Annotated in this window: 46 protein-coding genes, 1 pseudogene and 1 riboswitch (1 of these 48 running past the window's edge); of the genes and pseudogenes, 30 read left to right on the forward strand and 17 right to left on the reverse strand. The window is 73.2% G+C overall.

Features of this window, described 5'->3' with window-relative positions; genetic code table 11:
- Positions 1–52 precede the first annotated feature (52 nt).
- Positions 53–577, reverse strand: coding sequence for a hypothetical protein (locus tag PV410_RS07310; protein ID WP_500323067.1), 525 nt, complete (start codon positions 575–577; stop codon positions 53–55).
- A gap of 394 nt (positions 578–971) precedes the next feature.
- Positions 972–1188: riboswitch (cobalamin riboswitch) on the forward strand.
- A 107-nt stretch (positions 1189–1295) separates the two neighbouring features.
- On the opposite strand from PV410_RS07310, the pseudogene metE reads away from it, so the two are divergent.
- From metE to PV410_RS07340, 6 genes and pseudogenes are all read left to right on the forward strand, one after another.
- Positions 1296–3576 (forward strand): annotated as a pseudogene (metE, locus tag PV410_RS07315) (5-methyltetrahydropteroyltriglutamate--homocysteine S-methyltransferase).
- 5 nt (positions 3577–3581) lie between these two features.
- Positions 3582–4166 (forward strand): acyl-CoA thioesterase, encoded by a 585-nt coding sequence (locus tag PV410_RS07320; protein WP_500323068.1) that lies wholly within the window; start codon positions 3582–3584, stop codon positions 4164–4166.
- A 9-nt stretch (positions 4167–4175) separates the two neighbouring features.
- On the forward strand, positions 4176–4598 hold the full coding sequence (locus PV410_RS07325) for a VOC family protein (protein ID WP_500323069.1): 423 nt from the start codon (positions 4176–4178) through the stop codon (positions 4596–4598).
- On the forward strand, positions 4595–5671 hold the full coding sequence (locus tag PV410_RS07330; RefSeq protein WP_500323070.1) for an adenosine deaminase: 1077 nt from the start codon (positions 4595–4597) through the stop codon (positions 5669–5671). The genes PV410_RS07325 and PV410_RS07330 overlap by 4 nt, the downstream gene beginning before the upstream one ends.
- A 207-nt stretch (positions 5672–5878) precedes the next feature.
- A complete protein-coding gene (locus PV410_RS07335) occupies positions 5879–6859 on the forward strand; it encodes a hydroxyacid dehydrogenase (RefSeq protein WP_500323072.1) in 981 nt (326 codons plus the stop codon).
- Between the two features lie 143 nt (positions 6860–7002).
- Complete coding sequence (locus PV410_RS07340) at positions 7003–7392, forward strand: hypothetical protein (protein WP_500323073.1); 390 nt, start codon at positions 7003–7005, stop codon at positions 7390–7392.
- Between the two features lie 561 nt (positions 7393–7953).
- Here PV410_RS07340 and PV410_RS07345 read toward each other — a convergent pair.
- From PV410_RS07345 to PV410_RS07370, 6 genes are all read right to left on the reverse strand, one after another.
- A complete protein-coding gene (locus PV410_RS07345; RefSeq protein WP_500323074.1) occupies positions 7954–9225 on the reverse strand; it encodes an alpha-L-fucosidase in 1272 nt (423 codons plus the stop codon).
- A 175-nt stretch (positions 9226–9400) separates the two neighbouring features.
- Positions 9401–10327, reverse strand: a complete 927-nt coding sequence (locus PV410_RS07350; protein WP_500323075.1) for a carbohydrate ABC transporter permease — start codon at positions 10325–10327, stop codon at positions 9401–9403.
- Entirely contained in the window at positions 10324–11676 is a 1353-nt protein-coding gene (locus PV410_RS07355; protein WP_500323076.1) for a carbohydrate ABC transporter permease, read from the reverse strand. The genes PV410_RS07350 and PV410_RS07355 overlap by 4 nt, the downstream gene beginning before the upstream one ends.
- A gap of 9 nt (positions 11677–11685) precedes the next feature.
- Positions 11686–13017: an ABC transporter substrate-binding protein gene (locus PV410_RS07360; protein ID WP_500323077.1), complete on the reverse strand. Its 1332-nt coding sequence runs from the start codon at positions 13015–13017 to the stop codon at positions 11686–11688.
- Between the two features lie 40 nt (positions 13018–13057).
- Positions 13058–14743 (reverse strand): glycoside hydrolase family 13 protein, encoded by a 1686-nt coding sequence (locus tag PV410_RS07365; protein ID WP_500323078.1) that lies wholly within the window; start codon positions 14741–14743, stop codon positions 13058–13060.
- Between the two features lie 254 nt (positions 14744–14997).
- Positions 14998–16275 (reverse strand): ABC transporter substrate-binding protein, encoded by a 1278-nt coding sequence (locus tag PV410_RS07370; protein WP_500323079.1) that lies wholly within the window; start codon positions 16273–16275, stop codon positions 14998–15000.
- A gap of 169 nt (positions 16276–16444) precedes the next feature.
- On the opposite strand from PV410_RS07370, the gene PV410_RS07375 reads away from it, so the two are divergent.
- The 5 genes from PV410_RS07375 (at position 16445) to PV410_RS07395 (ending at position 21951) form a co-directional block, all read left to right on the forward strand.
- Positions 16445–16951 carry a PadR family transcriptional regulator gene (locus PV410_RS07375; protein ID WP_500323080.1) on the forward strand — a complete coding sequence of 169 codons (507 nt, stop codon included), beginning with the start codon at positions 16445–16447 and terminating at the stop codon, positions 16949–16951.
- Entirely contained in the window at positions 16948–17721 is a 774-nt protein-coding gene (locus PV410_RS07380; protein ID WP_500323081.1) for an ABC transporter ATP-binding protein, read from the forward strand. Before PV410_RS07375 ends, PV410_RS07380 begins: the two co-directional genes overlap by 4 nt.
- A gap of 5 nt (positions 17722–17726) precedes the next feature.
- A complete protein-coding gene (locus tag PV410_RS07385; RefSeq protein WP_500323082.1) occupies positions 17727–20033 on the forward strand; it encodes an ABC transporter permease in 2307 nt (768 codons plus the stop codon).
- Between the two features lie 203 nt (positions 20034–20236).
- On the forward strand, positions 20237–21322 hold the full coding sequence (locus PV410_RS07390; protein WP_500323083.1) for an S-(hydroxymethyl)mycothiol dehydrogenase: 1086 nt from the start codon (positions 20237–20239) through the stop codon (positions 21320–21322).
- Positions 21319–21951 carry an MBL fold metallo-hydrolase gene (locus tag PV410_RS07395; RefSeq protein ID WP_500323084.1) on the forward strand — a complete coding sequence of 211 codons (633 nt, stop codon included), beginning with the start codon at positions 21319–21321 and terminating at the stop codon, positions 21949–21951. The genes PV410_RS07390 and PV410_RS07395 overlap by 4 nt, the downstream gene beginning before the upstream one ends.
- A gap of 43 nt (positions 21952–21994) precedes the next feature.
- Here the strand turns inward: PV410_RS07395 and PV410_RS07400 are convergent, their stop codons facing one another.
- From PV410_RS07400 to PV410_RS07410, 3 genes are all read right to left on the reverse strand, one after another.
- Positions 21995–22252 (reverse strand): DUF4190 domain-containing protein, encoded by a 258-nt coding sequence (locus PV410_RS07400; RefSeq protein WP_499515322.1) that lies wholly within the window; start codon positions 22250–22252, stop codon positions 21995–21997.
- 3 nt (positions 22253–22255) lie between these two features.
- On the reverse strand, positions 22256–22414 hold the full coding sequence (locus PV410_RS07405; protein ID WP_500323085.1) for a hypothetical protein: 159 nt from the start codon (positions 22412–22414) through the stop codon (positions 22256–22258).
- Between the two features lie 146 nt (positions 22415–22560).
- The gene (locus PV410_RS07410) at positions 22561–23505 is read right to left on the reverse strand and encodes a D-2-hydroxyacid dehydrogenase family protein (protein WP_500323087.1); all 945 of its coding nucleotides are present in this window, start codon (positions 23503–23505) and stop codon (positions 22561–22563) included.
- A gap of 115 nt (positions 23506–23620) precedes the next feature.
- Between PV410_RS07410 and PV410_RS07415 the strand changes: the two genes are divergently transcribed.
- On the forward strand, positions 23621–25045 hold the full coding sequence (locus PV410_RS07415; protein WP_500323088.1) for a sensor histidine kinase: 1425 nt from the start codon (positions 23621–23623) through the stop codon (positions 25043–25045).
- Here the strand turns inward: PV410_RS07415 and PV410_RS07420 are convergent.
- From PV410_RS07420 to PV410_RS07430, 3 genes are all read right to left on the reverse strand, one after another.
- Positions 25032–26066: a helix-turn-helix domain-containing protein gene (locus tag PV410_RS07420; protein WP_500323090.1), complete on the reverse strand. Its 1035-nt coding sequence runs from the start codon at positions 26064–26066 to the stop codon at positions 25032–25034. The two genes, PV410_RS07415 and PV410_RS07420, sit on opposite strands and share 14 nt — an antisense overlap.
- A gap of 84 nt (positions 26067–26150) precedes the next feature.
- Complete coding sequence (locus tag PV410_RS07425; RefSeq protein WP_500323092.1) at positions 26151–28925, reverse strand: SpoIIE family protein phosphatase; 2775 nt, start codon at positions 28923–28925, stop codon at positions 26151–26153.
- A gap of 195 nt (positions 28926–29120) precedes the next feature.
- Positions 29121–29846, reverse strand: coding sequence for a response regulator transcription factor (locus PV410_RS07430; RefSeq protein ID WP_499515328.1), 726 nt, complete (start codon positions 29844–29846; stop codon positions 29121–29123).
- Between the two features lie 260 nt (positions 29847–30106).
- Here PV410_RS07430 and PV410_RS07435 point away from each other — a divergent pair, with 260 nt between their 5' ends.
- The 3 genes from PV410_RS07435 to PV410_RS07445 all read left to right on the forward strand — a co-directional run bounded on the left by PV410_RS07435 (position 30107) and on the right by PV410_RS07445 (position 32851).
- The gene (locus tag PV410_RS07435; RefSeq protein WP_499515329.1) at positions 30107–30469 is read left to right on the forward strand and encodes a bifunctional 3-phenylpropionate/cinnamic acid dioxygenase ferredoxin subunit; all 363 of its coding nucleotides are present in this window, start codon (positions 30107–30109) and stop codon (positions 30467–30469) included.
- Positions 30466–31635 carry an NAD(P)/FAD-dependent oxidoreductase gene (locus tag PV410_RS07440; protein ID WP_500323093.1) on the forward strand — a complete coding sequence of 390 codons (1170 nt, stop codon included), beginning with the start codon at positions 30466–30468 and terminating at the stop codon, positions 31633–31635. The genes PV410_RS07435 and PV410_RS07440 overlap by 4 nt, the downstream gene beginning before the upstream one ends.
- 82 nt (positions 31636–31717) lie before the next feature.
- On the forward strand, positions 31718–32851 hold the full coding sequence (locus tag PV410_RS07445) for an aromatic ring-hydroxylating oxygenase subunit alpha (RefSeq protein ID WP_500323094.1): 1134 nt from the start codon (positions 31718–31720) through the stop codon (positions 32849–32851).
- Here the strand turns inward: PV410_RS07445 and PV410_RS07450 are convergent.
- Positions 32839–33636, reverse strand: a complete 798-nt coding sequence (locus PV410_RS07450; protein WP_500323095.1) for an IclR family transcriptional regulator — start codon at positions 33634–33636, stop codon at positions 32839–32841. The two genes, PV410_RS07445 and PV410_RS07450, sit on opposite strands and share 13 nt — an antisense overlap.
- A 206-nt stretch (positions 33637–33842) precedes the next feature.
- Between PV410_RS07450 and betA the strand changes: the two genes are divergently transcribed.
- From betA to PV410_RS07515, 13 genes are all read left to right on the forward strand, one after another.
- Positions 33843–35507 (forward strand): choline dehydrogenase, encoded by a 1665-nt coding sequence (gene betA, locus PV410_RS07455; RefSeq protein ID WP_500323096.1) that lies wholly within the window; start codon positions 33843–33845, stop codon positions 35505–35507.
- A gap of 140 nt (positions 35508–35647) precedes the next feature.
- Positions 35648–37117, forward strand: coding sequence for an aldehyde dehydrogenase family protein (locus PV410_RS07460; RefSeq protein WP_500323097.1), 1470 nt, complete (start codon positions 35648–35650; stop codon positions 37115–37117).
- Positions 37118–37137: 20 nt separating this feature from the next.
- Entirely contained in the window at positions 37138–38238 is a 1101-nt protein-coding gene (locus PV410_RS07465; RefSeq protein WP_500323098.1) for a quaternary amine ABC transporter ATP-binding protein, read from the forward strand.
- Positions 38238–40226: an ABC transporter permease subunit gene (locus PV410_RS07470; protein ID WP_500323099.1), complete on the forward strand. Its 1989-nt coding sequence runs from the start codon at positions 38238–38240 to the stop codon at positions 40224–40226. Before PV410_RS07465 ends, PV410_RS07470 begins: the two co-directional genes overlap by 1 nt.
- Positions 40227–40245: 19 nt before the next feature.
- Positions 40246–41235 (forward strand): ABC transporter substrate-binding protein, encoded by a 990-nt coding sequence (locus PV410_RS07475; protein ID WP_500323100.1) that lies wholly within the window; start codon positions 40246–40248, stop codon positions 41233–41235.
- A gap of 249 nt (positions 41236–41484) precedes the next feature.
- The gene (locus tag PV410_RS07480) at positions 41485–43926 is read left to right on the forward strand and encodes a GcvT family protein (protein WP_500323101.1); all 2442 of its coding nucleotides are present in this window, start codon (positions 41485–41487) and stop codon (positions 43924–43926) included.
- A gap of 61 nt (positions 43927–43987) precedes the next feature.
- Complete coding sequence (gene glyA, locus PV410_RS07485; protein ID WP_500323103.1) at positions 43988–45274, forward strand: serine hydroxymethyltransferase; 1287 nt, start codon at positions 43988–43990, stop codon at positions 45272–45274.
- Positions 45271–46503 carry a sarcosine oxidase subunit beta family protein gene (locus PV410_RS07490; RefSeq protein ID WP_500323105.1) on the forward strand — a complete coding sequence of 411 codons (1233 nt, stop codon included), beginning with the start codon at positions 45271–45273 and terminating at the stop codon, positions 46501–46503. The genes glyA and PV410_RS07490 overlap by 4 nt, the downstream gene beginning before the upstream one ends.
- Positions 46504–46515: 12 nt before the next feature.
- Positions 46516–49587 carry a sarcosine oxidase subunit delta gene (locus PV410_RS07495; RefSeq protein ID WP_500323107.1) on the forward strand — a complete coding sequence of 1024 codons (3072 nt, stop codon included), beginning with the start codon at positions 46516–46518 and terminating at the stop codon, positions 49585–49587.
- Complete coding sequence (locus PV410_RS07500; protein WP_500323108.1) at positions 49580–50173, forward strand: sarcosine oxidase subunit gamma; 594 nt, start codon at positions 49580–49582, stop codon at positions 50171–50173. The genes PV410_RS07495 and PV410_RS07500 overlap by 8 nt, the downstream gene beginning before the upstream one ends.
- A gap of 61 nt (positions 50174–50234) precedes the next feature.
- Complete coding sequence (locus PV410_RS07505) at positions 50235–50684, forward strand: RrF2 family transcriptional regulator (protein WP_500323110.1); 450 nt, start codon at positions 50235–50237, stop codon at positions 50682–50684.
- Between the two features lie 89 nt (positions 50685–50773).
- On the forward strand, positions 50774–51976 hold the full coding sequence (locus PV410_RS07510; protein ID WP_500323111.1) for a globin domain-containing protein: 1203 nt from the start codon (positions 50774–50776) through the stop codon (positions 51974–51976).
- A 17-nt stretch (positions 51977–51993) separates the two neighbouring features.
- Positions 51994–52515, forward strand: coding sequence for an NUDIX hydrolase (locus PV410_RS07515; protein WP_500323112.1), 522 nt, complete (start codon positions 51994–51996; stop codon positions 52513–52515).
- Here PV410_RS07515 and PV410_RS07520 read toward each other — a convergent pair.
- Positions 52494–54299: an AMP-dependent synthetase/ligase gene (locus tag PV410_RS07520; RefSeq protein ID WP_500323114.1), complete on the reverse strand. Its 1806-nt coding sequence runs from the start codon at positions 54297–54299 to the stop codon at positions 52494–52496. The genes PV410_RS07515 and PV410_RS07520 overlap by 22 nt on opposite strands.
- A gap of 212 nt (positions 54300–54511) precedes the next feature.
- Between PV410_RS07520 and panD the strand changes: the two genes are divergently transcribed.
- Both panD and chvE read left to right on the forward strand, forming a co-directional pair.
- Positions 54512–54934: an aspartate 1-decarboxylase gene (gene panD / locus PV410_RS07525; RefSeq protein ID WP_499515347.1), complete on the forward strand. Its 423-nt coding sequence runs from the start codon at positions 54512–54514 to the stop codon at positions 54932–54934.
- A gap of 274 nt (positions 54935–55208) precedes the next feature.
- A complete protein-coding gene (gene chvE, locus PV410_RS07530; RefSeq protein ID WP_500323116.1) occupies positions 55209–56309 on the forward strand; it encodes a multiple monosaccharide ABC transporter substrate-binding protein in 1101 nt (366 codons plus the stop codon).
- A gap of 78 nt (positions 56310–56387) precedes the next feature.
- On the opposite strand, the gene PV410_RS07535 is transcribed toward chvE, so the two are convergent.
- Both PV410_RS07535 and dapB read right to left on the reverse strand, forming a co-directional pair.
- Positions 56388–57380 (reverse strand): hypothetical protein, encoded by a 993-nt coding sequence (locus tag PV410_RS07535; protein ID WP_500323117.1) that lies wholly within the window; start codon positions 57378–57380, stop codon positions 56388–56390.
- Between the two features lie 152 nt (positions 57381–57532).
- Positions 57533–57671, reverse strand: the final stretch of a protein-coding gene (dapB, locus tag PV410_RS07540; RefSeq protein WP_500323118.1) for a 4-hydroxy-tetrahydrodipicolinate reductase. The gene runs 668 nt beyond the window's last position; 139 of the gene's 807 nt are visible here — the last part of the coding sequence; the start codon falls outside the window, past its right edge — the gene reads right to left on this strand; it ends in the stop codon at positions 57533–57535.

Below are 57671 nucleotides of genomic sequence, written 5' to 3' on the forward strand. Positions count from 1 at the left end.
CCCCAGCTCCTCGCCCTCGCCGACCGCGTCCTGGAACTCCGCGACGGCCACATCACCCCCACCGACTGACCCACGCCTTCCACGGGGCGGGGCGCGACCGACGCCGGCCGGCGCGGTGCAGCGCCAGGCCGGACCAGCCGGCCAGGACGAGTCCCACCGCGGTGAACCCCGACCAGAACAGCAGGGGACCGTGCCCGACGTCACGGCGGGCGACGACCCGCTCGGGACGGTCGGCCCGGTAGACGATGGGGAGCCGGTCCCCGTGGTTCACCTGGCGGCGGTTGGTGCCCGGCGGCAGCGGGTGGGTCACCTCGGCGCCCGCCACGGTGAAGGTCACCCACAGCCGGCCGTCGCCGGAGGCGTCGCGGGCCTCGCGGACCGTCCCCACCGTGTGCACGCCGTAGCGCACGTCCAGGGTGTCCCTGGCCGTCGCGGTCAGCAGCCAGACGCCCGCCGCGAGGAACACCACGCCGGCCAGCAGGAGCGCCAGGGGATGCGCGGAGCCCTCGCCCGAGCCCCGCCCTTCCGATCGCCGGCCGCCTCGCATCGGTTCGTGCTGTGCGTCCCGTGCCCCCATGGAAGCAATTTACGCGAACCACCAGGCGCTGGGGGAGGCCGAGTTGGGGGTGTGCGACGCCCACCGGGACGTCCGGGACGACGACCTCGTCGCCGTCGGTGCGGGCCCGCGCTTGCACTGCCTGCTGCGCAAGGTCGTGCCGGAGGCCTGGCCGGCCGCCTGGTGCCCGGTGACATGCCGCGTGCGCGGCTGGAGGAGGCCGCCGCGCGGTTCACCCGCGCCGCGGGGCCGCCCGCACCGGCACCGGCCGACTGCGCCCGTTCCGTTCCGTCGCGGCCCGGGCCGACCCGCATCCAGGGCCCTGCCACCCCGGCACGCGGCGCCCGGCGCCGCTCACCGTGCCCACCGGGACGTCCGGTCCGCGGATCTCCCCGTCCGTGGGCGGCGCACCCCGTAGGCTGGCGCGTGCAGCTGGTTCGCCCCGTCCGCCAGGCGGGATGCGTCGCAAGAGGGAACCCGGTGGGAATCCGGGACTGCCCCGCAGCGGTGAGCGGGAACGACCGCCGTCATACGCACTGGGCGCGCAAGCGCCCGGGAAGCGACAGCCAGTAGGTGTCTGCCCGGCAGACGTGCCCGTGAGTCCGAAGACCTGCCACTGCCCGTGCCCCGCGGTGGGGCGCGGTTCCACCGGGACCTCGTGGGCGGGTCGGCGGCGGCCTTCGTGTGCCGTGCCGGCGTCCCGTGCCGGGGTCCGTGCGAACTCGCGAGGGAGAGTTCCATGGCACTCACGCACATCGGTGCAACCCTCCACGGCTACCCGCGCCAGGGCCCCGACCGGGAGCTCAAGCGGGCCCTCGAGGGCTACTGGACGGGCCGCGTCGGGGCGGAGGACCTGCTCGCGACCGCCGCGTCCGTCCGGGCGGGCGCCCGGCGCCAGATGCGCGCGGCGGGCATCACCGAGATCCCGACCGGCGGCCTCTCGCTCTACGACCACGTCCTGGACACGGCCTGGGCGGTCGGCGCCGTTCCCGCGCGCTACCGCGCGGGCGAGGTGACCGAATTGGACGCCTACTTCGCGGCCGCGCGCGGCACGGCGGAGCTGGCGCCGCTGGAGATGACCAAGTGGTTCGACACCAACTACCACTACCTGGTGCCGGAGATCGGCCCCGGCACCGGCTTCGCCCCCGACCCGCGGGGGCAGCTCGCGCAGTACGCCGAGGCCCGGCGCGAAGGGCTGACGGCCCGTCCGGTGCTGCTGGGCCCGGTCAGCTTCCTGCTGCTGTCCAAGCCCGCGCCCGGCGCCGGTTTACACCGCTCGCGCTGCTGGACCGGCTGCTGCCGGTCTACGCGTCCCTCCTGGCGGACCTGCGGGCCGCGGGCGCGGAATGGGTGCAACTGGACGAGCCGGTACTGGTCCAGGACCAGCCGCGTGCCGTGCTCGACGCCACCGCCCGCGCCTACCGCGAACTCACCGCCGCCGCGGACCGGCCGAAGGTGCTGGTCGCCACCTACTTCGACGCCCTCGGGGAGGCCCTGCCCGTCCTTGCTCAGTCCCCCGTGGAGGGGCTGGCCCTGGACTTCACCGGTCCCGCCGCCGCGAACCTCGACGCGCTCGCCTCCCTCGGCGGCCTGCCCGGCAAGCGCCTGGTCGCCGGGGTCGTCGACGGCCGCAACGTCTGGGCCGACGACCTGGAGGCCTCGCTCGCCACCCTGGCCACCCTGCTGGGCCTGACCGGCCACCTCGACGTGGCGCCCTCCTGCTCCCTCCTCCACGTCCCCCTGGACCTGACGCGGGAACGCACCCTGGACCTGCAGGTCACGCGCTGGCTCGCCTTCGCCCGGCAGAAGCTCGACGAGACCGTCACCTGGCGCGCGCCCTGTCCGAGGGCCGGGAGGCCGTCGCCCCGCAACTGGCCGCGAGCCGTGCCGCCCGGGCCTCACGTACCGCCTCCGCCCTCACCCACGACCCCGCCGTACGGGCCCGCTGCGCGGCCGCCGGCCCCGACGACGCCCGCCGCCCCCAGCCGTACGGGGAGCGGGCGGCGGCGCAGCGGAACCGGCTCGGCCTGCCCCCGCTGCCGACGACGACCATCGGCTCGTTCCCGCAGACCGCCGACCTGCGCGCCGCCCGCGCGGCCCTGCGGGCGGGGAAGCTGACGGCGCAGCAGTACGAGGAGCGGATCGCCGCCGAGATCCGCGAGGTCGTCGCGTTCCAGGAGAAGGCGGGTCTGGACGTCCTCGTCCACGGGGAGCCCGAACGCAACGACATGGTGCAGTACTTCGCCGAGCGGCTGGACGGGTTCCTCGTCACCCGGCACGGCTGGGTCCAGTCCTACGGGAGCCGCTACGTCAAGCCGCCGGTCCTCGTCGGCGACGTGTCACGGCCCGCGCCCATGACGCTGCGCTGGACCTCCTACGCGCAGTCGCTCACCGGCAGGCCCGTCAAGGGCATGCTCACCGGCCCGGTCACGATGCTCGCCTGGTTCTTCGTCCGCGACGACCAGCCGCTCGCCGACACCGCCCGCCAGGTCGCCCTCGCCCTGCGCGACGAGGTCGCCGACCTGGAGGCGGCCGGGACCGCGGTCATCCAGGTCGACGAACCCGCGCTGCGCGAGAGCCTGCCGCTGCGCGCCGCCGCCCGCCCCGGCTACCTGGAGTGGGCCACCGAGGCCTTCCGCCTCGCCACGTCCGGGGTCCGCGCGGACACCCAGGTCCACACCCACATGTGCTACGCGGAGTTCGGGGAGATCCTGCCGGCCATCGAGGCCCTGGACGCGGACGTCATCAGCCTGGAGGCCGCCCGTTCCCACATGGAGATCGCGGGCGAGTTGGCCGCCGCCGGCTACCGGCGGGAGGCCGGCCCCGGGGTGTACGACATCCACTCGCCCCGCGTCCCCTCGGAACGGGAGATCTCCGACCTCATCGACCGGGCGCTGCGGGCCCTGCCCGCCGAACGGCTGTGGGTCAACCCCGACTGCGGTCTGAAGACCCGGGCCCCGGGCGAGGTCCGTGCCGCGCTGGAGAACCTGGTGGCCGCGGCGCGCCGGGTGCGGGGGTGAGCGGGATGGCCCCGCGGTACAAGACGCCGGCCGACTCGGCCGTGACGCTCGCCCACATCATGAGCGAGCACGACACCAACCTGTACGGGACCGTCCACGGCGGGGTCGTGATGAAGCTCGTCGACGACGCGGCGGCGGCGGCCGCGGCCCGGCACGCCTCGGGGCCCGCGGTGACCGTCTCCGTGGAGGGGATGGCCTACCTCCACCCGGCGCACGCCGGTGACCTGCTCACCGTCCACGCGGTCGTGGAGCACGCGGGCCGCACCTCGATGGACGTCGGCGTCCGCGTCACCGCCGAGCGCTGGGACACCCCGGGCCCGGTGACCGACGTCGCCACGGCGCACCTGGTCTTCGTGGCCACCGGCGCCGACGGCAGGCCCCGGCCGGTGGCGGAGCTCAGGCCGGCGTCGGCCGAGGACGAGCGGCGGCACGCCCGGGCGCTGCGGCGCCGCGCCCTGCGCGTCCGGCAGGCCGAGGCGGGCTCACCCGGGGCCCGGGCGGGGCGGCCGGCCGCCGCCCCGCCCGGGCAGGGACAGGCGCCCCTCCCAGCCGGAGGGGGCGCCTTGCCCGGGTCGTGGTGTTACGTATAACGTTCGCGCATGTCCCGTATCGCCCTGGTCACCCTCGTCGTCCGCGACTACGACGAGGCCATCGCCTTCTACACCGGCGCCCTCGGCTTCGAGCTCGTCGAGGACGAGCCGCGCCCCGGCGGCAGCCGGTGGGTCGTCGTGCGCCCGCCCGGCGGCGCCGCGGGCAGCGGGCTGCTGCTCGCCCGCGCCAAGAACGACGCGGAGCTGTCGCGGGTCGGCGACCAGACCGGCGGACGGGTCGGCTTCTTCCTGCACACCGAGGACTTCGCGGGCGACCACGCGCGGATGAGCGCCGCGGGGGTGACCTTCCTGGAGGAGGCCCGCCACGAGGCGTACGGCTCGGTCGTCGTCTTCCAGGACCCCTACGGGAACCGCTGGGACCTCCTCCAGCCCGCCGCCACCGCCCCCACCGACCAGGAGCCCACCGCGTGACCGCCCTCGACACCGACCTGATCCGCCGGCTCCCCAAGGCCGTCCTCCACGACCACCTGGACGGCGGCCTGCGCCCGGCCACCCTGGTCGAACTGGCCGCGGAGATCGGCCACACCCTGCCCGCCACCGACCCCGGCGAGCTGGCCGCCTGGTACTACGACGCCGCCAACTCCGGCGACCTGGTCCGCTACATCGCCACCTTCGAGCACACGATCGCCGTGATGGGCACCCGAGAGGGCCTGCTGCGCGTCGCCGAGGAGTACGTGCTGGACCTCGCCGCCGACGGCGTCGTCTACGGCGAGGTGCGCTACGCGCCCGAGCTGCTGGTGCACCGGGGCCTGACCCTGGCCGAGGTCGTCGAGACCGTCCAGCAGGGCCTGGCCGCCGGCATGGCGAAGGCCGCCGCCGCGGGCACGCCGGTCCGCGTGGGGATCCTGCTGTGCGCGATGCGCATGACCGACCGCAGCCGCGAGGTGGCCGACCTCGCCGTCGCGTACCGCGACGCGGGCGTCGTCGGCTTTGACATCGCGGGCGCCGAGGACGGCTTCCCGCCCGCCGACCACCTCGCCGCCTTCGAGCACCTGCGCCGCGAGAACGTGCCCTTCACCATCCACGCGGGCGAGGCCCACGGCCTGCCCAGCATCCACCAGGCGGTGCAGGTCTGCGGCGCGCTGCGGATCGGCCACGGCGTCCGCCTCGCCGAGGACATCGTGGACGGCAAGCTCGGCCGCCTGTCGGGCTGGATACGCGACCGCCGCATCGCACTGGAGGTCTGCCCGACCTCCAACCTCCAGACGGGCGCCGCCACCTCCATCGCCGAGCACCCCATCACCCTCCTGCGCGACCTCGGCTTCCGCGTCACCCTCAACACCGACAACCGGCTGGTCTCGGCGACCACCATGACCCGCGAGATGGAGCTGCTCGTCACCGAGGCGGGCTGGACGGCGGAGGACCTGCGCGAGGTCACCGTCAACGCGCTCAAGAGCGCGTTCCTCCCCTTCGACGAGCGGAACGCGATCATCCGCGACGTCGTCCTGCCGGGCTACGAGACGGTGCTCGCCGCGGGCAGCTGACCCCCGACGGGGGTGCCGGCCCGGCTCCCGGTCCGGTACCCCGTGTGCGGCGTCCGCGGCGGTGCGCGTGCCGGGGCCGGGGAGGCCCGGTCGGCTTGACGGCGCCGGGTCCCGTGCGAATGATGGCGCCCTCACCTGTCCGCAGGTCTCCACAGGGGGAGCCGTCACGTGACCCGCGCGCACCACCGTCCCCGTACCGTCCTGGCCATGAGCGCCGGGACCCGTGAGGCCGTCCTCGGCGACGCGGCGCTCGAACGGCTCTGCCGTGTCGCCCGCGTCGACCCCGCCCTGCTCGTCGAGGACTTCGGGGACCCCGCCGTGGCGGAACCGCTCGCCGAGGCCGAGGTGCTGCTCACCGGCTGGGGCTGCCCGCCGCTGGACGAGGCGGCGCTGGCCCGCATGCCCGCGCTGCGCGCGGTCGTCCACGCCGCCGGATCGGTCAAGCAGCACATCACCGACGCCGTGTGGCGGCGCGGCATCCAGGTCTCCACCGCCGCCGCGGCCAACGCCCTGCCGGTTGCCGAGTACACCGTCGCCGCCGTGCTGTTCGCCAACAAGCGCGTCCTGGCCTCGGCGCAGGCCTACCGGGAGGCCCGCCGCCGGCCGGAGCCCTCCGAGGTGTGCCCCGGCATCGGCAACTACCGTCGTACCGTGGGGGTCGTCGGTGCCTCCCGCATCGGGCGGCGGGTCATCGAGCTGCTGCGCCCCTTCGACCTGCGCCTGCTCGTCCACGACCCCTACCTCGACCCCGGCGAGCTGGTCGCGCTCGGTGCGGAGCCGGTGGAGCTGGACCAACTGTGCCTGCTCGGCGACGTGGTCACCGTCCATGCCCCCGAACTGCCCGAGACCCGCCACCTGTTCGACGCCGCGCGCCTGGCGCTGCTGCGGGACGGGACCACGCTGATCAACACCTCGCGGGGCTCGCTGGTCGACACCGCCGCGCTCACCGCCGAACTGGTCTCCGGCCGGCTGCACGCCGTCCTCGACGTCACCGACCCCGAGCCGCTGCCCGCCGACTCGCCGCTCTACGATCTGCCGAACGTCCTGCTGACCCCGCACGTCGCCGGATCGCTCGGCGGCGAGCTGGCCCGGCTCGCCGACACCGCGATCGAGGAGATCGAACGTCTCGCCCACGGTGCGCCCCTCGCCCACGCCGTCCACCGCGACGCGCTCGCACGCTCCGCCTGAGGAAGGATGCTCCTTCGGCATGTCGTCGGCCGTCGCATAGAGTGCTGTCGCGAGGGTGTCCACGTCGTTCGACGAAACGATCTTGGACACCCTCGTTCTCGTCTTCGCAGGCACCCCTTGGACCGCACCACCAGGAGGAACCGGTGTCATACCCGCAACTGCTCACCCCCGAGGAGAAGCTCGCCGACGCGAAGAAGCTGTTGAGCCTCCCGCATATCGTCGTGATCTGCGGCTCCACCCGCTTCATGACCGAGATGGACGAGGCCGATCTGCGGGAGACCACAGCCGGAAGGATCGTCGTCAAACCAGGCTGCGACATGAAGTCGCCGCACGAACTTTGGTCCGATCCTGCCGAGGCCGAGGCGCTGAAGGTTCGACTCGACGATCTGCACCGGGCGAAGATCCGGCTCGCCGATGAGGTGCTCGTGGTCGGCGACTACATCGGAGACAGCACCCGAGCCGAGATCGCCTACGCCCGGTCGCTGGGCAAGCCCGTGCGGTTCACGCACCCCGAAGTCGACCCTGACGCCTGACCGCCGGCTGCCACCTCGACAACCAGGGGCGGCAGCCCACCGCCTGACCGTCTCGCGGTGGCTTCGGCCGCCGCCCGCCCCACACCCCCCGCAGGCATCCCTTGGAATTGGCCATCTAGGAACCGGGCCCCGCGCCGGACGTCCCGGTGCGGCCCGATCACCGAAGGCGCAGGAAGTTCCTGACGTCGGCACGGCCGTCGAGGGCCCGGGCGTCCACGTCCGACGGATCCGCCTCCGCGCGCCGCCGGCGACTCCGTCAGCGCGAGGGCCGCGTCGCCGAGGCGTCCGAACCGTCTGGCGGTGTGCCCCAGGCACAGACCGGCCAGGCCGAGAAGGGGACTTCCCGGCAGGGCCCGCGTCCCGACCTCGACGCACCAGTGCTCGACGAACCGCCGGTCGTCGTCGTTCAGCGCGCTCCCGATCAGGACGCTCGCCGCCTCGGCCTCGTGCGCGCGGTCGCGCAGGGCCCGTTCCAGGGTCTCGGCCACCACCTCGTGGGGCAGCGCGGGAGGGTTCCGGAAGCCGGGACGGGAAGGCACCTCACGGGAGGGCGGCACGGAGCTAGGCGCGACCGGTGCCGCGGTAGAGGTCCAGTTCGCCGTCGAGTTCGAGGGCGAGGACGGTGGCGTACGGGTCCAGGGCGTCGGGGGAGGGCGCGTCGATCCAGGTGACGCCGGGCACGTCGTGGAGCCCGCCGGTCACGTGGTGGCCCAGCCCGGCGCCCGTGCCCACCACCGACACACGGCGGACGCGGTTGCGCAGGCCGCGCAGCGCGACCGTCTCGCGCGGGGCGTCGAAGCACACCAGGTACAGGGTGCGGCGGTCGGCGGACAGGGTGCTGGGGCCGTAGTGGTGCCCGGCCGGCAGGCCGGCGACGGTGCCGTACACGGCGTCGGCGTGGCCGCGGATCCAGTCGCCGAGGCCCTCCAGGCGGGTCGTCTGCTCCGGGGTGATGGTGCCGTCCTCACGGGGGCCGACGTCCAGCAGCAGGTTGCCGCCGGCGCCGATCGTCTCGGTGAAGTAGCGGACCAGCTGGCGCACCGACTTGTGGCGGTGGTCGGCGTGCTGGAAGCCCCAGGAGTCGTTGACGGTCAGGCACAGCTCCCACGGCCCGGCCGGCGGTTCGACGGGGATGCCCTGTTCGGGTGTGGCGTAGTCGCCGTGGCTCAGCATGCGCGCGTTCAGGACCGTCTCCGGGTTCCCGGCGAGGATCCGCGCGGCCAGGGCGTCCAGGCCCCACTGCTCCTCGCTGCGCTCCCACTCGCCGTCGAACCACAGCAGGTCGGGCCGGAAGCGGTCGACCAGCTCGCCGACCTGGGCGTTGCGGTAGGCGAGGTAGCGCTCCCAGGCGGCCGGGTCCTCCTTGCCGTCCGCCGGGGCGACGAAGGGGCTGGTCACCACGTCGTCGGTGGGCGGGGCGGGGTGGACGACGCTGGGGTAGTCCGGGTGGTTCCAGTCCGAGTGGGAGTAGTAGAGCCCGACCTTCAGGCCGTGTTCGCGCAGCGCCTGCGCGTACGGGGCGATCAGGTCGCGCCCGGCCGGGGTGCGCCGGACGACCGACAGGTCGCCCTGCGCGGTGTCCCACAGGGCGACCCCGTCGTGGTGCCGGGCGGTCAGCACCGCGTAGCGGGCGCCCGCGCGGGCGAAGAGCCCGGCCCAGGCGCGCGGCTCGTACCGCGCCGCGGTGAACCCGTCGAGCTGGCGCATGTACCGCTCGTGGGGGACCTCGCCGTTGTAGAAGGCCCAGGACTCGGGCACGCCGTCGACCGCGTAGATCCCGTAGTGGATGAAGATGCCGAGCTTGGCGTCGGCGAACCACGGCTGCAGGGGCATGGCTGACGAGTCCTCGCGGGAGGGGAGAAGACGACCGCGGGTGCGGTGATACGTCGGAGGAGTCCTGTCCTCCGCCCCGACCCTAAGGGGGATCAGGGCGACTGACAAGAAAGACCTCCGACGTATCGCGGCACCCGCTCCCGCGGCGGCCCGGCGGCTACTTCACCTGCTTCACCTACTTCACCGATCCCGCCATGACCCCCTCCACGAAGTGGCGCTGGAAGGCGAAGAAGACCGCCAGCGGCACGATCAGCGACAGGAAGGCCCCCGGCGCCAGCACGTCGATGTTGGAGCCGAACTGCCGCATCTGCGACTGCAGGGCGACCGTGAGAGGCTGCGCGTCGCTGCCGGCGAAGATCAGCGCGACCAGCATGTCGTTCCAGACCCACAGGAACTGGAAGACGGCCAGGCTCGCGATCGCCGGACGGCCCACCGGCAGCACCAGCTTCCGGAAGATCGTCCACTCCGTCCCGCCGTCCATGCGGGCGGCCTCCAGCATCTCGCGCGGGATCTCCGCGAAGTAGTTGCGGAGCAGGAAGATCGCGAACGGCAGTCCGTACGCCACGTGGAAGAGGACCACGCCCGCGGTCGTGCCGAACAGCCCGACCTCCCGGAACAGCCTGGCGACCGGCAGCAGCCCGATCTGCACGGGTACCACGAGCATGCCGACGACCACCAGGAAGACCCAGTCGCGCCCCGGGAACTCCAGCCAGGCGAAGGCGTATCCGGCCAGCGCGGCGAGGACCACCACGGCGGCCGTGGCGGGCACCGAGATCAGCACGGTGTTCCAGAGCGCCTGGGTGATCCCGCTGTCGCCGAGGATCGCGGAGTAGTTGTCGAAGCTCAGCGAGCCGGGGTGGAGCAGGGTGGTCCACCAGCCGGAACCGGCGTTGTCGTCGGAGTTGCGCAGCGAGGAGACGAACAGCCCGGCCGTCGGGGTGAGCCAGATCAGCGCCACGACCGTCAGCAGGACCTGGACGAGCCCCCCGCGCAGCACCGAGACCAGCCGGCCCGCCACGGAGGGACGCCCGGGGGTCCGGCCGGACGTCCCGCCGGGCGGGGTGGGCGGAGCGGGGTGCGGAGCGGCGGTCTGCACGGTCATCGGTTGCTCCTGCGGAAGCGTCGGATGTTGAGGGCCATGGCCGGCAGCACCAGCAGCAGCAGGACGACGCCGATCGCGCTGCCCAGGCCCTGGTTGTTGCCGCCGCCGAAGGAGACCAGCCACATCTGCAGCGCCAGGACGTTGGCGTCCTCCAGCACCGGGCCCGGCGCGATGATGTACACGAGGTCGAAGACCTTCATCACGTTGATCACCAGTGTCACGAAGACCACGCCCAGCACCGGCGCGAGCAGCGGCACCGTGATCCTGCGGAAGATCTGCCACTCGCCCGCGCCGTCCATCCGGGCGGCCTCCAGCGTCTCGCGCGGCAGCGCGGACAGCCCGGCGCCGATCAGCACCATGGAGAAGCCGGTCCAGATCCACAGATAGGCGCCGATGATCGCCGGGGTGATCAGTGTCGGGCCGAGCCAGTCGATGCCCGCGTACGGTTCCGCGAAGTTCTTCCCGGGCAGCCGGACGCCGTACGGGCCGTCCCCGGCTCCTGCGAAGCGGAAGGAACCGTCGTCACCGGTGGTCGTGGTGGCGACCACGGCATCACCCTTGGTCAGTTCCACCGTCATGTGCGGCAGGCCGCGCTCCCGGGGGTCCACGGCGCCGGGCGTGCCCCCGCCGCCCGGGACGAAGTCCAGGTAGACCACGCCGGTGACGGCGTCGTCGGAGACCTGCGCGGGCGCGGCCGGGCGGGCCTGCTTCGGCAGGGACGCGGGCGGCAGGCCGACCAGGCCCAGCGTGACGTCCTTGCCCGGCTCCACCCGCGCGACCGCCTGGTAACCGCCGTCGCCCGACTCCTTCAGCACGTCCGTGCCGCGGGGCCGGGCGCCGGGGTAGGCGGAGGAGTCGTTGAAGGTGTCGTGGACGGCGACGGCGACCGCGTTCATGACGCCGCGCTGCGGGTCCTGGTCGTACACCAGGCGGAAGGTGATGCCCGCGGCGAGGAAGGAGACCGCCATCGGCATGAAGATCAGCAGCTTGAAGGCGGTGGCCCAGCGGATCTTCTCGGTGAGCACGGCCAGGACCAGGCCGACGCCGGTGAGCAGCGCCGGCGCGGCCACGACCCAGATCGCGGTGTTGCGGACGGCCTTGAGGGTGGCCGGGTCGCTGAACATCTCCTGGTAGTTGGCGAGTCCCACGAAGCGGTCGCCGCTCGCGTCGAACAGGCTGCGGCCGACCGAGAAGAGGATGGGGTAGCCGACGAGGGCGCCGAGCAGGGCGAGCGCCGGGAGCGCGAAGACGATCGCCGTGATGCGGGCCCGGCGTGAACGCCGCCGGACGGAGGCCGGGGCGGTGCCGCCCGCCGGGGCGGGCGGCACCTTGCGGGTGAGGGCGGACATGATCCGGCCTCAGCCCTTGTACGCCTTGGCGGCCGCGGCCTCGAGCTTCGCCGCGGTGGCCTTCGGGTCCGACGGGTCGCGCAGGAAGTCCTGCAGGATCTTCCACTCGCCCTTGCCGGGCGTGCCGCCGAAGGCGGGCGGGGTCTGGTCGGACATGTCGAAGCGCACCGTGTCACCGGCGTCGACCAGGGACTTGGCGGCCGTGCGCAGGGTGTCGTCCGCGTAGGAGGCGGGGTCCAGCTTGGTGTTGGGGGAGAGGAAGCCGCCCGCCTTGGCCCAGATCTGCGCGGCCTCGGGGGTGGCCAGGTAGGCGATCAGCTCCATGGCGGCCTTGGCGTTCTTGCCGGACTTCAGCGCCACGGCGGCCTCGCCGCCGCCGACCACCGGTGCCGGGCCGCCGTCGACCGAGGGGAAGGGGAAGAACTTGGCGTCCTCGCCGACCTTGCCGCCCAGGTCACCCGAGATGACACCGCCGACGAAGTCGCCCTCGTAGACCAGGCCGGCCTTGGGGCTCTTGCCGAAGACGTGCGCGACGGAGTCCGGGAAGCTGGTGGCCAGGGCGCCCTTGCGGCCGCCCGCGAGCAGGTCGTCCTCGCCGAACAGCTGGGACAAGGTGGTGAGCGCCTTGACGACGGTGGGGTCGCTCCACGGGATCTCGTGCCGGGTCAGCTTGTCGTAGTTCTCCGGGCCGGCCTGGGAGAGGTAGAGGTTCTCGAACCAGTCGGTGAGCGTCCAGCCGTCCGAGCCGCCGACGGCGAAGGCGGGCAGGCCCGAGTCGGAGACGGCGCGGGCGGCGTCCAGCATCTCCGCGAAGGTCTTGGGCGGCTGCACGCCGGCCGTCTCCAGCGCCTGCGGGCTGTACCAGACCGTCGACTTGTCGGAGGTCTTGAAGTACAGGCCGTAGTAGGTGCCGTCGACCGTGCCGAACGTCTGCCAGATCTTGGCGTAGTTCTTCTCCGCGGCGCCCTTCACCTCCGGCGACAGCGGCTGGAGCCAGCCCTTGCCCGCGAACTCCTTGAGCACGCCGGGCTGCGGCACCATCGCGACGTCGGGCGAGTCACCGCCCTCGACCTTGCTGCCCAGGACGGTCGCGAAGTTGTCGCCGGTGGAGACGTACGCCACCTTCGCCCCGGTCTTCGCGGTGAAGCCGTCCAGGACCTTCTGGAAGTTCTGCTGCTCGACGCCGGTCCAGACGGCCGCGACGGTGACGGTCTGGCCCTTGAGCTTCTGGGCGCCGGCCGCCGGGCCGGAGTCGGAGGAGGCCTTGGTGTCACCGCCGCAGGCGGTGGTCGCGAGGGCCAGACCGCATATGGCGGTGGCCGCGACGAGGGTGCGCTTCATCGGGGTGGTGTCCCTTCTTCGGTGGAGTGGTGCGGAACGGTCAGGTGCGCGCCGGGTCGTGGACCCACCAGGCGGCGGCGTTGGCGGGGAGGACCCCCGGCGGGCAGGGGGCGCTGGACAGCAGCGGCTGTCCCGGTACGGGGGCGGGGACCGGCTCGTCGCCGAAGTTCACGGCGCAGACCAGGCCCTCGCCGCGGACGAAGGCGAGCACGCCGGGCGGTGCCTCCAGCCAGCGCAGCGTCCCCTCGCCGAGCTGGGGCAGCCGGGCCCGCAGGCCGAGCGCCTCCCGGTACAGGTGCCAGAAGGAACCGGTGTCCAGCAGCGCGCGGTCGGCGCTGTGCTCGGCGAACCAGTCGGGCTGCGGCAGCCACGGCCGGGCCGCGCTGCCCTCGGCGGTGAAGCCGAACGGCGAGGCGTGGCCCGACCAGGGCAGCGGCACCCGGCAGCCGTCCCGGACGAAGCGGCGGCTGCCGGTGCGGCGGAAGATCGGGTCGGTGAGGACCTCGTCCGGCAGGTCGACGACCTCGGGCAGCCCCAGTTCCTCGCCCTGGTAGACGTACGCGGCACCCGGCAGCGCCAGCATCAGCAGCGCGGCGGCGCGCGCCCGGGCGGCGCCGAAGTGCCCGGTGGGGCCGCCCGCGTACCGGGTGACGGTCCTGACCTGGTCGTGGTTGTTGAGCACCCAGGTGACGGTGGACCCGGTCCCGGCGATGTCGCGCAGCGCCTCGGCGATGGCCGTGCGGAACGCCTGCGCGTTCCAGGGGGCGCTCAGCAGGTGGAAGAAGAAGGCCTGATGGAGTTCGTCGGGGCGGACGTAGCGGGCCTGTTCGGCCGGGGTGGGGACGGAGACCTCGCCGACCAGCAGGCGTTCGCGTCCGTCGCGGGCGGTGTACTCCTCGCAGATCGCGCGCCACCGCCGCCAGACCCCGTGCACCTCGGGACGGTTCCAGGCCAGCGGGTTGACGGAGTCGCGGGACCGCTCGTCCGCCGCGGGGTCGGGGGAGTCGGGGAGCGAGGGGTGCTTGAACAGGCCCGCCGCCACGTCGATGCGGAAGCCGTCGACCCCCCGGTCCAGCCAGAAGCGCAGCACGTGCTCGAAGTGCTCCCCGACGCGCGGGTCACGCCAGTTGAGGTCGGGCTGCTCCGGGGTGAACAGGTGCAGGTACCACTGGCCGGGCCGGCCGTCCGGCTCGGTCACCCGGGACCAGGCGGGACCGCCGAACATCGCCCGCCAGTTGTTGGGCGGCAGTTCGCCGTGCTCGCCGCGTCCGTCGGCGAAGTGGAACAGCGACCGGGCGGGGCCGCCCGGTCCCTCCGTCAGTGCCTGGCGGAACCACGGGTGGGCGGAGGAGCAGTGGTTGGGGACGACGTCGACGACGGTGCGCAGACCCAGCCGGTGCGCGTCGGCCACGAGGCGGTCGAACTCGGCGAGGTCGCCGTAGAGCGGGTCGACGCCCGTGTAGTCGGCCACGTCGTAGCCGTGGTCGTGCTGCGGCGAGGGGTAGAAGGGGCTCAGCCAGATCCCGTCGACGCCCAGCTTGCGCAGGTAGGGCAGACCGGCTCGGACGCCGGCCAGGTCCCCGACACCGTCACCGGTGCTGTCCAGGAAACTGCGCACGTAGACCTGGTAGACCACCGCGTCGCGCCACCAGGGGCGTACGGCGGTGAGTGCCGGGGAGGGGGCGGCGGCGGTGGAGGAACCGTCCTCCAGAGGGGCTGTGAACACCCGTCACCATCCTGACTGCGGGCGCGCGGACGGACACGACACTGCACGCCGCGCGGGGTGGCTCGTTATGCATGCATGTTAAGTAGCAGTGTCAGGAAGGTGTCAACGGAGCTGCCGATAGACGGCGCTTACTGGGGTGATTTGCGTGGGTAAGATCCGCAGTCGAGGACCGAGAGGGTGTCGCGGAGGCCCCCGCAGTTACTTAACAAGTATGTATGAGGTGGGTGGTGACATCCATCGAAGGCGCCGCGGGATCAGCGGTCCCGCACGATCTCCCGCAGCTCGCGGTCCAGCCGTGCGACGGCCTGCTCCGGCGTGGTGTGCAGCGCCAGTGCGTCCCGGCTCACCGCCGCCACCGCCAGGCTCACCTGCTCGTAGCGGGCGCTCTTCGGGCGCGGCTTGGCCGTCCGTACGCTCTGCTCCAGCACCGGCAGGTAGGGATACCGGCGCACCAGCCCGGGGTCCTGGTACAGATCGGCCCACACCGGCGGCAGCGAGCCTTCCGTCAGGACCTGGCGCTGCACGGACTCACCCGTCATGTACGCCATGAGGTCGGCGGCCGTCCGCGGATGCCGCGAGTGCGCGTTGACCGCGAGGTTGGACCCGCCCAGCACACTGGCGCCCGGCCCGTCCGGCCCGGGCAGCGGCACCGCGCCGAAGCGCCCCGCGACCTTGGAGCCGGGCGCGGAGGCGAGGTCGTACACGTACGGCCAGTTGCGCAGGAAGAGCAGCCGGCCGTCCTCGAAGGCCTGCCGGGACTCCTCCTCCTTGAACCGCAGTGCCTCGCCTGGGATCCAGCCCTCGCGCACCCCGCGCACCAGGAAGCCCAGCCCCTCGCGGGCCGCGGCGGAGTCCACGGTGACCCGGCTGCCGTCGCCGCCGAGGATGCCGCCCCCGGCCGACTGCACCGCCTCCGTGACGTTGACGGTCAGGCCCTCGTACGGCAGGAACTGCCCGGCGTAGCCGCCGATCCCGTACTTCGGGGCGAGCGTGCGCGCCTGCCGCTCCAACTCCGCCCAGGTGCGCGGCGGATCCAGGTGCTCCCGGTCGAGGATGTCCTTGCGGTAGTAGAGCAGCCCGGCGTTGGTGACGTACGGGACCGCGTACAGCCGCTCGCGGAAGGTGGCGGTGTCCACCACCGAGGGCAGCAGCCGGTCCAGCGGCAGGCCGCGCGGGTCGACCGGCGCGATCCATCCGGCGCCCGCGAACTCGGAGGTCCACGCCACGTCGATGTTGAGCACGTCGAAGCGGTCGCTGCCGGAGCGCAGGCTGTCTGCCATCTGCGCGCGCACCTCGTCGGCCGCCTCGGGCAGTTCGACGAGGGTCGCCTTCTCCAGGGGGTGGCCACGGTTCCAGCCGTCCAGCACGTGCTGGAGGTAGCCGGTCAGATCGCGACCGGTCGCGAGGGTCACCGGGCCCCGGCCCGTCGTGCCGGGCGGTCCGACGGCGGCGCGGGCGCCCTCGGAGGCGTATCCCGTCAGCAGCAGGGCAGCGGCGAGCAGGGTCCTGCCCGCGGCCCGCGCCCAGCGCATACGATCCTCCAGGTCCCGCTTCCGGCGACGGCGTCGTCGTCCGAAGAGACATGTATACCTGTTGGACATGCGCGATACTAGCCATTGCGGCAGGATGGCCTGCTCACCGATGATCGGGCTGGTGAGCGGCCCCTAACAAGCAGGTAGCCGGGGAGGAGGCAGGTCGAGCGTGCGCCTTCCGCTCATGGCACTCCTCGCCAAGGGGCCCGCCCATGGTTACGAGCTCAAAACGGCACTTGAGAAGCTTTTCGGTGCGGCCTATCCTCAGCCGAACATCGGCCAGATCTACGTGACGCTGGCGCGCCTGGAGAAGTCGGGACTGATCCGGGGGGAGGACGTCACCCAGTCCGGTCGGCCCAACAAGCGGATCTACGAACTCACCGACGCCGGGCAGGAGGCGGTCGCCGCCTGGTTCGACGAGCCGTCCAGCGAGCCGCGGGTGCGCGACGAGTTCTTCATGAAGCTCGCCCTCGCCCCGGCCACCGGCCTGGCCGACCAGGTCTCCCTGATCAACAAGCAGCGCCGCCACTACCTCAACCTCATGCGGGCCATGTCCCGGCTCGCCGCGGGGGAGGACCGGGACAACACCATCGCGCAGCTGCTGATCGAGGGCGCGACGCTGCATCTGCAGGCGGACCTCGACTGGCTGGAGCGCTGCCAGGAGGAGCTGGAATGAGAAGGGCCGAGCCGCCCCCCGCGGCGCCGCACATGCTCCGGGTCGAGGGCCTGGTCAAGACGCACCGTGTGGACGGCGGCGAGGTCAGGGCCGTGCGCGGGGTCGACCTGGAGGTGCGGCCGGGCGAGTTCGTCGCCGTCACCGGCCCCTCCGGCGCCGGCAAGTCCACCCTGCTGCATCTGCTCGGCGGCCTGGAACGCCCCGACCGGGGGCGGATATGGCTGGACGGGCAGCGGGTCGACCAGCTCAGCGAGGCACGCTGGGCGGTACTGCGCCGGCGCGGCGTCGGCATCGTCTTCCAGTTCTTCAACCTCGTCTCCACCCTCACCGTCGCGGACAACATCGAACTGCCCGCCCTGCTCGCCGGCCGCTCGCCCCGCCAGGTGCGCGCCGCGCGGCAGGAGTTGCTGGCCGACCTCGGCCTGACGGGCAAGGAGGACAGCACCCCCGCCGACCTGTCCGGCGGTGAGCAGCAACGGGTCGCCCTCGCCCGGGCCCTGGTCAACCGCCCGGCCCTGCTGCTGGCCGACGAGCCCACCGGCAGCCTCGACAGCAAGGGCACCCGGGAGGTGCTGCGGCTGCTGACCCGCTGCCACGAACGTGGCCAGACCATCCTGCTCGTCACGCACGACGCCAAGGTGGCCAGTGCCGCGGACCGGGTGATCAGCCTCTTCGACGGCGAAGTGGTCGACGACATCACCCTCGACGTCCCGCCGTACGCCTCGCGTCCCTCCCGTGCCGCCGCCGACGTCGTGAAGCTGCAGGGCTGACCGCCGTGCGCGCCACCGCCCGCTGGGCCCTCGCCGATCTGCGCACCCACCGCGGCCAGGCCCTGTCCATCGTCCTGGCCACCGCGGGCATCACCGTGGCGCTGCTGCTCTCCGTCGCGCTGCTGGTGTACGCGGCCAACCCCTGGCAGCGGATGTTCACCGCCACCGAGGGCGCCCACGTCTGGCTGCGCACGGACGGCCGCGCCGACACCGGCGCCCTGTCGCGGATCGACGGGGTCACCGCGGTCTCCGGACCCTTCCGCACCCTCACCGTCACCGCGCAGCACGGCCGGGAGAAGGCCGCCCTCGACCTGCGGGCCGCGGGCACGAGCCCGCCGTCGGTGGGCCGGCCGCTCATGGACCGCGGGAGCTGGCTGGACGGCGACGACGGCGACGGCGTCGTGCTGGAACGGTCGGTGGCGTCGGCGCTGTGGGCCGAGCCGGGCGACGAGATCAGCGTGACCCGTGACGGACGGCGGAGCACCGTCCGCGTGGTCGGCGTCGCCGGGACCGCCGAGCCGCTCTACTCCCCGGGAGACAACCCCGGTGTCGCGTGGGCGTCGCCCACGCTGGTGAGCGGCCTCGCCACCGGCCAGGCGCGGGCGGGGCAGACCGTGGGGCTGCGGCTGAAGGACCCGGCGGACACCGCCTTCGTCATCCAGCGGGCCGTCTCCGCCGTCGGACCGGACCGCGTCACGAGCGTCGCCACCTGGCGGGAGGCCCGCGCCGACGCCGAGGGCGACAACCACCTTCTCGGGCTGCTGCTCGGCCTGTTCGGGCTGGCCGCGCTGCTGGCCGCCGCGATCGCGGTGACCGGGGGCATCGCCACCCGCGTCCTGGCGTACGTCCGTGACATCTCCGTCCTGAAGGCGGTCGGCTTCACCCCGGCCCAGGTGGTCCGGATGTTCCTCGTGCAGCACGCGGTGCTCGCCACCGCCGGTGTGGTGCTCGGATCGGTCGCCGCGGAGACGCTCGCGCCGGGCATCCCCGGGCCGATGGGGGACGCCATGGGGCTGTGGCAGGGACTGCCGCAGCACACCTGGGCGCTCCCCGGTACGGCCGCGGCGACCGTGCTGGTCATCGCCCTGGCCACGGTGCTCGCCGCCTGGCGGGCCGGCCGCGTGCCGCCGATCCCCGCCGCGCGGGGGGCCGTTCCGGGACGCCGCAGGATGTCCGGCGCGGCCCGGGCCGCGCTGCGCCTGGGGACCCCGCCCGCCCTGGTGCTCGGCTGCCGCGGCGTACTGCACCGGCCCGCGCGCTCGGCGGCCGCCGTGGCCCGGCTCGCCCTGCCGGTCCTGATGATCACCGTGGCGCTGGGGACCTGGGCCACCCTCGACCGCTTCGAGCACCACCCCGAACTGCTCGGCCAGGCCGGCGCGCTCACCGCCCGCCCCAACGGCCTCACCGACGGAGCCGTCCGGCAGCTGCTCGCCGCACGACCGGAGATCACCGCGGCGCACCCGGGCGTCGACCTCCCCGCGCTCGCCCCCGGCCAGTCGCAGTCCGTCACCCTGCGGGGGATCGGCACCACCGCCGACCCGTACCCCTTCGCCGTCGCGGAGGGCCGGCGCCCCGCAGGACCGGACGAGGCACTCGCCGGGCAGGGCCTGCTCGACGCGCTGCACATCGAGGTCGGCCAGTGGGTCCGGGTCACCGTCGGCGGCACGCCGCACATCCTGCACATCGTCGGCCGCAGCATCGAGACCGGGCACGGCGGACGGGTGATCTCCGCCCCGCTCGACGTGCTGCGGGCCCAGGACGCCTCCATCGGGCCCTCGTACTACAGCCTGGTGCTGCGTCCCGGCGCCGACCGCGCGGCGGTGCGCGGCGCCCTCACCGACGCGTCGCACGGCGCCCTGGAAGTGCGCGAGGTCACCGGCCCCGGCGCCGAACTCTCCCCGGTGCGCGGCGTGATCATCGGACTGGTCAGCGTCCTCGCGCTGATCGCCCTGGCCGAACTGTCCACCGCCGTCGGCAGCGGCATCCGCGACCACGCCCGCGACATGCGCGCCTACCGCGCCGTGGGCCTGACGCCCCAGCAGACCGTGGCGACCGTCGTGACCGGCGTCGGCCTGGTGGTCCTGGCCGCCGCCGCGGCGGGGGTCACCGCGGGGGTGTTCGCCTCCGACTGGCTGATCGACCTGCAGGCCGGCTCCAGCGGCGTCGGCGCGGGGATCGCCCAGTCCCCGCCGGGAGCGGTGCTGGCCCTGATCGTCGGCGTGTGCGTCGCGGCGGCGGTGGCACTCTCGCTGCTGCCCGCCTCCCGCGCGGCGGGGGACCGCAATCCGCGGATGCTGTTCAACGCCCAGTGAGGGGAAGACACCGGACGCCGTGCCCCGCCGAACGGGGCCGCCGGGCAAGATCCTTGGTAAGAATGAAGCGCGCCGGCCGGCCCGGCTGCGCGGTCCTTGACCGCTCTGTCGGCCGTCGTCGATGCTTGTGTTGCGGCACGTGCAGAATGTGCCGTAATGAGAAACGCCCGTCTCAGGGTTCCGTACCAGCCGAGGAGTGCCCCATGGCTCACCAGGTCCGTGCCGTCGTCGCCCGGGAGAAGGGTTCCCCCGTCAGCCTGGAAACGATCGTCGTGCCCGACCCGGGGCCCGGGGAGGCGCTGGTACGGATCCAGGCCTGCGGGGTCTGCCACACCGACCTGCACTACCGCGAGGGCGGGATCAACGACGACTTCCCGTTCCTGCTCGGCCACGAGGCGGCGGGCATCGTGGAGTCGGTCGGCGAGGGCGTCACCGACGTCGCTCCCGGTGACTTCGTCGTCCTCAACTGGCGTGCCGTGTGCGGCCAGTGCCGTGCCTGTCTGCGCGGCCGCCCCTGGTACTGCTTCAACACCCACAACGCCAAGCAGAAGATGACCCTGCTGGACGGCACCGAGCTCTCCCCGGCCCTCGGCATCGGGGCCTTCGCCGAGAAGACCCTCGTCCACGCCGGGCAGTGCACCAAGGTCGACCCGGCCGTCTCCCCGGCCGTCGCCGGGCTGCTGGGCTGCGGTGTCATGGCGGGCATCGGCGCGGCCATCAACACCGGCAACGTGGGCCGCGGCGACTCCGTCGCCGTCATCGGCTGCGGCGGCGTGGGCGACGCGGCGATCGCCGGCGCCCGGCTGGCCGGTGCCGCGAAGATCATCGCGGTCGACATCGACGCGCGGAAGCTGGAGACGGCGAAGAAGCTGGGCGCCACGCACACCGTCAACTCCAAGGAGACCGACCCCGTCGAGGCGGTTCGCGAGCTGACCGGCGGCTTCGGCGCCGACGTCGTCATCGAGGCGGTCGGCCGCCCCGAGACGTACAAGCAGGCCTTCTACGCCCGCGACCTGGCCGGCACCGTCGTCCTGGTCGGCGTGCCCACCCCCGAGATGAAGCTGGAACTCCCGCTGCTGGACGTCTTCGGCCGCGGCGGGGCCCTGAAGTCCTCCTGGTACGGCGACTGCCTGCCCTCCCGCGACTTCCCCATGCTCATCGACCTCCACCTGCAGGGCCGGCTGGACCTGGACACCTTCGTCACCGAGACCATCGCCCTGGACGAGGTGGAGAAGGCCTTCGAGCGGATGCACCACGGCGACGTGCTGCGCTCGGTGGTGGTCCTGTGACGACCGCCCGCATCGACCACCTCGTCACCTCGGGCACCTTCTCGCTGGACGGCGGCACCTGGGACGTCGACAACAACGTCTGGATCGTCGGCGACGACACCGAGGCGATCGTCGTCGACGCCGCCCACGACGCCGATGCCATCGCCGCGGCGCTGGGCGGCCGCCGCCTGGTCGCGATCGTGAGCACCCACGCCCACAACGACCACGTCGACGCCGCGCCCGCGCTCGCCGCCCGCACCGGCGCGAAGATCCTGCTGCACGGCGACGACCTGCCGCTGTGGAAGCAGACCCACCCGGAGCGCTCCCCGGACGAAGAGCTGACGGACGGTCAGATCATCGCGGTGGCCGGCATCGAGCTCACGGTGCTGCACACCCCGGGCCACGCGCCGGGCGCCGTCTGCCTGTACGCGCCGGCCCTCGGCACGGTCTTCACCGGCGACACCCTCTTCCAGGGCGGCCCGGGCGCCACGGGGCGGTCCTTCTCGGACTTTCCCACCATCATCGACTCCATCCGCGAGCGGCTGCTGACCCTGCCGCCGGAGACGGTCGTCCGCACCGGCCACGGCGACAGCACCACCATTGGCGCCGAGGCCCCGCATCTGGACGAGTGGATCGCCCGCGGCCACTGAGCCCCCATGGCCGCCGCACCCACGGGTGCGGCGGCCACCGCGGTCAGAGCGACCACACGTAGGCGTGGTCGCTCGCGGTCACCACCGCGAGCACGACCAGGTCGGCCGCCCCCAGTACGAGCCCCAGCACGGCCCGCCCGCGGCGGGCGGTCCCCTGGAACAGTGCCATCGAGCCCAGCACCAGGGCGGCGGGGCCGAGGACCACGCTGAAGACCAGCAGGCCCACCAGTCCGAGGACGAACGACGCCACCGCCGCGCCGTCCGCGTGGGCGCGGCGTGTGCTCACGGGTGTCCCGGGCATCGCTCACCTCTCCCTTCGGTGCGCGACGCGCCGGCGTGCCGCGTACAGCGCGAGCCACCCGACGATGCCGGCGGCGGCGACGAGGGTCACGTGCAGCGGCAGATGCGCGACCGGTCCGAGCAGCAGCCCGAACAGGGCCAGTGCGGCCACCAGGAACAGCATTCCGGTCCTTCCCTGTGCTCCGACGTTCCGGGAAATTCGGTGAACGGTTGTACACGGAGCTTCTGCCCACCACCGCCCCCGGAAAACGCGGACCGGCGCCCCGCGGGTGCCGGGACGCCGGTTCGGCCGGAAAGCGCGCCCGCCGCTCAGGCGGTGAGCACGCGCAGCGGCGCGCCGTCCCGGAAGGCCGCGATGTCCTCGACCGCCTGCTGGTAGAAGACCTCGTACGTCGCCTCCGTGACGTAGCCCAGGTGCGGGGTGAGCAGCGCGCCCGGCAGGCTCCGCAGGACGTCCCCGGCGGGCAGCGGCTCGGTGTCGTACACGTCCAGGGCCGCACCGGCGATCCGGTGCTCGCGCAGCGCGGCGACCAGCGCCGGGGTGTCGACGAGCGGACCGCGCGAGGTGTTGACCAGCAGCGCCGTGGGCTTCATCCAGCCCAGCTCCTCGGCGCCGACCAGCCCGGTACTGCGCGCGCTGAGCTTGTAGTGCACGGTGACGACGTCGGACTGCGAGAACAGCTCACGCTTGCCGACCGCCCGCGCGCCGCACGCGGCGGCGTGCTCCGGGTCGAGGTTGGCGCTCCACGCCAGGACGCGCATCCCGAAGGCGGTGCCGATGGAGGCGACCCGCGCGCCCAGCCGGCCCAGCCCCACCACGCCCAGCGTCCGGCCGTGCAGGTCGCCGCCGATCGTGTGCTGCCACTCACCGCGCCGCATCCCGGCCGTCTCCTCGGGGAGGTGCCGGACCAGCGACAGGACGAGCCCCCAGGTCAGCTCGGCCGTGGCGTGCGCGACGCTCTCCGTGCCGCACACCGTCACCCCGTGCCGGCGGGCGGCGTCCAGGTCGACGGAGGCGTTCGCCATCCCGGTGGTCACCAGCAGCCGCAGCGCCGGCAGCGCCGCGAAGCGCTCCTCGGTGAAGGGGGTGCGCTCGCGCATGGCGACCACCACGTCGAAGCCGTCCAGCGCCTCGGCCAGTTCGGCCGTACCGGAGACGTGGTCGTGGAGGAAGACCACCTCGGCTCCCAGCGCGTCCCAGTCGGCGAACCGGTGCGCCGCCTTCTGATAGTCGTCCAGGACGGCGATGCGCATGGTGCGGTCTCCTCAGCTCGATCGGTCGAACGGGTGTCCCCGGGGTCTGTCCTAGTATCTGCTCGGAAAGCGGCCGGATCCCGGCAGCCGCCGGAACCGGACGAGGGGTGGGCACGTGGAGACACCCGGCAGGCGGCGCCGGCTGCGCTGGTGGCCCCGCTCGCTGTACTGGCGCCTCGCGCTCGGCTTCCTGGCGATCACCACGGTCGGCGTCGCGGCCGCGGACGTCTACGCCGCGCACGCCCTCGCCGACGGCCTGCGGAACCGGCTGGACCAGCAGCTGGCCTCCATACGCCAGGACCGGCTCGACGAACTGGAGACCAGCTCTGACCTCAAGCCCGCCGGGGCGACGGCCGTGGTGCTGCTCACCGACGCCATCGGCAGGGTTGTCCAGCGCGAGTCCGGTGCGATGGTGGAGCGGGCCGTCATCCGGCTGTCCAGCGCCGACTTGGACCGCATGGCGACCGCCGGCCGGGCGGGCACGGTCGGCCCGGCCCCGATGCGGGCGGTCGTCGAGAAGCTCCCCGACGGCGGCTACCTGGTGATCGCGGAGTCCACCGCGGACGACGCGGCCACGGTGCACAACCTCGTGGTCATCGAGGCCGTCTCCGGTGTGCCGCTGGTCGCCGGAGTCGTGCTCGGCGCCCTGTACTTCAGCCGCCGCACCATCTCGCCGCTGAAGGAGATCACCGCCACCGCCCGCCGGTTCGCCGCCGAGGGCGCACTCTCGCAGCGGGTCGCCGCCCCGGTGTCGACGGCGGAGGTGGAGGCGCTGGCCGACGCCGTCAACGCGATGCTCGGCCGGGTCGACGAGGAGTTCAACCGCCGCCGCAAGGCCGAGGAGCAGCTGCGCGACTTCGTCGGCGCCGCCAGCCACGAGCTGCGCACCCCGCTCACCGCGATCGGCGGCTACGCGCAGCTGGTGCGCTTCGGTGCCCTCGACGACCCGGCCCGTCTGGACGACGCCATGCGCCGGGTGCAGAACGAGACCCGCAGGATGTCCGCCCTCGTGGACGAGCTGCTGCTGCTGGCCCGCCTCGACCAGGGCCGCCCCCTCGAGTGCCGCCCCGTGGACCTGGCCGAACTCTGCGCCGACGCGGTGGCCGACGCCCGCGTCGTCGACCCCGACCGCCCGGTGACCCTCGTCGTGGAACCCGGGCCCCACATGGTGACCGGTGACCCCGACCGGCTCCGTCAGGTGGTCACCAACCTGCTGGCCAACGTGGTCGCGCACACCGCCCACGACGTCCCCGCCGAGGTGCGGGTCGGCCGCGAGGGCGACGAGCAGATCGTCGACGTCATCGACGGCGGGCCCGGGATACCCGAGGAACTGCGCGAGCGGATCTTCGAGCGGTTCTTCCGCGCCGGCGGCGGCACCCCCCGCCCCGCCCGCCGGGACGACCACCCCGCCCCCGGCAGCGGACTGGGCCTGAGCATCGTGGCCGCGATCGCCGCGGCGCACGCGGGGTCGGTGCGGGTGGAGGCCTCGGAGTCGGGTGCGTGGTTCCGGGTGCGGTTGCCGACGCTCACTGGCGCATGATCGCGGCGACCGCGACGGCCGTCCTGAGGACCTGGAGGTCGCGCGGGCCGTCGAGGCGCCGGCCGGTCAGCTCCTCGACCCGGTGCAGTCGGCGGTCGAAGAACTTGCGGCGCAGCGTGAGCAGCTCGCACGCCAGGTCCGGGTCGCCGTCGGCGGAGATCACCGCGCTCAGCGTCTCCCGCAGCACCTGGTCGTCCAGCACCGGCTGCACCATGCCGACCAGCCGCTGGGCGATGTCGGGCGTCTGCGCTGCCGCGTACTCCACCAGGACGTCGTCCAGCTCGTAGACGCCGGGTCCAAAGCCCAGCGCGTCCACCACCGCGCAGATGTCGTCCACCAGCAGCTGACCCGCCGTCACCTCGTTGTAGGGCTTCCAGTGCACCGCGAGCCGGGCCGTCCCGGCGAGGTCGCGGTGGATGCGGTCCGCCAGGTCGACGGACTCCTGGTGGCGTGGCGCGGGGGTGAGCACGTACAGCCCGCGCGCCGAGGGCAGCACGGCCGTCTCGGGGCCGCCGTGGCCGCGGGCCACCGCCTCGACGTCGCCGAGGGGGAGGCCGGGCGCGCGCAGCGCCATCACGGCGTAGGCGGGCGGGGCGTAGGACGGCCCGGGCCGCGGTGGCTCCGGGACCGAGGCGGGGGCCTCCCGCCCGGACTGGGCGAAGTAGCCCCGGTTCAGCTCCCGGGCCACACGGCGCCCCGCGTCCGTCAGGCGCCGGGCGAACTCGCCGCGCGAGCCGTCGGCCCCGGCCGCAGCGTGCCCGCCGGAGACCAGGATGTACTCCGTCGTCTCCTGGACAGCGACCCGCAGCGCGCTCACCGGCTCGCCCCGAGCGGCCCAGGCGAGCCCCTCGCCGCGGATCCGCGCGGCGGTCTGCTCGCTCCACTCTCCCGAGCCGGAGACGACTTCTATCAGGGCGGCGAACAGCTCCCGCCGCAGCGAGGGCTCGCCTCCGCCGGAGTCGGTGAATCCCAGGTCAAGACAGGAATCCAGGCCCGTGGACACCGGTGCGTGGGTGGTCATGCGCGCAAGCCAAGCACCGGAGCATCAAAGTCACATCAAAGCGGGATCAGAGTCCGCGCTGGGGATCGCCCGCTCTCACGACGGTCAGGGGATCGCCTGCTCGGTCCAGATGCACTTGCCGCCGGGGACGTAGCGGGTGCCCCAGCGCTGGCACAGCGCGGCGACCAGCTGCAGCCCGCGGCCGCCCTCGTCGGTGTCGCCGGCGTGCCGGATCCGGGGGGTGCTGAGACTGCGGTCCGAGACCTCGCAGACGAGGGTGCGGCTGCGGATCAGCCGCAGGCCGATGGGGCCCCGGGCGTGCCGGACCACGTTGCCGACCAGTTCGCTGGCGATCAGCTCGGTCGTCATGACCAGTTCGCCCAGTCCCCAGCCGTCCAGCCGGCGGCGGATGTGCTCGCGTGCCTGGCCCGCGGCGAGCGGGTCCTCGGGCAGGGACCAGGAGGCGACGTCGCCGGGCGACAGGGCGTGCGTGCGGGCGATGAGGAGGGCCGCGTCGTCCCCGGCGTGCTCCTGGTGGGGGTCGAGGGCGGCGGCGACCTCGTCGCAGAGCCTTCCCAGGCGTTCCACCTCGCCCCGGCGGCCGTCCGCCGGCCGCACGGGCGCCGCAGCCGGTGCGCCGGTGAGGGCCTTCGCCAGCCCGGCCATGCCCGTGTCGATGTCCCGGCGGGAGGATTCGACGAGGCCGTCGCTGTAGAGCACCAGCAGACTGCCCTCGGGGATCTCGAGCTCCACGGTCGCGAACGGCGGCGTGGCGGCGCCCAGTGGTGGGTCCGGCGAGTGCCCGGCGAAGTGGACGGTGCCGTCGGGCAGCACCAGCGCGGGCGGCGGGTGCCCGGCCCGGGAGAACGCGCAGGTGCGGTTCGTGGGGTCGTACACGGCGTACAGGCAGGTCGCGTAGAAGTCGTCCCCGAGGTCGCTGACCAGCTCGTTGAGGTGCGCGAGCAGCTCGTCGGGGGGCAGTTCGAGACCGGCGAGGGTGTGCACCGCGGTTCGCAGCCGCCCCATGGTCACGGCCTCGGAGATGCCGTGCCCCATCACGTCCCCGATGACCAGTGCGACCCGGTCGGCGGAGAGCGGGATGACGTCGTACCAGTCCCCGCCGACCGTCGTCCCCTCGACGGCGGGCAGGTAGCGCGCCGCGGCGCTGACCGCCGGCAGTTCGGGCAGGACGCGCGGCAGCAGGCCGCGCTGCAGCTCCTGGGCCCGTCCGTGCTCGGCGTCGTACAGCCGGGCCCGCTCCAGGGCCTGGGCGACCAGCCCGCTGAGCGCGGTCAGCAGGGTGCGCTCCTCCTCGCTGAACGGGCGCGGCTCGGAGAAGGAGACGACGCAGGAGCCGACGGCCTTCCCGGAGACGATCAGCGGCAGGAAGGCCCAGGCGTGCTTCTGGGACCACTCCTGGAGGTGGACCCGGGCCGGGTACGCCTCGTGGAACTCCTTGGCGGAGGTGATGTAGCGGGGCACGCGCTCGCGGATGGCGTCGGTGCTGGGGCTGCCCTCGGCGAGCCGGGTCCGGCTGAGCCGCTCCATCAGGCCCGGGGGGTAGCCGACGAAGCCGGCCACGCGCAGCAGGTCGCCCTCCAGCGTCTTGATGATCAGCCCGGTGGCGTCGAACAGCGGCAGCACGCGGTCGGCGACCGCGGCGACGACGTCCTTGACGGTGACGGCCTCGGCGAGCGCGGTGGTCAGCCGGCCGATGTGCGCCGCGCGGTCGGCGGCGGTGCGGGCGGCGTCGGCGCGGGCCTCCTCCGCGAGCCGGTGCTCGGTGACGTCGGTGAGGTAGAGGGTCAGGCCGTCGGGTACGGGCATGACGCGCAGGTGGTAGCGGCGCGTGCCGCCGCCCCACTCGATGTCCGCGCTGACGGTCGCGTCGCCCTCGGCCGCCCGGCGGCAGTGGGCCTCGAGCTCCGAGTCGTGGACGCCGGGCAGGTGCCACAGCACCGCGCCGACCAGGGGCCGCCGCGCCCCCAGCAGCCGCTCGGCCTGGGGGTTGGCGAAGGCGATGCGGCCGTCGTCGTCGACCGCCAGGAAGCCGTCGCTCATGTGACGCAGGGCCCGGCCGGCGGCGTCCATCGCGATCCGGGTCTCCGTGCTGTCCCACAGCACACCGGCGAGCCGGACGGCCTTGCCGTCCGCACCGAGCACGCTGCGGCCGCGGGCCTGCACCCAGCGGAAGGTCCCGTCGGGCCGGCGGACCCGGTACTCCCAGGCGAAGCCGCCGCGGGCCCGGGCGGCCTCCTCGGCGTCGGCGATCACCCAGGGCAGGTCCTCGGGGTGGACCAGCTCCACCCAGGTCTCCAGGCGACCGTCGTACATCTGCGGGGACATCCCGAAGACGGAGCGCGCGGTCTCGTCGAGGTAGGCCTCGCCGGTGCGGACGTTCCACTCCCAGGTGCCGATGCCCACGTCGGACGGGGTCTCCCGGGGCCGGGAACCCGAGCCGCCCTCCGCCAGGCGCCAGCGTTCGCGCGACCCGACGGCCGCCGTACGGCCCAGCCGCTCCGACACCCACGCGGCGATCCCCCGCAGCAGCTCCCACGCGCCGGGAGCCGGCGGTACGGCGTCCGCGGTCACCACCGAGAGCGCGCCGAGCGGGCCCTCGGGGCCGGGGAGCGGTACGGCGGCGAGCCCGGACCCGCCGGGCAGCGGGCCGGGGGTCGTCTCCGTCGTGGGCAGCCACACCGGTTCGCCCCCGGTCGTCGCGCGGCCCGGCGCGGTGGCGTCCTGCGGGGGGAGGAAGAGCCAGGCACGGGTCAGGTTCCTGGGCAGACCGGTGCTGGCGGCCAGGCGCAGGGGCACTCCGCCCCGGGCCGCCTGCCCGCGCAGGTGGACCAGTCCGCCCAAGCCGTTCAGCGCCGCCACGGCCTGCTGCAGTCCCAGTCGCAGCGCCTCGCGCTCGCCCTGGTCGTCGCCCGAGGACCGGAGCAGGCGCAGCCGCTCCGCTCCCGGCTGGTCGAGCGGCGCTTCAGGCTCCTGGGCGGCGGCTTCGTTCGGGATCGTGCCCTCTTCTCGTCGGCTTTCCTCCGAAGGCCAACATAGCGCCGCGCGCGGGCACCGTCAGCGCGAAGCCGTATCGCCGGCCGGCGCCGCCCTCACCAGGTAGCCCGCCCCCCGCACGGTGCGGATGAGCGACTGGTCGGTGTCGCCGAGCTTCCGGCGCAGGTAGTAGATGTAGGTCTCCACGATCCCGGACTCGCCCTGGAAGTCGCAGCTCCACACGGCGTCGAGGATCTGCCCCTTGGACACCACCCGGTCCGGGTTCTCCAGCAGGAAGCGGAGCAGCGCGAACTCGGTCGCCGAGACCTGGACCGGCCGGCCGTGCCGCCACACCTCGTGGGTGTCCGCGTCCAGTTCGACCCAGCCCGCGCGCAGCCGGCGCCCGGCAGGCTCGGGGGCCCGGCCCCGGCGCAGCAGGGCGTTCACGCGGGCCGCGACCTCGTTGATGTCGAAGGGCTTGGTGACGTAGTCGTCGCCGCCCAGGGCCAGGCCCCTGATCTTGTCCTCCACGGCGTCCCGGGCCGTGAGGAAGAGGACGGGCGCGTCGACCCGGGCGGCGCGGAGCCTGCGGCACACCTCGAAGCCGTCGAGGTCGGGCAGTCCGACGTCGAGCAGGATCACGTCGGCGGCGCGATCGGCGGCCGTGCTCACCGCCTCCTCGCCGGTCCCGGCCGTGACCACGTCGAAGCCCAGGAACTGCAGCGCCATCGCGAGCATCGAGGCGATGCTCGCCTCGTCCTCCACGACCAGCACGCGGGGCTGCTGGGCCGAGACGGTCACGTTCATGCCGCGGGTCACTTCCTCCGGGCCGTATTCCGGCCGTTGTCACACAGAAGAGGAACGGATTATGTCATTCAGCTGAACCCGGACAACCCCCGTGACCGAATCGCGACGATCCGCCGCCGGCCTCCCCCGCGGAGCTGCGGATGAGCCCCCGTCAGATGCGGATTCCGGGTGTCCGGACGATGCCTTGACAGGGGTGGGGGGCACCCCCACACTGATGTTGCGTCAACCGCAATCAGTTCCGCCATACGCACCGAGGTGTCATGATGATTCCCGTGTGCCGGCTCGCGGACCTCCCGCGTGGCGAGGCTTTCCGGCTCGAGACCGACCCGCCCGTCGCGGTGTTCCACACCGAGGAGGGCGAGCTCTACGCCGTCGACGACACCTGCACCCACCAGGACGCGTCGCTCGCGGACGGCTGGCTGGAGGGGTGCGAGGTCGAGTGCCCGCTGCACGCCTCGAAGTTCGACCTGCGCACGGGTGCGGTGGACGCGCCCCCGGCCCGGCGGCCCGTGCGGACGCACGAGGTCGTGGTCGAGGACGGCGTGATCCACGTACGGCTGTCGGCGGCCGCCCCCGGCCCGCCCTCGTGCGCGGCCGGCCGGCTCGCCGGGGGAGCCGGATGAGAGCGGTCCTCGTGGTCGGCGCCTCGCTGGCGGGGCTGTCGGCGGCGCGGGCACTGCGCGCCCAGGGGTACGACGGCCGGCTGGTGGTCGTGGGCGACGAACCGCACCGGCCGTACGACCGGCCGCCGCTGTCCAAGGAGTTCCTCGTCGGACAGGCCGACGAGGCGGCCCTGGTCCTGGAGGCGGACGGCGAGGACCTCGGGGCCGAATGGCTGCTGGGCGCCCGGGCCGTGACGCTCGACCCGGGCACGCGGGTCGTCGGGCTCGCGGACGGCAGCGCCGTCACCGCCGACGGAGTCGTCATCGCCACCGGGGCCGCTGCCCGTACCCTGCCCGGCGCGGCGGGCCGGTCCGGTGTGCACACCCTGCGCACCCTGGACGACGCCCGCGCACTGCGGGCCGATCTGGCGCGCGGCGGGCGGCTCGTCGTCATCGGCGGCGGCTTCATCGGGGCCGAGGTCGCCTCGACCGCGTACGCCCTCGGCCTGGACGTCACCGTCGTCGAGGCGGCGCCCACCCCGCTGTCGGGTCCGCTCGGCGAGACGATGGGCGGCGTCGTGTCGGGCCTCCACGCCGACCACGGTGTACGGCTGTTGTGCGGCACGGGGGTGCGCGGGACCGAGGCGGACGGCGAGGGGCGGATGGTGGCCGTGGTCCTGGCCGACGGCCGCAGGCTGCCCGCGGACACCGTGGTCGTCGGCATCGGGGCGCGCCCGTGCACGGACTGGCTCGCCGGGTGCGGGATCGAGCTCGGCGACGGTGTCCTGTGTGGCGCCGACGGCCGCACGGGCCTGCCGGGCGTCGTCGCCGTCGGCGACTGCGCCGCCTGGTACGACCCGGCCGCCGGCGCGCACCACCGCGTGGAGCACTGGACGGGTGCCCTGGAGCGTCCGGCCACCGCCGTCGCCGCGCTGCTGTCCGGCGGCGCGGGCGGGCAACGGGCCCCCCGCCCGCCGTACTTCTGGTCCGACCAGTACGGCGTGCGCATCCAGTTCGCGGGCCGCGCCGCGGGGGCCGACACCGTCACGGTCGAGGAGGGCGTCGCGGAGGAACGGGACGTCCTCGCGGTCTACCGCAGGGGCGGGGTTCCGGTCGCCGTACTGGGCATGAACCGGCCCCGGTCGTTCACCCGTTGGCGCAAGCAGCTGGCCGTCGTCGCGTCTTGACAGCGCCGGAGCGGCACCACATGCTGCAGTTGCGCAGTGCACACTCCGTTGCTCATTACACAACGTCCCGCAAGGAGTGCCCGTGACCCCGACCGGTCTGCCGGACAGCCTGATCGCCACCCTCCCCGGCTCCTACTACACGGACCCCGGGATCTTCGCCCAGGAGCAGGAGCGCATCTTCGAGACGATGTGGTTCTGCGTGGCTCGCTCCTCCGAGCTCGGCAGGCCGGGCGCCTTCAGGACCGTGGACGTCGGCCGCGAGAGCATCCTGGTCACCCGGTCCCGGGACCACGCGGTGCGCGCCTTCTACAACGTGTGCCGGCACCGCGGCGCCCGGCTGCTCACCGAGGAGGGCGGCGAGGTCAGGCGGGCGTTCCAATGCCCGTACCACGCCTGGACGTACGACCTGGACGGCAGGCTCGTGGCGGCCCCCAACCTCACCAAGATGCCCGACGTCGGCCGTACCGAGTACGGGCTCGTCCCCGTCCACGTCCGCGAATGGCTGGGGTACGTCTGGGTCTGCCTGGCCGAGGACCCGCCCTCCTTCGAGGAGCAGGTGGTCGGCGAGGTGGTCACCCGGCTCGGGGACGTGGAGTCCCTGGAGCGCTACGGCATCGAGGACCTGAGGGTCGGCCGGCGGATCGTGTACGACGTCAGGGCCAACTGGAAGCTCATCGTCGAGAACTTCATGGAGTGCTACCACTGCGCCACGATCCACCCCGAACTGACCGAGGTGCTGCCGGAGTTCGCCGGCGGTTACGCCGCGCAGTACTACGTCGGCCACGGCGCCGAGTTCGGCGCGGACATCGAGGGCTTCACGGTGGACGGCTCGCCGGGACTGGACCGTATACCGGGGGTCTCCGCGGCCCAGGACCGGCGCTACTACGCGATCACCATCAAGCCGCAGGTCTTCGTCAACCTGGTGCCGGACCACGTGATCTTCCACCGCATGTACCCGGTCGCGGCCGACCGCACGGTCGTCGAGTGCGACTGGCTCTACCTGGAGGAGGTCGTCACCGCGGGCAGGGACGTCGGCCGCTCGGTGGAGCTCTTCGACCGGGTCAACCGCCAGGACTTCGAGGCCTGCGAGCGCTGCCAGCCCGCGATGGGATCCCGGCTCTACGCCAAGGGCGGGGTGCTGGTCCCCAGCGAGCACCACATCGCCGGCTTCCACGACTGGGTCCACGAGCGCCTCGGCACGGCTCAGCCCAGGTAGCCCATGCGGTGGCTGATCTCGGCCGCCCCGGCGACCAGCAGCGGCGCGAGCTCGTGCATGCGCTCCTGGGTGAAGCGGTACGAGGGGCCGGAGGCGCTGACGGCGGCGATGACCTCGCCGTCGCGCGAGCGGACGGGGGCGGCCATCGCGTGCAGGCCGATCTCCAGTTCCTCCAGCGTCCAGGCGTACCCGCGCTCCCTGGCCTCGGCGAGGTTCTTCTCCAGCTTCGTCCGCGAGGTGAGGGTGTGCGGGGTCAGTTTCTCCAGGCCCGCGTCCGTGAGGAGTTCCGCGCGCTGCGCGGCGGAGAGGTGGGCGAGCAGGATCTTGCCGCTGGAGGTCGCGTGCAACGGCGTGAGCTGGCCGACCCAGTTGTGCGCGGTCACGGCCGCCGGTCCGCGCACCTGGTACAGGTTGATCGCGAAGTGCTTCTCCATCACGGCGATGTTGACGGTCTCGCCGATCTCCTCGGCGAGCCGTTCGCAGACCGGCCGGCCCTGCTGGGTGATGTCGATGCGGCCGGTCACCGCGCCGGCCAGCCGCACGATGCCGAAGCCGAGCCGGTACTTGCCGCGCTCGCCCGCCTGCTCCACCAGCCCGCGTGCCTCCAGCGCGCCGAGCAGCCGGAACGCCGTCGACTTGTGGACCTCGATCTCGGCGGCGACCTCGCTCACGCCGGCCTCGCCGCGCTGCGCCAGGATCTCCAGCACGCTGATGGCCCGGTCCACGGACTGGACGCCGCCCGGCTGCGCAGCGGTTGTTTCGGTATCTGCACTGAAGTTGCCCACAGCGAAACTATACGCGCGGTAAACAACAGCGTCGGGGTTCCCCGGCGGAGTCCGGACGGGAAACGCGACCGAAACTCCGGTGTCAAGTTGCGCGGCTCGCAACCTGGTGCGCATAGCGGCACCGTACTAGCATGCTGCGCCAGTCGACCTGTCGACCGCGCGATCGAGACGAGCGATTCAAGCGAGACGAGTGAGACGAGGCTGACATGGCTCCCGTGCAGTACGACTTCGTCATCGTCGGTGGGGGCTCCGCCGGTTGCGCCCTCGCGAACCGGCTGTCCGCCGATCCGGCCAACCGTGTCCTGGTGCTGGAGGCCGGCCGCCCCGACTACCCGTGGGACGTCTTCATCCACATGCCGGCGGCGCTCACCTTCCCCATTGGCAGCCGCTTCTACGACTGGGGCTACGAGTCCGAGCCCGAGCCCCACATGGGCGGACGGCGGATCTACCACGCCCGGGGCAAGGTGCTCGGCGGCTCCAGCAGCATCAACGGCATGATCTTCCAGCGCGGCAACCCCATGGACTACGAACGCTGGGCCGAGGGCCCCGGCATGGAGCACTGGGACTACGCCCACTGCCTGCCGTACTTCCAGCGCATGGAGAACTGCCTCGCGGCCGGCCCCGACGACGAGTTCCGCGGCCACGACGGTCCGCTCGTCCTGGAGCGCGGGCCCGCCTCCAGCCCGCTGTTCCCCGCCTTCCTCGAGGCGGTCCAGGAGGCGGGGCATCCGCTCACCGACGACGTCAACGGCTACCGCCAGGAGGGCTTCGCGCCCTTCGACCGCAACGTCCACCGCGGCCGCCGGCTCTCCGCCGCCCGGGCCTACCTCGACCCGGTGCGCAGGCGCCCCAACCTGACGGTGCGGACCCGGACCCTGGTCACCCGGGTGCTCTTCGAGGGCAAGCGCGCCGTGGGCGTGGAGTACGAACGCCGCAGGGGCAGCCGCGAACAGGTGCGCGCCCGCGAGGTCGTCCTCTGCGGCGGGGCCGTCAACTCGCCCCAGCTGCTGCAGCTGTCGGGCGTCGGCAACGCCGGGGAACTGGCCGCGCTCGGCATCGACGTCGTGCACGACCTGCCCGGCGTCGGCGAGAACCTCCAGGACCACCTGGAGGTCTACGTCCAGTACGCCTGCACGCAGCCGGTCTCCATGCAGCCTTACCTGGCCAAGTGGCGCTACCCCTTCATCGGTCTGCAGTGGCTCTTCCGCAAGGGTCCCGCCGCCACCAACCACTTCGAGGCCGGCGGCTTCGCGCGCAGCAACGAGGACGTGGACTACCCCAACCTGATGTTCCACTTCCTGCCCATCGCGGTGCGCTACGACGGCTCGGCCCCGGCCGGCGGCCACGGCTACCAGGTGCACGTGGGGCCGATGTACTCCGACGCCCGCGGCTCGGTGAAGATCAGGAGCAGGGACCCGCGCGAGAAGCCCGCGCTGCGCTTCAACTACCTGTCCACCGAACAGGACCGTCGCGAGTGGGTCGAGGCGGTGCGCGTCGCCCGCGACATCCTCGGCCGGCCCGCGCTCGCCCCCTTCAACGGCGGCGAGGTCTCGCCCGGCCCCGGGGTCGAGACCGACGAGGAGATCCTGGCGTGGGTCGCCAAGGAGGGCGAGACCGCCCTCCACCCGTCCTGCACGTGCCGGCTGGGCACCGACGCGATGGCCGTGGTCGACCCGGCGAGCATGCGGGTGCACGGCGTGGAGGGACTCCGCGTGGTCGACGCCTCCGTGATGCCCTACGTGACCAACGGCAACATCTACGCCCCCGTGATGATGATCGCCGAGAAGGCCGCGGATCTGATCCTCGGCCGTGAACCGCTGCCGCCCTCGAAGGCGCAGTTCTACCGGCACCGCGAGGCCACCGCCAACTGATCGTGTCCGGTGCCGCGTTCACCGGATCAAGATGTGCCGTACACCCCGTGCCACCCCTTGACGGCCGGTGGCCGTTCGGACAGGGTGTTCCACCACAAGCAATTCGATGCGCTATGTGCAACGAAGCGAGGACTCCGCGCGTGGCAGACCTGTACCTGGACGGAGAGTGGCGCGAGGCGGTGGCCGGAGGCCGCCGGGAGATCCGCTGCCCCGCCGACGGAGTGCTCGTCGCGACGGTCTCCGAGGCGACCGGCGCCGACGCGGAGGCCGCGGTCGCCGCCGCCCGCGCCGCCTTCGACCACGGCCCCTGGCCGCGCACCCCGGAGCGCGAACGCGGCGCCCTCCTGCTCCGCACCGCGGGCATCGTCGAACGGGACGCCAAGGAATTCGCCCGCGCCGAATCCCTCGACACCGGCAAGCGGCTCGTGGAGAGCGAGTACGACGTCGCCGACGTCGTCGCCTGCCTGCGCCACTACGGCGGCATCGCGGGGACCTCCGCCGGACGGGTCGTCGACACCGGCCGCGACGACGCCGTCAGCCGTGTCGAGTACGAGCCGGTCGGCGTCTGCGCCCTGATCACCCCCTGGAACTACCCGCTGCTGCAGGCCTCCTGGAAGGTCGCGCCCGCGCTCGTCGCGGGCAACACGTTCGTCCTCAAGCCCAGCGAACTGACCCCCTCCACCTCCGTGCTCCTCATGCGGGCCCTGGAGGAGGCCGGACTCCCGCCCGGAGCCGGAAACCTGGTCCTCGGCGCCGGGCCCGGGGCCGGCGCCCCGCTCGCCGAGCACCCCGGCGTCGACATGGTCTCCTTCACCGGCGGTCTCGAGACCGGCAAGCGGGTCATGGCCGCGGCCGCCGCCACGGTGAAGAGGGTCGCCCTCGAGCTCGGCGGCAAGAACCCCAATGTGGTCTTCGCCGACGCCGACTTCGAGACGGCCGTGGACTTCGCGCTCACGGCCGTCTTCCTGCACTCCGGCCAGGTCTGCTCCGCCGGGGCCCGGCTGATCGTGCAGGACACGGTCCACGACGCCTTCGTCGACGAGGTCGTACGGCGCGCCGGCGCGATCCGCCTGGGCGGCCCCTTCGACCCCGCGGCCGAGACCGGCCCGCTGATCTCCGCCGCCCACCGCGACAAGGTCGAGGCGTACGTCGCCGCCGGGATCGCCGAGGGCGCCGTGCTGCGCCTCGGCGGCGCCCGCCCCACGGACCCGGCGCTCCAGGACGGCTTCTACTACCCGCCGACCGTTCTCGACGACTGCGACCAGGGCATGCGCGTCGTCCACGAGGAGTCCTTCGGACCCGTGCTGACCGTCGAGCGCTTCACCGACGAGGACGACGCCGTCCGCATCGCCAACGACACCGAGTACGGCCTCGCCGGCGCCGTCTGGACGGGGGACGCCGGCCGCGCCCAGCGGGTCGCCCGCCGGCTGCGCCACGGCACCGTGTGGATCAACGACTACCACCCCTACGTACCGCAGGCGGAATGGGGCGGCTTCGGCCACTCGGGCGTGGGCCGGGAGCTGGGACCGACCGGCCTGGACGAGTACCGCGAGCCCAAGCACATCTGGCAGAACATCCGACCCAGGCCGCAGCACTGGTTCCGCGGCTGAACGCCCAGGAGAGGCCGACCGTGACCCCAGCACCGACCGATGTGCCGCAGCGGCGCGGCGCGTCCCACGACGAGGACCAGGACCAGGACCGGAACGCGGTCATCTCCGTGCGCGGGCTGTGGAAGGTGTTCGGGCCGAAGGCCGACAGGGTGCCGGAATCGCAGGAGCTGCGCGGGCTCGGCCGCCGTGAGCTGATGGAGCGCACGGGTTGCACCGCGGCCGTGCGCGACGTCCACTTCGACGTCGCGCCCGGCGAGGTCTTCGTCGTGATGGGCCTGTCCGGCTCCGGCAAGTCGACCCTGGTGCGCTGTCTGACCCGGCTCGTCGAACCCACCGCCGGCCAGGTCGTCCTGGAGGGCGAGGACATCCGCGCCGCCGACGCCAAACGGCTGCGCGAACTGCGCCGCAACAGGTTCTCCATGGTCTTCCAGCACTTCGGCCTGCTGCCGCACCGCAGGGTCGTCGACAACGTCGCGTACGGCCTGGAGATCCGCGGCATGGGCCGGACCGAGCGCGTCAAGCGGGCCCTGGAGGTCGTCGAACTGGTGGGCCTGGCGGGCTACGAGAACTCCTACCCCGACCAGCTCTCCGGCGGCATGCAGCAGCGCGTCGGCCTGGCCCGGGCACTGGCGGGGGACCCCGGCATCCTCTTCTTCGACGAGCCCTTCTCCGCGCTCGACCCGCTGATCCGCCGCGACATGCAGAACGAGGTCATCCGCCTCCACCACGAGGTCGGCAAAACGATGGTGTTCATCACCCACGACCTGTCCGAGGCCCTCAAGCTCGGCGACCGCATCCTGATCATGCGCGACGGCCGGACGGTGCAGTGCGGCACGGGCGACGAACTGGTCGGCGCCCCCGCCGACGACTACGTGCGCGACTTCGTCAAGGACGTGCCGCGGGCCGACGTGCTGACGCTCCGCTGGATCATGCGCGACCCGCGGCCCGACGACGCCCTCGACGGCCCCGAACTCGGCCCCGGCACGGTCGTCCGCGAGGCGACACGGGCCGTGCTCGCCGCCGAGAAGCCGGTCAGGGTCGTCGAGGACGGACGGCTGCTCGGCGTCGTCGGCGACGAGGAGATCCTCGCCGTCGTCGCGGGCCGGGAAGGCGGGGCGTGATGGCGGTCGCCGCCTCCGGGGCACGCGAACGGCTCGCGCCCGTCCGGCTGCGCCGCCGGGCCGTCGTGGCGGGCATCGTCGTGCTGTGGCTGGTGCTCTTCGCGCTCCTGCGCGGCCGGCAGACGCTCGCCCTCGCGGCGGCCGACCTGACCTCGCTGCACCGCTGGTTCAACGACGTCAACGACACCATCGGCGCGGACCGCAACAGCAACCCGCTCTTCCTCTACTTCTTCAACGAGATCCGGCTGGTCATCGACACCCTGGTGACCTTCGTCCAGACGCTGATCTCGCAGCCGCCCGACGGCCGCCCGGTGCCGCAGATCGGCTGGCTCGGCGTGGTCACGATCGCCGGCTACGTCTCCTGGGCGCTGGGCAACTGGCGCGTGGCGCTGCTGGCCGTCGCGGGCTTCACCTTCTTCGGGCTGCAGGGCCTGTGGCAGGAGAGCATGGACACCCTGGCGCTCACCGTGTCGGCGGTGCTGGTGGCGCTGCTGTTCGGCATCCCGCTGGGCGTGTGGGCCGGGCTGTCGCCGCGGGTGAACCGCGTCCTGACCCCCGTGCTGGACTTCATGCAGACGATGCCGACCTTCGTCTACCTGGCGCCGCTCACCCTCTTCTTCCTCATCGGGCCGGCCTCCGCCACCATCGCCACCCTGATCTACGCGGCGCCGCCCGCCGTCCGCATCACCGCGCACGCCATCCGCTCGGTGCCCGCGACCACGGTGGAGGCGGCGGAGTCGCTCGGTTCGACCAGGGTGCAGACCCTCACCAAGGTGCTGCTGCCGATGTCGCGCCGCACCGTGGTGATGGGCGTCAACCAGAGCATCATGGCGGCCCTGTCCATGGTTACCATCGCGGCCCTCATCGACGCCCCCGGCCTCGGCAAGACCGTCGTCCAGGCCCTGCAGTCGCTCGACGTCGGCACCGCCTTCAACGCCGGCCTCGCCATCGTCGTCATGGCCATCGTCCTGGACCGGGTCACCACCGCGGCCGCCGTCAGGACGGAGCGCGGGCAGGGCTCCGGCGGCCGCCTGCGGCGCTGGCGCGGGCCGCTGCTCGCCGCGGGCGCCGTCGCCGCGGCGGTCGCCGCCTGGCTGTCCCACACCTACGTCTGGGCCGCGGAGTTCCCCGGCCAGGGCGGAGCGGGGCGCTCCCTGGCGAGTGCCGCCGACACCGTGACCACCTGGGCGCAGGAGCACCTGTCCGGGGTCACGGGCGCCGTCCGCGACGTGCTCACCAACGCGCTCCTCAACCCCTTCCAGACCTTGCTCACCGACTCGCCGTGGTGGCTCACCGGCCTCGTGCTGGTGGCCCTGGGAACGGTCCTCGGCGGCCTCGGCGCCGGCGGCACCGCCGCGGTGTGCGTGGGGCTGCTGGTGGGCACCGGGGTGTGGCAGGACGCGATGACCACGCTCGCCTCGACCGTCGTGGCGACGCTGCTGGTGATGCTGCTCGGGGTCACGGTGGGCGTGTGGATGGGCCGCAGCGCGCTCGCCGACCGGATCGTCCGGCCCGGCCTGGACGCGGCGCAGACCATGCCGCCCTTCGTCTACCTCGTTCCGTTCCTCGCGCTGTTCGGCGCGAGCCGCTTCACCGCGATCGTCGCCGCCGTCGTGTACGCCGCGCCCGTGACGGTGAAGATCGTCGCCGACGGCGTCCGGGGCGTACCGGAGACGACCGTGGAGGCCGCGGCGGCGGCCGGGTCCAGTACCTGGCAGCTCGTCACCAAGGTCCAGCTGCCGATGTCGCGCGGCGCCCTGGTGCTCGCGACCAACCAGGGCCTGATCTACGTGCTGTCGATGGTCGTGGTGGGCGGCCTGGTCGGTGCGGGCGCCCTCGGCTACGACGTCGTGGCCGGCTTCTCGCAGGGCGAGCTGTACGGCAAGGGGCTGGCGGCGGGACTCGCCATCGTCTTGCTCGGCGTGATGTTCGACCGGATCACTCAGGCCGCGGCCGGGCGCACCACGAGGGTGCCCGGCGGGCGCTAGGGCAGGAGGCGGTAGACACATGGCAACACACCTGAGGGCGGCCGGCCGGTCGGCGCGATGGCGTGCCGGGGCGGCCGGGGCCGCGGCACTGGGGCTCGTCCTCACCGGCTGCGGCGGCGCCAAGGTCGGCGGGTCGGACGCCGGTTCCGGGGGCTCCTCCGGCAAGTGCGGCACCTTCAACCTGGCGGTCAACCCGTGGGTCGGCTACGAGGCGGACGCGGCGGTCGTGGCGTACGTCGCCGAGGAGAAGCTGGGCTGCACGGTCAAGAAGAAGGACCTCAAGGAGGAGATCGCCTGGCAGGGCTTCGGCACCGGCGAGGTCGACGCGATCCTGGAGAACTGGGGCCACGACGACCTGAAGAAGAAGTACGTCGAGCAGCAGAAGACCGCCGTCGAGGCGGGCCCGACCGGCAACAAGGGCGTGATCGGCTGGTACGTGCCGCCGTGGCTGGCGAAGGAGCACCCGGACATCACGGACTGGAAGAACCTCGACAAGTACGCCGACAAGTTCCGCACCTCCGAGTCCGGCGGCAAGGGCCAGCTCCTGGACGGCGACCCGTCGTACGTCACCAACGACGCCGCCCTGGTGAAGAACCTCAAGCTGGACTTCAAGGTGGTGTACGCGGGCAGCGAGACCGCGCTGATCCAGGCCTTCCGGCAGGCCGAGGCCAAGCAGCAGTGGCTGCTGGGCTACTTCTACGAGCCGCAGTGGTTCCTGTCGGAGGTCCCGCTCGCCAAGGTCGAGCTGCCGCCGTACGAGGCCGGCTGCGACGCCGACGCGGAGAAGGTCGCCTGCGACTACCCCGTCTACGACCTGGACAAGATCGTCAGCAAGAAGTTCGCCGGCTCCGGCAGCCCGGCCTACGACCTGGTGAAGAACTTCAGCTGGACGAACGAGGACCAGAACCTCGTCGCCAAGTACATCGCCGTCGACAAGATGAGCCCCGAAGCCGCCGCCGAGAAGTGGGTGAAGGCGAACCCCGGCAAGGTGGACGCCTGGGTCAAGTAACCCTGCGCCGCGCCACCGGGGCGCACCGCGCCGCAACGCGCCGTTCCCGTGCCCGGCGGGCTGTTCCGACAGCCCGCCGGGCACCGTCGTTCCCCGGGCCGTCACCAGGCCCTCCCGGGGCCGCTCCAGACGCCTGCGGGCGGCCTTCTCCCGCCCCTGGCGGGCCTCTTGACACCCTCTCCGGCGCCCGGCACATTGAGTTGCGCAACCTGAATCATGTTGCGCTGACAGCAACTGGGAGGTTTGGCGATGACGGGACCCCGCGTGGTCATCATCGGAGCGGGTGTCGTGGGGGCGGCGCTGGCCGACGAACTGTCCTCCGCCGGCTGGACCGACGTCACGGTCGTCGACCAGGGGCCGCTCCCCGCCACCGGGGGCTCCTCGTCCCACGCCCCGGGCCTGGTCTTCCAGACCAACCCCTCCAAGACCATGACCGAACTCGCCCGCTACACCGTCGACAAGCTCCGCTCCCTCGACGTCGACGGACAGCCCTGCTTCCTCCAGGTCGGCGGTCTGGAGGTGGCCACCACCCCCGAGCGCCTGGCCGAACTGCACCGGCGGCACGGCTGGGTGACCTCGTGGGGCGTCGAGGCCCGGGTCGTCGGACCCGACGAATGCGCCGCGCTGCACCCGCTGCTGGACCGCTCACGCGTCCTGGGCGGACTGTTCGTCCCCACCGACGGCCTCGCCAAGGCCGTCCTCGCGGTCGAGGCGCAGACCCGGCGTGCCGCCGCGCGCGGCGTCCGCTTCCTCGAACGTCACGAAGTCCTCGCCGTCACCCAGGACGACGGCCGCGTCACCGGGGTCGTCACCGACCGCGGCGGCGAGCTCGCGGCCGACGTCGTCGTCTGCTGCGCCGGCATCTGGGGCCCCCAGGTGGCCCGGATGGCGGGCATGGAGCTGCCGCTCACCCCGCTCGCCCACCAGCTCGCCTGGACCGGCCCGGTCCCCGCCCTGGCGGGCCAGGCCGCCGAGGCCGTCCGCCCGATCCTGCGCCACCAGGACGCCGACCTCTACTACCGCGACCACCACGACCGCATCGGCATCGGCTCCTACGGCCACCGCCCCATGCCGGTCCCCGTCGACGACATCGCCTCGTTCGACGCCGCGGACGGGATGCCGTCCGTCCTGGAGTTCACCGAGGACGACTTCGCCGACGCCTGGACCGAGACCCGGTCCCTGCTGCCCGCCACCCGTGACGCCAAGGTCGAGGAGGGCATCAACGGCCTGTTCTCCTTCACCACCGACGGCATGCCGCTGCTCGGCGAGTCGCCGCAGGTGAAGGGGTTCTGGGTCGCCGAGGCCGTCTGGGTCACGCACTCGGCCGGCGTCGGCCGGGCGATGGCCGAATGGCTGGTGGACGGCCACTGCTCGTCCTTCGACCTCCACGAATGCGACGTCAACCGCTTCGAGCCGCACCAGCTCGCCCCCGACTACGTGCTCGCCCGCGACTGCCGCAACTTCGTCGAGGTCTACGACATCATCCACCCGCTCCAGCCCACGGGCGCCCCGCGCCCGATCCGCACCAGCCCCTTCCACCCCCGCCAGGAGGAGCTCGGGGCCTTCTTCCTGGAGGCGAACGGCTGGGAGCGGCCGCAGTGGTACGAGAGCAACGCCGGCCTGGTGGCGGGCCGTTCCCTCCCCGTCCCGGGCGACTGGGCGGCCCGCTACTGGTCGCCGGTCGTCGGTGCCGAGGCCCAGGTCACCCGGGAGACCGTCGCCCTGTACGACATGACCGCGCTCAAGCGCCTGGAGGTCACCGGACGCGGCGCCGCCGCCTTCCTGCAGCGGCTCACCACCGGCAACGTCGACAAGTCGGTCGGGTCGGTGACCTACACCCTGCTCCTGGACCACGACGGAGGCATCCGCAGCGACATCACGGTGGCCCGGCTCGGCCGCGACCTCTTCCAGGTCGGCGTCAACGGCAACCTGGACCTGGACTGGCTCACCCGGCACCTCCCCGCCGACGGCACCGTGGCGGTCCGCGACATCACCGCGGGCACCTGCTGCATCGGCCTGTGGGGGCCGCTCGCCCGGGAGGTCCTGCAGCCGCTCGCCGACGCCGACTTCTCCGACGCCGGACTGAAGTACTTCCGCGCCAAACGGGCGCACGTGGGGGCCGTGCCCGTCACGGCGATGCGGCTGTCCTACGTCGGCGAACTGGGCTGGGAGCTGTACACCACGGCGGACCTGGGCCTGAAGCTCTGGGACACCCTGCTGGCCGCCGCCCGGCCGCTGGGCGGCATCCCCGCCGGGCGCGGGGCCTTCAACAGCCTGCGTCTGGAGAAGGGCTACCGCTCCTTCGGCACCGACATGACCTTCGAGCACGACCCGTACGAGGCCGGCCTCGCCTTCGCCGTCAGGGAGGACAAGGACGACTTCACCGGCAAGGCCGCGCTCGCCCGGCGCCGGGACCAGGTGCGGCGCAGGCTCACCTGCCTGACCGTCGACGACCCGGGCGCCGTCGTGATGGGCAAGGAGCCGGTGTACGACGGCGACCGGCCCGTCGGGTACGTCACCAGCGCCGCCTACGGCTACACGGTCGGCAAGGGCATCGCCTACGCCTGGCTGCCGGCGGAGCTCGCCGTGCCGGGACGCGCCCTCGACATCGCCTACTTCGACCGGCGCGTGGCGGCGCGGGTCGCCGCGGAGCCGCTGTTCGACCCGGCCATGTCCCGCCTCCGCGGCTGACACCCCACGGACGGCACCACCGCGAGACCTCCGACGCCGCCGCTGAGAGGAAGCCCCGCGCATGAACCCGCTGACCGCCCGCCTGTCCGAACTCGACCCCGAGGTGCACGCCGCGCTGCGCGCCGAACTGGCCCGTCAGCGGTCCACCCTGGAGATGATCGCCTCGGAGAACCTCGCGCCCGCCGCCGTCATGGAGGCCCAGGGCTCGGTGCTGACCAACAAGTACGCCGAGGGCTACCCCGGCCGCCGCTACTACGGCGGCTGCGAGCACGTCGACGTCACCGAGCGGCTCGCCGTCGAGCGCGTCAAGGCCCTCTTCGGCGCCGCGTACGCCAACGTCCAGCCGCACTCCGGGGCGCAGGCCAACACCGCCGTGCTCTTCGCCCTGCTGCGGCCCGGCGACACCGTGCTCGGGCTGGACCTCGCGCACGGCGGCCACCTCACGCACGGGATGCGGCTCAACTACTCCGGGAAGATGCTCGACGTCGTCCCGTACCACGTCTCCGCGACCGACCACCGGGTCGACATGGACGAGGTCGAGCGGCTCGCCAAGGAACACCGCCCGAAGATGATCATCGCGGGCTGGTCGGCGTACTCCCGGCAGCTGGACTTCGCCGCCTTCCGCCGCATCGCCGACGAGGTCGGGGCGCTGCTCCTGGTCGACATGGCGCACTTCGCGGGCCTGGTCGCCGCAGGGCTCCACCCGAACCCCGTCCCGTACGCCCACGTCACCACCACGACCACCCACAAGACGCTCGGCGGCCCGCGCGGGGGAGTGATCCTGACCGACGACGCGGACCTCGCCAAGAAGCTGAACTCGGCGGTCTTCCCCGGTATGCAGGGCGGCCCCCTGGAGCACGTGATCGCCGCGAAGGCGGTCTCCTTCAAGGTCGCCGCGGGGGAGGAGTTCAGGGAACGCCAGGCCCGCACCCTGGCCGGTGCCCGCATCCTGGCCGAGCGCCTGACACGGGACGACGCCGCGCGGGCGGGCGTGTCGGTGCTCACCGGAGGCACCGACGTGCACCTCGTCCTCGTCGACCTGCGTGCCTGCGCCCTCGACGGCCGTCAGGCCGAGGACCTGCTGCACTCGATCGGCGTCACCGTCAACCGCAACGCCGTCCCTTTCGACCCGCGCCCGCCCATGGTCACCTCGGGGCTGCGCATCGGCACGCCCGCCCTGGCCACCCGCGGTTTCACCGAGGACGACTTCGCCGAGGTCGCCGACGTCGTCGCGCTCGCAATGGGCCCCGCGCCCGACCTGCCCGCGCTGCGGGCCCGCACCGAGGCGCTCGCCGCCGCGCACCCGCTCTACCCGCACCTGCCGCAGGACGGAGACGACGCCCGATGACCCCGCGCACCCCGGGTGCCGACCTCCCCGAGCACCCGGAGTTCCTCTGGCGCACGCCCGAACCCAAGCGCTCCTACGACGTGGTCGTCGTCGGCGGCGGCGGGCACGGCCTGGCCACCGCGCACTACCTGGCGCGCAACCACGGCATCACCGACGTGGCCGTGCTGGAGAAGGGCTGGCTCGCGGGCGGCAACATGGCCCGCAACACCACGATCATCCGCTCCAACTACCTCTGGGACGAGAGCGCGGGCATCTACGAGCACGCCCTGAAGCTGTGGGAGGGCCTGGAGGAGGAACTGGACTACCCGATCCTGTTCTCCCAGCGCGGGGTCCTCAACCTCGCCCACAGCCTCCAGGACGTACGCGACGGCGTCCGCCGGGTCGAGGCCAACCGGCTGAACGGAGTCGACGCCCAGTGGCTCGACCCCGCGCAGGTGGAGGAGGTCTGCCCGATCGTCAACACCTCGCCGGACGTGCGGTATCCGGTGATGGGCGGGACCTACCAGCCCCGCGCGGGGATCGCCAAGCACGACCACGTGGCCTGGGGCCTGGCCCGCTCGGCCGACGCGGCCGGCATCGATCTCGTGCAGAACTGCGAGGTGACCGGCATCGACGTCCACGACGGACGGGTCACCGGCGTACGGACGAACCTCGGGCCCATCGCCGCGGGCAAGGTGGCGCTCTGCGCGGCCGGCCACACCTCGGTGCTGGCGCGGATGGCCGGTTTCGACCTGCCGCTGCAGAGCCACCCGCTGCAGGCGCTGGTGAGCGAACTCCTGGAGCCCGTGCACCCCACGGTCGTCATGTCCAACGCGGTGCACGTGTACGTCAGCCAGGCCCACAAGGGCGAACTGGTCATGGGCGCGGGCATCGACGCCTACAACTCCTACACCCAGCGCGGCGCGTTCCACGTCATCGAGCGGCAGATGGCCGCCGCGCTGGAACTCTTCCCGGTCTTCGCCCGCGCCCACCTGCTGCGCACCTGGGGCGGCATCGTCGACGTCAGCCCGGACGCCTCGCCGATCGTCGGCCTCACCCCGGTCCATGGCCTCTACCTCAACTGCGGCTGGGGCACCGGCGGTTTCAAGGCCACCCCCGGCGTGGGCTGGGTCTACGCGGACACCATCGCCCACGACAGCCCGCACGCCCTGGCCGCGCCCTTCTCGCTCGAACGATTCACCACCGGCGCGCTCGTCGACGAGCACGGCGCGGCCGCGGTCGCCCACTGAGGAGCCCGATCGATGCTGCTCATCCCCTGCCCCTGGTGCGGGCCCCGCGACGAGGCCGAGTTCCACTACGGCGGTCAGGCGCACCTCGCCTACCCGCGCGACCCGGCGGCCCTGACGGACGAGGAGTGGGCCCGCCACCTCTTCTTCCGCGACAACCCCAAGGGTCCCTTCGCCGAACGCTGGATGCACACCGCGGGCTGCCGCCGCTGGTTCGACGCGGTGCGCGACACGGCGACGAACCGCTTCGTCACCGGCGCGTCCGCCCCGGACCTCGGCCCGGCACCGGACCTCGGCGAGGCCGCGTCCCCGCCCGCCGGCCCGACGCCGTCCCGCGCGCCGGCCGCCCCGGCCCCCTCCCTGCGGCCCGCGCGTGACCCGGCACAGCCCTTCCGGCTCGCCGAGTGCGGGCGGATCGACCGCGCCACGCCCCTGACGTTCACCTTCGACGGCACCACGTACACCGGCTACCGCGGGGACACCCTCGCCTCCGCGCTGCTCGCCCACGGGGTCGTCGCCACCGGTACCGGCATCAGGCTGGGGCGTCCGCGCGGCATCTTCTCCGCCGGGGTGGAGGAGCCCAACGCCCTGGTGCAGATCGAGTTCCCGTTCCCCGAACCGATGCTGCCCGCGACGACCGTCGAGCTGTACGACGGCCTCGTGGCGACCGGCCTGCCCGGTCGGGGCCGGCTCGCCACCGAGCCCGACCCGGCCCGCTACGACGCCGTCCACGCCCACTGCGACCTGCTGGTCGTCGGCGCGGGCCCCACCGGGCTCGCGGCGGCGGCCGCGGCGGCCGGCAGCGGGGCGCGGGTGATCCTCGCCGACGACCAGCCGGAACCGGGCGGCAGCCTGCTCGGCAGCGGACGGCACCTGGACTGGGCCGCGGAGACCGAGGCCCTCCTCGCCGCCGAACCCGGGATGCGCGTCCTGCGCCGTACGACGGTTTTCGGCCACTACGACGACAACCACGTCCTCGCCGTCGAGCGGCGCACGAACCACCTCGGCGCCGCCGCCCCCGCCCGCGTGTCCCGCGAACGCGTCCACCGCGTCCGCGCCCGCCGGGTCGTCCTCGCCACCGGCGCGCACGAGCGTTCGCTGGCCTTCCCCGACAACGACCGTCCCGGCGTCATGCTGGCCGGCGCGGCCCGCGCCTACGTCCGCCGCTACGGCGTCGTACCCGGGCGCCGGGCCGTCGTGTTCACCACCAACGACAGCACCGGCGACGTCGTGCGCGACCTGGCCGCCGCCGGCGTGGAGATCGCGGCGGTGGTCGACGCGCGCGACGGCGCGTACGTCACCGGCACCGAGGGGTCGGACCGGCTGACGGCCGTCCTGGTGGGCGACCGGCGGATCGAGGCCGACCTGCTGCTGGTCTCGGGCGGCTGGAACCCCGTGGGCCACCTCTACAGCCAGGCGGGCGGTGCCCTGCGGTACGACGGGGCCCTCGGCACCTTCGTCCCGGTGCCCGGATCGACGCACCAGGCAGTGGAGTTCGCCGCCACACCCGCGGAGGGCGTGGCGGCCGCCGCCCGGGCGCTCGCGGCCGAGGGCTTCACGCCGGCGCGGCCCCTCGTCCCGCCGGCGGAGCCGGGACCCGGGCGCCCGCCAACCGCCCTCTTCGACGTCCCCGTCCCGGCCCCCGGCCCGCGCTTCGTCGACCTGCAGCGCGACGTCACCGTGGCCGACCTGGCGCGCGCGGCCGGTACGGGGATGCGCTCGGTGGAGCACACCAAGCGGTACACCACCGCGGGCACCGCGAACGACCAGGGGAAGACCTCCGGCGTCCTGGCCTCGGGCGTCGTCGCGGGCCTGCTCGGCGTGGAGGTGTCCGCGCTCGGCACGACGACGTACCGTCCCCCGTACGCGCCGGTGTCCTTCGCCGCGATCGCGGGCCGCGACCGGGGGGCGCTCCACGACCCGGTCCGGGTGACCGCGCTGCACGACCTCCACCTCGCCGGAGGCGCGGTCTTCGAGGACGTGGGGCAGTGGAAACGCCCCCGGTACTACCCGCGCCCCGGCGAGGACATGGCGGCGGCCGTCCTTCGCGAGTGCCGGGCCGCCCGCGAGGACGTGGCCTTCATGGACGCCTCGACCCTCGGCAAGATCGACGTCCAGGGCCCGGACGCGGCGGAGCTCCTGGACCGGCTCTACACCAACCTGATGTCCACCCTGCGCACGGGCATGATCCGCTACGGCGTCATGTGCCGCCAGGACGGCATGGTCTTCGACGACGGCACGGTCATCCGGCTCGCGGAGGACCGCTTCCTGGTCACGACGACCACGGGCAACGCCGCGGCCGTCCTGGACTGGATGGAGGAGTGGCTGCAGACCGAGTGGCCGGAACTGCGCGCCCATTGCACCTCGGTGACCGAGCAGTGGGCCACCGTCGCCCTCGTGGGCCCGCGCTCGCGCGAGGTGCTGGGCGCGCTCGCCCCCGGACTGGCCGTGGACAACGCCGACTTCCCCTTCATGGCCTGGCGCGACGCGACGGTGGCGGGGCTGCCGGCGAGGGTGTGCAGGATCAGCTTCTCCGGGGAGCTCGCGTACGAGATCAACGTATTGCCCTGGCGGGCGACGGCCCTGTGGGAGGCGGTGCGGGCCGCGGGCGCCACCCCGTACGGCACCGAGACGATGCACGTGCTGCGCGCCGAGAAGGGCTATCCGATCGTCGGCCAGGACACCGACGGCACGGTCACCCCGCAGGACCTCGGCATGGGCTGGGTCGTGTCGAAGAAGAAGCGCGACTTCATCGGCAAGCGGTCGCACGCCCGCACCGACACCGCACGCCCCGACCGCAAGCACCTCGTCGGCCTGCTGCCCGAGGACCCGGGCCTGCTGCTTCCGGAGGGCACCCACCTCGTCGCGGACCCGGTGCCGCCCGGACCGCCCGTCCCGGCGCTCGGCCACGTCAGTTCCAGCTACCGCAGTGCCGCCCTCGGCCGCACCTTCGCGCTCGCCCTGGTCAAGGGCGGCCGGGAGCGGGTGGGGGAGCGGCTGTACGCGCCCGTCGGCGACCGTCTGGTGCCCGTGACCGTCGCCTCCCCCGTCCTCTACGACCCCGAGGGGGCCCGCCGTGATGGCTGACACCGTCGCCCGGCTCAGTCCGCTGTCGGCCGCGGCCGGCCGGCTCGCCGCCGCGACCCGCGCCTCGGGAGGCGCCCTGCGCCTGGCCGAACTGCCCTTCCTCACGCAGATCGACCTGCGCCTGGACCCCGGGGGCCCGGCCGCCGAGGCCGCCGGGCTCGCCCTGGGCGCACCGCTGCCCCTGGAGCCCTGCACGGCCGTCCGCACCGGGGACCTGGCGGTCCTGTGGCTCGGCCCCGACCAGTGGCTGGTCGTCGGGCCGCCCGGCGCCCAGGAGGACTTGGAGGCCCGTCTGCGCAAGGCCGCGGGCGAGGCGCACGTCTCCGTCACCGACGTCTCCGCCCAGCGCACCACCTTGCTGGTCTCCGGCCCCCGCGCCCGCGACCTGCTGGCCCACGGCTGCTCGCTCGACCTGCACCCGCGGGCGTTCACCCCCGGCCGCTGCGCGCAGACCGCGCTGGCCCGCGCCCAGGTGGTGCTGGTGGCCAGGGAGGAGGTGCGGGCGGGCTTCTGGGTGCTGGTCCGCTCCTCCTTCGCCGGGTACCTCGCCGACTGGCTCCTGGACGCCGCCACGGAGTACGTGTGACGTGGGCCGCACGCCCCCCTCTTAACTTGAATCCCTGATGCGCATTATCTAGCCTCAAGGTATGCGCCTGACGAAGTCCACCGACCTCGCGCTCCGCGCGGTGATGGCCCTGTCCGTCAAGGACGAGCCGTCCACCGCCCGGGACGTGGCCGAGGCGATGCGGGTCCCGTACTCGCACCTGGCCAAGGTGGTGGCCCGGCTGCAGCACCTTGGGGTCGTCGAGACCCGCCGGGGGCGCGGCGGTGGCCTGGAGCTCACCGCCGCCGGGCGGACGGCCTCGGTCGGCCGCCTGGTGCGGGAGCTGGAGGGTGTCGGCGACGTCGTGGACTGCGAGGGCGAGACGCCCTGTCCGCTCGCCGGTGCCTGCCGGCTGCGTGGCGCGCTGCGCCGGGCGCAGGAGGCCTTCTACGCCTCCCTGGACCCGCTCACCGTCGCGGATCTGACCGCCGCGCCCACCGGACCCGTCCTGGTGGGGCTGGTCGGCTCCGGCCCGCCCGGTCCGCGGGGCTGACCCGGCCCGTCCGAACCGACCGCCCGCCGAGGGTGGGCCTTCGTACGTCCTTTAATGCGAGTATCAGATACCAATTAGGGAGCCCGTCCATGCTCAGCGAGAAGTCCGCAGCGACCGTCCGCGCCACCCTGCCCGCCGTCGGCGGCGCGATCTCCGAGATCACCGCGCTCTTCTACGACCGGCTCTTCGCCGCCCACCCCGAGTTGCTGAGGGACCTGTTCAACCGCGGCAACCAGGCGGCCGGCACGCAGCGCGAGGCGCTCGCCGGAGCCATCGCGCACTTCGCCACCGTCCTGGTCGAGCACCCCGGACAGCGCCCCGACGCGATGCTCTCCCGCATCGCCCACAAGCACGCGTCGCTCGGCATCACCCCGGGCCAGTACCACGTCGTGCAGGAGCACCTCTTCGCCGCCATCGCCGAAGTGCTGGGCGACGCCGTCACCGAGGAGGTCGCCGCCGCCTGGGACGAGGTCTACTGGCTGATGGCGAACGCCCTCATCGCCATCGAGCAGCGGCTGTACGCCGAGCACGGCGTCCTCGCCGGGGACACCTGGCGCCCCTGGGAGGTCGCCGGGAAGGTGCAGGAGACCGAGGACGTCGTCTCCCTCCGGCTCCGTCCCGCGGACGGCCTGCCGCTGCCCGACTTCGGCCCCGGCCAGTACGTCTCGGTGCGCGTCGAACTCCCCGACGGCGCCCGGCAGATCCGGCAGTACAGCCTCTCCGGCGCCCCCGGCGACACCACCCGGCAGATCACCGTCAAGCGCGAGCGCGGCGTCGCCGGGGACCCGGCCGGCGAAGTCTCAGGCCACCTCCACGACCACGTGGGTGAGGGCGCCCTGGTCGAGCTGTCGGCCCCCTACGGCGACATCGTCCTCCACGACGACGGCGGGCCCCTGCTGCTCGCCTCGGCCGGCATCGGCTGCACCCCGATGCTCGCCATGCTGCACCGGCTCGCCGGCGACGGCTACGGCGCCCCCGTGACCGTCGTCCACGGCGACCGCACGCCGCGGCACCACGCCCACGCCGCCGACCACCGCGCCCTGACCGAGAAGCTCCCCGGGGGCAGCGCCCACTTCTGGTACGAGGCCCCGGGCACCGACGCCGTCCCCGGCGACCGCACCGGCCGGGTCGACCTGTCAGGCGTCGACCTGCCGGACGGCCTGCGGGCCTACCTGTGCGGCCCGCTGCCCTTCATGCGCGCCGTGCGCAGCCAGCTCATCGAACGCGGCGTGCCCGCCGCGGACGTGCACTACGAGGTCTTCGGCCCCGACCTGTGGCTGGCCCGCGGCTGACCGGCCACACTGGTCGGATGGCGGACAAGGCGGTCAAGCGCAGCGCGGGGATCCTGCTCTTCCGCGGCACCTCGCGCGGCGCGCCCGATGTGCTGCTGGCCCACATGGGCGGCCCGTTCTGGTCCTCCAAGGACGCCGGGGCCTGGACCATCCCCAAGGGCGAGTACGAGCCCGACGAGACCGCCGAGGCGGCCGCCCGGCGCGAGTTCCTGGAGGAACTGGGCCTGCCCGTGCCGCCGGGCGAGCTGCTGCCGCTCGGCGAGAACCTGCAGCCCAACGGGAAGGTCGTGACCGTCTGGGCGCTGGAGGGCGACCTCGACACCGGCCTCGTGGTGCCCGGGACCTTCTCCATGGAGTGGCCCCGGGGCTCAGGCCGGGTCCGGGAGTTCCCCGAGGTCGACCGGGCCGCGTGGTTCCCGCTCGGCCCGGCCGCCCACGGGAAGATCCTCTCCGCCCAGCGGACGTTCCTCGACCGGCTGTGCCGGCTGCTCGACGGGGGCGGCGCCGGCGGAGCCGGTCAGGGGGCCGGAGAGGCGTAGATCGACTCGATCTGCGCCGCGTACTCGCTGACGATCGTGTTCCTGCGGAGCTTCAGCGAGGGCGTCAGCATCCCGTTCTCCACCGAGAACTCGTGCGGCAGGATGCGGAACGCCCGGATCGACTCGGCCCGCGAGACCGCCGCGTTGGCCATCGACACCGCGCGCTGGACCTCGGCGTGCACGTCCGGCTCGGCCATCGCGGTCCGCAGCTGGACGGCCTCCCGGTCCAGGGTGATCAACGCCGCGACGAAGGGCCTGTTGTCGCCGACCACGATGCACTGCGAGACCAGCGGGTGCGCGCGCAGCCGCTCCTCCAGCACCAGCGGCGCCACGCTCTTGCCGCCGCTGGTGATGATGATGTCCTTCTTCCGCCCGGTGATCGTCAGGTACCCGTCCGGGTCGAGCGAGCCCATGTCGCCGGTGGCCATCCAGCCGCCGCGGCGCCACACCTCGTGGTTCGCGACCGGGTCGGCGTGGTAGCCGGCGAAGACCGTCGTCCCCCGCACCAGCACCTCGCCGTCCGGTGCGATCCGCACCGCGCTGCCCGGCAGCGGCCGGCCCACGGTGCCGAAGCGCACCTTCCCCAGCGGCTGCGCGGTCACCGCGGCCGTGGTCTCGGTCAGCCCGTACCCGTCGTAGATGGTGAGCCCGGCACCCGCGAACAGCAGCGCCAGTTCCCGGCTGAGCGGGGACCCGCCCGAGACGGTGTAGTGCACGCGCCCGCCCAGCACGTCCCGGATCCGCCCGTAGACCATCCGGTCGAACGCCGAGTGCGCCGCCCGCAGCAGCGGTCCCGGCCCCGGACCCGAGCCCAGCGCGTGCCGCTCCACGGCCTCGGCGTAGCGCACCGCCACGTCCGCCGCCCGGTCGAAGACATGGGCCTTGCCGCCGCGGGCGGCGGTGTTCCGCGCACCCTGGATGATCTTCTCGTAGACGTACGGGACGGCGAGCAGGATGGTCGGCCGGAAGGAACGGAACGCCGGGAGGAGTTCGCCCGGCGTCAGGTCGGGCTGGTGACCGAGCAGCACGCCCCCGCGCACCGCGCAGGTGGTCACCATCAGCCCGTAGATGTGCGACATGGGCAGGAACGCCAGCACCGACGGCCGCACCCCCGGCGGGGCGAAGATCGAGCCGTACCCGGCCAGCAGCGTGTCGCACTCGGCGGCGAGGTTGGCGTGGGTGATCAGGCAGCCCCTGGGCGGCCCCGTGGTGCCCGAGGTGTAGGCGATCACCGCCACCGACTGCGGCTCGACCGCCCAGCGCAACTGGTCGAGCATCACCGGGTGGACCTGCCGGCCCAGCGCCGCCAGCCACGGGACGCACCCCGCGTCCAGCTGCCAGATCCGGCGCAGCGCGGGCAGCGTGTCGCAGACGGCGCCCACCGTCATGGCGTGGTCCTCGTGCTCGACGACGACCGCGACCGCCCCGGAGTCGGCGAGGATCCAGCGGACCTGCTCGGCCGAGGAGGTGGGATAGACGGGGACGATCCGGGCGCCCACCGACCACAGCGCGTAGGAGAACAGCGTCCACTCGTACCGGGTGCGGGCCATCACCGCCACCGGCTCGCCGAAGCGGACACCGTCCGCCACCAGACCGCGGGCCAGTTCGGCCACCTCGTCGCGGAAGGCCGCGGCGCCGACCTCCTGCCAGCGATCGCCCTCGTGCCCCTCCCGCCGGGCCAGGACGGCCGAGTCCGGGCGCCTGTCGGCCGCGTCGTACACCGAGTCGGCGAGTCCCCCCGACCGCAGTTGCTCCGCCCGGGGCGGAAGGCTGAACTCGCGCACGGCGCCCCTTCCCCGAGCCTGTGCCACGCCGCGGCGAGGCGGCAGGCAGGGAAGATATCCGGCTATTGGTCCACGTGCCTAGAGGTGGGGCGGAAGCGGCAGTCACTGACGCGAACGGGTACCTCGGGGCCGGTGGTTCGCGCCGACTACCATGGCCTTATCAGGCGCGTACCCCGACCGGGACGCGACCGTCCGCATCAGGAGTGTGAGCCGTGCTGCGCACCATGTTCAAGTCCAAGGTCCACCGTGCCACCGTGACCGAGGCCGACCTGCACTACGTCGGCTCCGTCACCGTAGACGCCGATCTGATGGACGCCGCCGACCTATTGCCCGGCGAGCTGGTCCACATCGTGGACATCACCAACGGCGCCCGACTGGAGACCTACGTCATCGAGGGCCGCCGCGGCTCCGGGGTGATCGGCATCAACGGTGCCGCCGCGCACCTGGTGCACCCCGGGGACCTGGTCATCCTGATCAGCTACGCGCAGGTCGACGACGCGGAGGCCCGCGCGCTGCGGCCGCGGGTGGTGCACGTCGACGCCGACAACAGGATCGTCGCGCTGGGCGCCGACGCCTCCGAGCCGGTCCCCGGGAGCGGAACCCAGGCGAGCCCGAACGCGGTGCCGGTCGGCTGAACGTCCGTACGAGTGGCTGTGCTATTGTCCGGATCCAACTTCGAGGTATCCGTCCAGGTGGGGTCCGGTGGTCACGGGCCTCGCCGGGACCGGGAGCGTGGCGTGCTGCCGTCGTCCTCCCACAGCATTCCTCGGGCCTGACGCATCAGCAGTTCACCGGGCTCCGGCGGATCGCTGGGCTGCCACGGATCTCCGTGACGGGCCCGGACACTGTCGCTCTCGGGGGTGGGCGATGAGAGCACACTTTTGTTCGGCCCGAAAGGAACTGAGTCCCATGCACGCTGGCAGAACTGCCAGGCTGCGTACCGTGTCCCTGGTGGTCCTCACCTTCTCCCTGACGGCAGCGGCCACCGGCTGCGGCGGCGATTCGGGCGGGCAGGGCGGCGAAGTCACGGTGGGCATCGCCCTTCCCACCAAGAAGCAGACCCGCTGGATCGCCGACGGCGACAACATGTCCAAGCTGTTCAAGGCCCAGGGGTACAAGACCGACCTGCAGTACGCCGACGACAAGGTCAACACGCAGGTCGACCAGGTCGAGGCGATGATCGACCGGGGCGACAAGCTCCTGATCATCGGAGCGGTCGACGGATTCGAGCTCGGCGACGCCCTCCAGAAGGCGTCGAGGGCGGGTGTCAAGGTCATCGCCTACGACCGCCTCCTGCTGGGCTCCAGCAACGTCGACTACTACGCGAGCTTCAACAACACCCAGGTCGGCACGATCCAGGGCAAGTACATCGAGCAGAAGCTCGGGTTGAAGTCCGGCAACGGGCCCTACAACCTCGAGGTCTTCGCCGGCGACCCCGACGACAACAACGCCTCGTTCTTCTTCAAGGGCGCGATGGACGTCCTCCAGGACTACATCGACAAGGGCCAGCTGGTCGTGAAGAGCGACCAGACCCGCCTGAGCCAGGTGGCGACGTTCCACTGGGACGCGGCGATCGCCACCGAGACGATGGCGACCCGGCTGAAGAACCACTACAAGGGCAGCTCCACCGTGGACGCCGTCCTCGCCCCCAACGACGGCATCGCCCGCGGCGTCATCCAGGCGCTGAAGGCCGCCGGCTACGGCACCACGGCCAAGCCGATGCCGGTCATCACCGGCCAGGACGCCGAGGTCGACTCGGTGAAGGAGATCATCAAGGGCGAGCAGTCCATGACGGTCTACAAGGACACCCGCAAGCTCGCGGCCCGCGCGGTCCAGATGGCCCAGGACATCCTCAGCGGCAGGCGGCCTGAGATCAACGACAACTCGACGTACGACAACGGCAACAAGGTCGTGCCGTCGTACCTGATCTCCCCGGTCGGCGTCGACAAGCTCAACTACGAGAAGCTGCTGGTCAAGAGCGGCTACATCAACGCGTCCGACCTCGGCTGACGCAAAGCGCACGTACGCGGGGCCGGGAGGAACACAACGTTCCTCCCGGCCCTCGTCGTACCCGGCGGCAGCCCCGCGTCAGATGAGCACGTTCAGCGAACCCGAGCTGTACAGGCCGCCGTAGCCGCGGCCGGACTTGTCACCGAACCCGTAGTCGAAGTCGTTGTGGCCCTTGCCGAGACCGAGGGCGTGGACGCCGTTGCCGAACCCAACGCCATAGCCATAGCTCACGCTGTACTTGTAGCTGAAGCTGAACCGGTAGCCGTGCTTGTTGCACTGCTTCTTGTGGTGCTTCTTGTACTTCTTGTGGTGGCCCTTGTCGTGGCCCTTTCCGCCCTTGTTGCCCTTCTTGCCCTTGTTGTCCTTTCCGCTCTTGCCCGTGCTGCCCTTGCTGCTGCCCTTCCCGTTGTTGTCGTCCTTGTCCTTGTAGGTCGCGTTGTCTCCGTTGTCGCTGTTGTTCCCGTTGCCGCCCTTACCGCCTCCCTTTCCGCCCTTGCCCCCGCCGTTGTCGTTGCCGTTGTCGTCATCGTCGTCGTCGCCGTTGTCGCCGCCGCGACCGCTGGCGCCGTTGTCGTTCCAGTCGGAACGGCCGCCCCCGCCCCCGCCGCGGCCGTTGTCGCCGTAGCCGCCGTCGTCGTCGCCGTTGCCCCGGCCTCCGCCACCGCTGCCGCCGCGGCCGTTGTCGCCGTAGCCGCCGTCGTCGTCGCCGTTGCCCCGGCCTCCGCCACCGCCGCCCCCGCCACCGCTGCCGCCGCGGCCGTTGTCGCCGTAGCCGCCGTCGTCGTCGCCGTTGTCCCCGCCTCCGCCCCCGCCGCCGCGGCCGTTGCCGCCGCCTCCGCCGCGGCCACTGTCGCTGTCGCCGTAGCCGTTGTTCCCGTTGTCCCCGCCGTTGTCGCCGTAGCCGTTGTCGTCGTCGCCGTAGTCGTCGCTGCCCTTGCTGTAGGAGCCGTTCCCGCCGTCGTCGCTGGCCGCCGTGGCGACGGCGCTGCCGGTCGAGGCGGCCAAGAGGCCGGTGGCAAGAAGTCCGGTCGCGACGCCGAGAGCGGTGCGGCGCATCAGACTGGTTCGCATGAGTGTCCTTCCTTCGGACGGGTGGCGGACGGCGGTCGCCGCCGCCCCTGCGATCCAGTCGTACGTCGCGCGGTCAACGGCCGCCCGTCGAGCGGAGCGTCCGGGCGACAGCGTGGCCAAGGAAGTGACGCAGTGCCACGAGGTACGGAACGTCAGTCCCCGCTGAGCAACAGCGTGTCGAGACCGCGTACCAGACCCCGGCGTGTCGCGGCCGCGCGAGCGGCGAGCAGGGTCCCCGCGACGTAGGGGGCGGGGGAGGTGCCCGCCTCGTGACGGATCACCAGGCGCTCG

Source organism: Streptomyces sp. PA03-5A (assembly GCF_033792725.1).
GTDB lineage: Bacteria > Actinomycetota > Actinomycetes > Streptomycetales > Streptomycetaceae > Actinacidiphila.

What these genes read in the sequence shown, in the direction of transcription:
- PV410_RS07310 (WP_500323067.1), bottom strand. Translation starts at nt 577, where the DNA reads ATGGGGGCACGGGACGCACAGCACGAACCGATGCGAGGCGGCCGGCGA.
- PV410_RS07320 (WP_500323068.1), top strand. Translation starts at nt 3,582, where the DNA reads ATGGCCCCGCGGTACAAGACGCCGGCCGACTCGGCCGTGACGCTCGCC.
- PV410_RS07325 (WP_500323069.1), top strand. Translation starts at nt 4,176, where the DNA reads ATGTCCCGTATCGCCCTGGTCACCCTCGTCGTCCGCGACTACGACGAG.
- PV410_RS07335 (WP_500323072.1), top strand. Translation starts at nt 5,879, where the DNA reads ATGAGCGCCGGGACCCGTGAGGCCGTCCTCGGCGACGCGGCGCTCGAA.
- PV410_RS07345 (WP_500323074.1), bottom strand. Translation starts at nt 9,225, where the DNA reads ATGCCCCTGCAGCCGTGGTTCGCCGACGCCAAGCTCGGCATCTTCATC.
- PV410_RS07350 (WP_500323075.1), bottom strand. Translation starts at nt 10,327, where the DNA reads ATGACCGTGCAGACCGCCGCTCCGCACCCCGCTCCGCCCACCCCGCCC.
- PV410_RS07355 (WP_500323076.1), bottom strand. Translation starts at nt 11,676, where the DNA reads ATGTCCGCCCTCACCCGCAAGGTGCCGCCCGCCCCGGCGGGCGGCACC.
- PV410_RS07360 (WP_500323077.1), bottom strand. Translation starts at nt 13,017, where the DNA reads ATGAAGCGCACCCTCGTCGCGGCCACCGCCATATGCGGTCTGGCCCTC.
- PV410_RS07370 (WP_500323079.1), bottom strand. Translation starts at nt 16,275, where the DNA reads ATGCGCTGGGCGCGGGCCGCGGGCAGGACCCTGCTCGCCGCTGCCCTG.
- PV410_RS07380 (WP_500323081.1), top strand. Translation starts at nt 16,948, where the DNA reads ATGAGAAGGGCCGAGCCGCCCCCCGCGGCGCCGCACATGCTCCGGGTC.
- PV410_RS07390 (WP_500323083.1), top strand. Translation starts at nt 20,237, where the DNA reads ATGGCTCACCAGGTCCGTGCCGTCGTCGCCCGGGAGAAGGGTTCCCCC.
- PV410_RS07400 (WP_499515322.1), bottom strand. Translation starts at nt 22,252, where the DNA reads ATGCCCGGGACACCCGTGAGCACACGCCGCGCCCACGCGGACGGCGCG.
- PV410_RS07405 (WP_500323085.1), bottom strand. Translation starts at nt 22,414, where the DNA reads ATGCTGTTCCTGGTGGCCGCACTGGCCCTGTTCGGGCTGCTGCTCGGA.
- PV410_RS07410 (WP_500323087.1), bottom strand. Translation starts at nt 23,505, where the DNA reads ATGCGCATCGCCGTCCTGGACGACTATCAGAAGGCGGCGCACCGGTTC.
- PV410_RS07420 (WP_500323090.1), bottom strand. Translation starts at nt 26,066, where the DNA reads ATGACCACCCACGCACCGGTGTCCACGGGCCTGGATTCCTGTCTTGAC.
- PV410_RS07430 (WP_499515328.1), bottom strand. Translation starts at nt 29,846, where the DNA reads ATGAACGTGACCGTCTCGGCCCAGCAGCCCCGCGTGCTGGTCGTGGAG.
- PV410_RS07435 (WP_499515329.1), top strand. Translation starts at nt 30,107, where the DNA reads ATGATGATTCCCGTGTGCCGGCTCGCGGACCTCCCGCGTGGCGAGGCT.
- PV410_RS07440 (WP_500323093.1), top strand. Translation starts at nt 30,466, where the DNA reads ATGAGAGCGGTCCTCGTGGTCGGCGCCTCGCTGGCGGGGCTGTCGGCG.
- betA (WP_500323096.1), top strand. Translation starts at nt 33,843, where the DNA reads ATGGCTCCCGTGCAGTACGACTTCGTCATCGTCGGTGGGGGCTCCGCC.
- PV410_RS07470 (WP_500323099.1), top strand. Translation starts at nt 38,238, where the DNA reads ATGGCGGTCGCCGCCTCCGGGGCACGCGAACGGCTCGCGCCCGTCCGG.
- PV410_RS07475 (WP_500323100.1), top strand. Translation starts at nt 40,246, where the DNA reads ATGGCAACACACCTGAGGGCGGCCGGCCGGTCGGCGCGATGGCGTGCC.
- PV410_RS07480 (WP_500323101.1), top strand. Translation starts at nt 41,485, where the DNA reads ATGACGGGACCCCGCGTGGTCATCATCGGAGCGGGTGTCGTGGGGGCG.
- glyA (WP_500323103.1), top strand. Translation starts at nt 43,988, where the DNA reads ATGAACCCGCTGACCGCCCGCCTGTCCGAACTCGACCCCGAGGTGCAC.
- PV410_RS07490 (WP_500323105.1), top strand. Translation starts at nt 45,271, where the DNA reads ATGACCCCGCGCACCCCGGGTGCCGACCTCCCCGAGCACCCGGAGTTC.
- PV410_RS07495 (WP_500323107.1), top strand. Translation starts at nt 46,516, where the DNA reads ATGCTGCTCATCCCCTGCCCCTGGTGCGGGCCCCGCGACGAGGCCGAG.
- PV410_RS07500 (WP_500323108.1), top strand. Translation starts at nt 49,580, where the DNA reads ATGGCTGACACCGTCGCCCGGCTCAGTCCGCTGTCGGCCGCGGCCGGC.
- PV410_RS07505 (WP_500323110.1), top strand. Translation starts at nt 50,235, where the DNA reads ATGCGCCTGACGAAGTCCACCGACCTCGCGCTCCGCGCGGTGATGGCC.
- PV410_RS07510 (WP_500323111.1), top strand. Translation starts at nt 50,774, where the DNA reads ATGCTCAGCGAGAAGTCCGCAGCGACCGTCCGCGCCACCCTGCCCGCC.
- PV410_RS07515 (WP_500323112.1), top strand. Translation starts at nt 51,994, where the DNA reads ATGGCGGACAAGGCGGTCAAGCGCAGCGCGGGGATCCTGCTCTTCCGC.
- chvE (WP_500323116.1), top strand. Translation starts at nt 55,209, where the DNA reads ATGCACGCTGGCAGAACTGCCAGGCTGCGTACCGTGTCCCTGGTGGTC.
- PV410_RS07535 (WP_500323117.1), bottom strand. Translation starts at nt 57,380, where the DNA reads ATGCGAACCAGTCTGATGCGCCGCACCGCTCTCGGCGTCGCGACCGGA.